The organism is Sagittula sp. P11, from assembly GCF_002814095.1.
In the GTDB taxonomy this organism is placed as follows: Bacteria; Pseudomonadota; Alphaproteobacteria; order Rhodobacterales; family Rhodobacteraceae; genus Sagittula.
In genome coordinates, this window is the sequence record NZ_CP021913.1 from 3,051,133 (window position 1) to 3,106,290 (window position 55,158).

Genomic DNA, 55,158 nt, shown 5'->3' on the forward strand with positions numbered 1-55,158 from the left:
CCCTCAGTCAAGGGTGGACCAGCCTTCATCCGGGGCGAAGCGCGGGCCATGCGCCTCTTCCAGCTCTTTCAGCCGGGCTGCGATCTCGTCGCGCCCCCGGGTTTTCGCATAGTGCATCGGCCCGCCGCGGAAGGGCGCGAAACCGGTGGCGAAGATCATGGCGCCGTCCACTTGGTCGGCACTTTCGGCCACGCCCTTGCGCAGAACCTCGACGCAGGCGTCGAGCATGGGCAGGATCAGGCGGTCGGTCAGGTCGTCGGGGGCGTCGTCGAGGCTGGCATCGGGGTGGGGCGTGCCCTCTGACCAGTCGTAGAAGCCCTGACCGGTCTTCTTGCCCAACTCCCCGGCCGCCACCTTGGCGCGCAGGCTGTCGGAGATCTCGGCTATCGGCTTGTCGAGGCTGTCGCGCAGCGACTCGGCCACGTGCAATCCGATGTCGAGGCCGACCTGATCGGCCAGCGTCACCGGCCCCATCGGCATGCCGAAGCGCAGCGCGGCACTGTCGATCACCTCTTTCGGAACGCCCTCGTCCATCAGCACCATCGCCTCCATCAGGTAGGGCGTGAGCGCGCGGTTGACGACGAAGCCGGGATAGTCGGCCACGCGGGCGGGCAGCTTGCCGATGGACACGCAGAAGGCCGCAAGGCGGCGGGCCGTGTCGTCCTCGGTGGCGCTGCTGCGGACCACTTCGACCAGATCGACCTTCGAGACCGGGTTGAAGAAATGCAGCCCGGCAAAGCGCGCCTTGTCGGCCACCTGCGCCGCAAGCGTATCGACCGACAGGCTTGAGGTGTTGCTGGCGAGGATCGCGCCGGGTTTGAGCGTCAGGCTGTCGTAGACCTTCTTTTTCACGTCGAGGTCTTCCGGCGCGGCTTCGATCACGAGGTCGGCGCTGGCGAGGCCGTAGCCCTTCGGGTCGGGCATCAGCCGGTCGAGCGCGTCGCGGGTCTCGATGCGGCTCAGATGCTTGTCGTCGCAGATCTTGGCTGCCAGCTTCAGGGCCTTGCCCAACGGCGCGGTCTCGACATCGCCCAGCGTCACCCGCTTGCCCTTGATTGCTGCCATCGCGGCGATCTCGGCGCCCATGGCACCGGCCCCGATCACATGGACATGCGCGATGCCATCGTCGCCGCGGCCCGCGTCCTTCAAGCCCTGGCGCAAGAAGAACACGCGGCGCAGGTTCTTCGAGGTCTCGTTGTCGAGAAGCCGCGCGAAGGAGGCGATCTCGGCCTTCTGCATCTCGACCGGGTCGTCGCCATGCTCTTCCCACAGGTCGATGAGCGCGTGCGGGGCGGGGTAATGCGCCTTGGGCGCTTTCTTCTCGGTCTGGCTGCGCATCTGCCGCGCGGCGAGGCTGCGCGCCTGATCGAAGCCGAAGGCGCGCGCCTTCAGCCCCGGCGCGGGCGGGGTGATCTCACCCTGCGCGGCGGCCAGCACAGCGGCGGCGACATGGCGTTCCTCCACCACCGCGTCGGCGATGCCGAGCGACTTCGCCTTCTTCGTATACGCCGTCTTGCCGGTCAGCATCAGCGTCATCGCCTCGGTCGGGTCGATCAGGGCGGGCAGGCGGACGGTGCCCCCGAGACCCGGATGCAGGCCAAGCAGCACCTCGGGAAAGCCGAAGGAGGCGCCCGGCGTAGCGATGCGGGTGTCGCAGGCCAGCGCCAGTTCGAAGCCCGCGCCCAGGGCCGCGCCGTGGACGACGCAGATCGTCGGACAATTCAGCGCCTCGATCCGGTCGAGCACGGCGTGGCCCTGCTTCAGCAACTCCTCCGCGCCGCCGTCGGACAGGGCGTCGAAGCTGGCGATATCGGCCCCGGCGGCAAAGCCCCCGGGTTTCGCCGAACGGATCACCAGTGCCTTGGGCAGGTCCGCCTCGGCGGCGGCGACATGGCCCTCCAACTCGCGGATAACATCCTCGGAGATGGTGTTCGTGCCGCTGTCGGCCTTGTCGAGCGCCAGCCAGAGGATGCCGTCGCCGTCGCGACCCGCGCGCCAGTTGCCCTCGCGGCACGTGGCGCCGCCAAGCTCCAGCTTCGTTTCGCCCAGGAATTCAAGCACATGTCCGGTCATTGCACGGCCTCCAGCAGCATGGCGCCGCCCAGCCCGCCGCCGATGCATTCGGTGGCGATGCCGCGCCGGGCGCCGCGCGCCTTCATGGCGTTGGCCAGATGCAGCACGATGCGGTTGCCGCTGGTGCCCACCGGGTGGCCAAGCGAGATCGCCCCGCCGTCGACGTTCAGGCTGTCGCGGTCGATCCGTCCGAAGGCGGCGTCGTAGCCCAGCACCTCGCGGCAAAAGTCGTCGTCCGCCCAAGCGGCAAGGCAGGACAGCACCTGCGCGGCAAAGGCCTCGTTCAATTCCCAAAGGTCGATATCCTCGGCCCCCAGCCCGTGGCGTTGCGCGATGGGGGCGGTGGACAGCACCGGACCAAGACCCATGATCGAAGGGTCGAGCCCGGCCCATTCGCTGTCCTTGATCTCGGCCAGCGGGGTCAGGCCGTGGGCCTCCACCGCCCGCTCGGAGGCGAGGATACACCAGCTCGCGCCATCGGTGATCTGGCTCGAATTGCCCGCCGTCACCTTGCCGTAGGGCTTCTCAAAGACCGGGTTCAGCTTGGCCAGCCCCGCCATGTCGCTGTCGGGCCGCACGCCGTCATCGTGGTCGTAGACGGTACCGTCGCGGTCGATGGCGGGCATCACCTCGTCTGCGAGCCGCCCTTCGGTCTGGGCGGCGGCCAGTCGATGGTGGCTTTGCATGGCGTAGGTATCGGCGGTTTCGCGGGTGATGCCGAAGCGGTGCGCCAGCACCTCGGCGGTCTGCCCCATGTTCAGTTCGGTGATCGGGTCGGTCAGGCCGCGTTCCAGCCCGATGACGGGCTTGAAGAACTCGGGCCGGATGCCCGCCATCGCCTTGGCCTGATCGAGCGGACCCTTGGCGGTGCTCATTCTGCCGAACCACTCGACGGCGGACTGGCGCAGCACCAGCGGCGAATGGCTGAGGGCCTCGGCCCCGCCCGCGAGGATCATCTGGTGAGAGCCGTCGCGGATGTAGCGGTAGGCGGTGTCGATGCTCTGCATCCCCGAGCCGCAGTTGATCTGCACGCTGAAGGCCACAGTTTGCTCGCCCAGACCCAGCCGCAGGGCGGCGACGCGCGAGGGGTTCATCTCGTCGGCGATGACGTTCACGCAGCCGAGGATCACCAGATCGAAGGCGGTGCGGTCGAAGGGCTGACGCGCCAGCAGCGGGCGGCCACATTGCACCGCCAGATCGACGGGCGTGAAGGGGCCGGGGCCGCCGCGGGCCTTGAGGAAGGGCGTGCGTGCGCCGTCGACGAGAAACACGCGTTGGCTGGCATGGGGGCTCATTCCGCGGCCTCGCGCGGGGTGTCGCCCCGGTTGGTGTCGCGGTTTGTGGTGCGGTTCGGGAAGAGGTCGGTCAGTGCCTCGGGGGTGAAGTCGTCGACGGCCACCACCTCGTCCACCAGCGCCTGCATGGCGGCGATCTCGGCCAGTTCGGCCTCGCTGAGGATGCCCGCCTCGAGCGCTTCCTGCGGCGTCTTGCGTGCATCGCGCAACCGCTTCATCACCGGGGCCATCTCGACCACCTTGGCGTAGCACTGGTTCAGCACCTGCACGCCGTCACGGTCGCAGCCTTCGAAGACGCGGCCGGTGATCCGGTCGCGCGCCTCTGAGGGTTCGTAGATCAGCGCGCTCACCGCTTCGGTCAGTTGGTCGTCGGCCCCCCGGCGCGGCGATCCCGGCCGAGTAATGACCCGCAGCACCCAGGCCGCCCAGCGGGCGGGCAGGTTGGCGATCACCTCGTCCAGCGCGATCTGGATGCGCTTGAAGCCTTCGGCGGCGGCATAGCGCAGCGCGGGCAGGTCTGCCTCCTGACGGCCTTCGTCCTCCCAGCGTTTCAGCGCGGCGGAGAGGATGTACATCTCCGACAGGATGTCGCCCATGCGACCCGAGATCATCTCCTTGCGCTTGAGCGCACCGCCCAAGGTCAGGAAGGCGAAATCCGCCGTCAGCGCATAGGCCGCCGACCAGCGCGACAGTTCGCGATAGATCGGGGCGGCGGCGCCCGCGTCGGGGGCGGGGGCAAAGCGTCCGCCGGTCAGCGCCCGGCCCCACGCCCGGAACAGCGTCCGGGTGGTGTGGCCCACATGGGCCCAGAAGCTCTTGTCGAAGGCCTCAAGCGATTTCTCGGGGTCGGGCTGCTGCAATGCCATCATGTTGTCGAGCATATGCGGATGCGCCCGGATCGAGCCCTGCCCGAAGATTATCAGAGAGCGGGTGACGATGTTCGCCCCCTCTACGGTGATGCCGATGGGGACGGCACGGTAAAGCGGCAGCAGGTAGTTCGACGGCCCGTCGATTACCGCCTTCCCGGAATGCACGTCCATCGCGTGGTTCAGCGCGTCCCGCATCCGGTAGGTGGCATGGGCTTTCATGATCGCCGAGATCACAGAGAGCGCGCGGCCCTCGTCGAGCCCGGCGCAGGTGAGGCGGCGGGCCCCGTCCATGGCGTAGCAACCCGCGGCAAGCTCTGCCATCGGCTTCTGGATGCCGCCGAACTTGCCGATCGGCAGGTTGAACTGCTGACGGATGCGGGCATAGGCGCCGGTCGTATGCGCCGAAAGCGCGATGGCTGCACAGCCCATCGAGGGCAGCGAGATGCCACGCCCGGCGGCGAGCGCGGACATCAGCATCATCCAGCCGCGCCCGGCATAGTCTGGCCCGCCGATGATGTTTTCCAGCGGGATGAACACGTCCTTGCCGGTGGTCGGCCCGTTCATGAACATGGTGGAGGAGGGCAGGTGCCGCCGTCCGGTCTCCACCCCCTCCAGATCGGTGGGGACGAGGGCGCAGGTGATGCCGATGTCCTTGGTCTCTCCCAGCAGCCCGTCCGGGTCGCGCAGCTTGAAGGCAAGGCCCAGCACGGTGCAGACCGGCGCCAGCGTGATGTAGCGCTTGGCCCAGTTGAGCCGGATGCCGAGCACCTCTTCGCCGTGCCACTCACCCTTGCAGATGACCCCTTCGTCCACCATCGCCGAGGCGTCGGAGCCCGCTTCGGCACTGGTCAGTCCGAAGGCCGGAAGTTCGCGCCCGTCGGCGAGGCGCGGCAGCCAGTGCTCCTTTTGCGCGTCGGTGCCGAACTGGTGGATCAATTCGCCGGGCCCGAGCGAATTGGGCACCATGACCGTGACCGCCGTGGCGACCGAGCGGGTGGAGATGAAGCGGATGATCTCGGAATGGGCGAAGGCCGAGAACCCGAGCCCGCCGTGGGCCTTGGGGATGATCATGCCGAAGAAGCCCTGCTGTCGCAGGAAGGTCCAGACCTCTTCCGGAAGGTCGGCGTCGGCGTGGTTGATTTTCCAGTCGCTGATCATGCGGCAGAGGTCGCGGCAGGGTCCGTCGAGGAAGGCTTGTTCCTCTGCGCTGAGCGTCGGCGCCTTGACGGCGAGGAGCTTCGACCAGTCCGGATTGCCCGAGAAGAGTTCGGCCTCCCACCAGACTTCCCCGGCGTTGAGCGCCTCGCTTTCGGTCTGGGACAAGGCCGGCAGAACCCCCTTCGCCCAAGCGTGAATGGGCTTGGTCAGAAACCTCGAACGCAATCCTGTCATGTAGCCACCTCCTCCAACAAAACGTCAGCCGTGCGGATGGGGTTCCGAACCGAGGGGGCGGCAGTCGGAGCGGTCAGGCCCAATCAGGCAAACGCGAGGGGGTCGCACAGACGGCCCCTCAGCCGCTCCCGCTGCCAAAGTACCACGCGCCGACCGGCCTAGTCGTTCCGTCCCGGCGTCTGGTAGATCGGATCGACGATGGATCTGTTCGGTTCTGAAGTCCAGATTTTGCAGATGTATTCGTAGGGCGTGAGCCCGCTGAGTGTCTTGAGCCGATGAGCGAAGTTGTACGCATTCAAGAAGTCGGCGAGGTGGCTGCGAAGCTGATCGTGGGTGCCGTAGTGGAAGCGTTTGACGGTGGCGTCTTTGATCGTCTGGTTCATCCGCTCGACCTGGCCGTTGGTCCTTGGACGATTGGCTTTTGTCAGCCGGTGTTCGATCCCATTGGCTTCGCAGATCATGTCGAAGCGCATTTGCCGAGAAAAGGCGGTGTTCCGGTTGCGCGGCTGATCGGCGAACTGGATGCCGCTCACCATCGGGCTCGGATCGATGGCTCGCTCGGTCGGGATCGTGTGGATGCGGCAAGGAACGGCTTCCAGAAGGTGCTCCGGGAACTCCCATGCGGTCCGCCTGTCGGCCTTCTCGACCAGCTGGGCAATCGCGAACTTGCTGGTCCGGTCGTGGCTGGGGCGCAGGCCTGTTTCGATTTCGGTGGGATACGAGGCTGCGACTGGTCCGCGCTATGCCTTGCTGCAAGCCAACGGTCCCGCGCAATCCTTGGGAAGCTGCGATAATCTGGGCCGAAAATTTCCTCATAAAAAGTATATTTATAACAGTATGTAAGTGAAAAGATTATCGTATATCGACAAGAAAAGATTGCATTTCGACATAAAAAGTTTGCATCGCGACATGCCGGCAAGCATGACTCCCCGTGACACGTGCCCAAAGCCACCGGGCACGCAGGGGAGGAAACGTGCAGGACGAGAACGAAACCAGTCGGGGATCCGAGACGTCGCTTGCGAAGGCCATCCGGCTTTTGCCGATCGTCGCGGAGCGCAATGCGACCGGGGTCAACCTGTCGACGATCGCGCGCAAGGCCGACCTGACGACGGCCACCGCGCGGCGGCTGCTTCAGGGGCTGGTGGATGGCGGGCTCCTGAGTTTCGACCCGTATTCGAAGATCTACACACTGGGCATCGGGCTGTTCGATCTGGCCGGGGCGCCCGGTTCGCCGCGCCAGTTCGACAGCCTGCGGATGAACCTGCGCCCCGTGGTGGAGGAAGTCGCGGCGGTGTCCGGCGACACGGTCTATCTGACCGTGCCCTTCGGGGACGAGGCGATCTGCATCGACACCGCGACCGGCTCCTACCCGATCTCGGCCAACACTTTGCATGTTGGGTCACGGCGTCCCTTGGGCGTGGGGGCGGGCAGCGCGGCGATCCTGGCCGCCATGCCGCAGGACCGGCGGGACAGGCTGATCGCGTCGCACCGGGAGGTCTATGGCCGCTACGGCGAGCTGACCACGGCAGAGGTGCGCCGCATGGTCGCCCACTGGCAGAGCCACCGGTACCTCGTGAACAACTCGATGATCATTGCGGGCGTCAGCGCGATTGCCGTCGCGGTCTTCGACGCGTCCGACACCTTGCTGGCCGGGGTGTCCGTCTCTGCGCTGAAGACGCGGCTGGGCGGACAACGGCGCAAGGACGTCGTTTCCATAATGACGGACGCGCTGGAGCGCGCCGGCTTCAAGACCTGAGGGAAGATCCATGTATCCCATCCATTTCTTCGACCGCGCGGCGCGCCTCTGGCCGGATCATGTCGCAGTCGAATGCGGCGGTGAGGTCGTCACCTACAGCGACCTGCACGGCCGGGTGCAGGCCCTGGCGGCGGGGTTGCAGGCCATCGATCCGGAGTTCGGCTCGCGGGTCGGCATCTGCTGCTACAACACGGTCGAACACCTCGTGGCGTGGCTTGCGGTTCTGGCGGCGGGCAAGGTCTGGGTTCCGCTCCAGCCGATGAACGCGCAGGAGGAATTGCTGAGGTCGGTGGAGTTCACCCGGGCAAGCATCGTCATCGTGCAGCCGGAGACGGCGCAGAAGCTGTCCGGCGCGCAGGCGCGGTTCGTGATGGCCGACGCCCGTTCGGACAAGACCGACACGACGGCGGCGCTGTGCCGGACCCATGCCGGGCAGGCGCCGAAGGCGGGCAACCTGCCGCTGTCGGCGACGCAGGCCATCAAGTTCACCGGCGGGACCACCGGGCGCCCCAAGGGCGTCATGCAGCCCTACCGGGCTTGGAACACCAACATCGCCATCCAGATCGCCGCATGGTCGCTGGGCGAGGGGCAGCGCTACCTTGCCGCGGCGCCGATCACGCATGGCACCTCGACCTACATCCTGCCGACGCTGGCGACCGGCGGCACACTGGTGCTGCTGGACCGCCCGCGCCCGGAACAGACACTGCATTTCCTGCAGGCAGAACGGATCACCACGACCTTCGTGCCGCCTACCGTGCTCTACATGCTGATGGAGCAGCCGAACGTGCGCGATGCTGACTATTCGCATCTGAAGAACCTGATCTATGGCGCGGGTCCGATGCGGCCCGAGGCCATCGGCCGTGCGCAGGAGATCTTTGGCCCGTGCCTCGCGTCGACCTACGGCCAGACCGAAGCGCCGCAGATCGCCACGATGATCTCGGCCCGGGAACTGGCCGATCCGGAGAAACGCACATCCGTCGGGCGCGAGACGCTGCTGTCGCGGGTCGAGATGATGGGCCCTGACGGGCAGATCCTGCCCACCGGCGAGACCGGGGAGATCGTCATTCGCGGCGACCTTCTGATGACCGGCTACTGGGACCAGCCCGAGGCGACCGAGAAGGCGCTGAAGGACGGCTGGCTGCACACCGGCGACCTCGGGATGAAGGACGCGGACGGCTACGTCTACATCCGCGGCCGCGCCAAGGAGATGATCATCACCGGCGGGTTCAACGTCTATCCCGCCGACGTCGAGACGGTGATGGGCGAACACCCCGACATCGTCGATTGCGCCGTCTTCGGCGTGCCCGACGACAAGTGGGGCGAGGCCGTGCATGCCGCGGTTCAGGTGCGCGACGGGGCACGGGTGTCCGGGAAGGAGATCATCGCCTTCGTCCGGGAGCGGCTGGGGCCGGTGAAGACGCCGAAGTCGGTACGCTTCATGACGGATCTGCCGCGCAACGCCATCGGAAAACTACAGAAATCGCAACTCGCCGAACAACATCTCGCCGAGATGGCGGTTGCAGTGAAGGAGGGATGACCATGCCCACGCAGGCGCCGACCACGTCCTTGTGCCGTTACACGGACACAGAGATCTTCTACCGCGACCGCAATCTCGTCGACGACCTGTTGTCGGGTCAGGCGGACTTCGTCTCGGTGATGATGAGCCACATCCTCGGGCGCGAGGTGACGCCCGCGCAGCAGCGGGTGATGCACGCCATCCTGATCGTGATGATGGAGCATGGCCTGACGCCGAGCGCCATCGCCACGCGGTCGATCTACATGTCGGCGCCGGAGAACCTGCAGGGGGCTGTGGCCGCGGGTCTTCTGGCCGTGGGCAGCCAGTTCGTCGGCACGATCGAGAACAATGCCCGCCTTCTGGCAGAGCTCGTGGACCTCGACACCGAGGCGCAGGCGGCCCGCGCGGCAGAGATCGTGCGCGAGCATCGTACCCGCAAGGCGCATCTGCCGGGCTTCGGCCACCACCTGCACCGGCCCGACGATCCGCGCGCGCTGAAGCTGATCGAGATCGGCAAGGCCGAGAGTGCCTCGACCCGGTACATCGACGCGCTGCTGGCCCTGTCGGCGGCCGTCGATGCGGAGTTCGGGCGGCATATCACGATCAACGCGACGGGCGCCACGGCGGCCCTGCTGGGCGACATGGACATCCCCGTGGAGCTGATGCGCGGCTTTGCCGTCATCTCCCGCGCGGCGGGTCTGGTGGCGCATATCGCCGAAGAACAACAGAAACCGTCCGGCCGCTTCATCTGGGAGACGGTCGACAAGGCAATGCCGTTCGGAGACTGACACCATGACGGATCATGCTATCGTGACAGGCGGGGCGCGCGGTATCGGCGCGGCGATTGCCGAAAGGCTCAAGGCGGACGGCCTGTCGGTCGCGGTGGTCGACCGGATCGCGCCGCAGCATGGCCACGCCGACGCGTTCATCGAGCTGGACCTTTCGGACGTGGAGGCGACGCTCGACGCGCTGACCCGTTTCTGCGAAGGGCGGCGCGTGACCCGGCTGGTGAACAACGCGGGCATCGTGATGCCGGCCACTGTCGAGGAGACCGATCCGGCCTCCATCGACCAGGTGTCCGCCGTCAACCTGCGCGCGCCGCTGGTCTGCCTGCAGGCGGTCCTGCCGTCGATGAAGGCGGCGGGGCTGGGCCGCGTGGTCAACATCTCGAGCCGGGTGGCCTTGGGCAAGGAATTGCGCACCGCCTATGCGGCGACCAAGGCCGGGCTGCACGGCATGACGAAGACATGGGCGCTGGAACTGGGCCGCCACGGCATCACCGTGAACGCGGTCGGGCCGGGTCCCATCGCCACCGAGCTGTTCAACAAGGTCAACCCGCCGGGCGATCCGCGCACCGAGAAGATCATCGAAACCGTACCCGTCAAGCGCACCGGCACCCCGGAGGACGTGGCAGAGGCCGTCGGCTTCTTCTGCTCGGAGGGGGCGGGCTTCGTGACGGGGCAGGTCCTGTACGTCTGCGGCGGCATGACCATCGGTTCGGCATGACTGCCATCGGCAGCAGGCCGGAAGACAAGACTGATTCAATCTGGAGGAGGAGAATGAAAATGAACATCAACAGAAGGCACACGCTTGCCGCGCTCGGCGCGGTTTCGATGCTGGCCCTGGGCACGGTTGCCCAGGCGCAGGAATATCCGACCAAGCGCATCACGATCATCGTGCCCTACAGCGCGGGCGGGTCCACCGACATTCTGGCGCGCCAGGTGGCGGACGGTCTGACCAAGGTGCTGGACGAGACCGTGACGGTCGAAAACCGTCCCGGTGCCGGCGCGACGCTGGGCACGACCATGGCGGCCAAGGCGCGAGCCGACGGCTACACGCTGTTCATGGGGCAGGTGTCGTCGCACGGCATCGCTCCGGCGGTCTACAAGAACCTGCAGTACGATGCGGTCGCGGACTTCGCGCCGATCAAGCTGCTCATCACCATCCCGAACGTCATGGTGGTGAACAAGGAAAGCCCCTACCAGACAGCGGCAGAGTTCCTCGACGCGGCCAAGGCCGAAGGCAAGACCTTCGGGTCTTCGGGCGTCGGCAGCTCGATCCACCTGTCGGGCGAGATGTTCAAGTCGCGCACCGGGGCGAACATGACGCACGTGCCGTTCCGCGGCAGCGGCGAGGCGGTGCCCGCGCTTCTGGCGGGCGACGTCGACGTGATGTTCGACAACCTGCCGTCGGCCATGCCGCAGATCCAGTCCGGCGCCCTGCGCGCGCTGGCGGTGACGACGCCCTCGCGGTCCGACAAGCTGCAGGACGTGCCGACGCTGGACGAACTCGACATCCCGGAACTGGACGGTTTCGCGGCGCGCTCGTGGTTCGGTCTGCTGGCGCCTGCCGGCACCGACCCGGAGATCGTGGCAACGCTGTCCACGGCGCTGGACGAGGTCATTGCCAGCGAGTCCTTCGTCACATTCGCCGACACGCGCGGCGCGCAGATCGAAGGCGGAAGCCCGGAGGAGTTCGCCAAGTTCATCGAGGACGAGCTGTCGAGCTGGAAGACGGTCGTCGATGAGGCGGGCGTGACCGTCGAGTGACATGCCATGCTGCAAAGGCGGCCCGGTCGGGTCGCCTTTGCGGACCTGATACGTCGGCCATAGGGAGGGGCGGACAATGAGCGACACGTCGCAGGGACCGGACGCCCGGAAAGGGCGCCGCCGGGAGATCATCTTTGCATCGCTGACACTGATCGCGGCCATCCTGTTCGCGGCGATCGTCATACCGGCAGGTGTGACGACGCCCGCGTCGGTCAAGCATCTGCCGCTGTCACCGGCATTCCTGCCGTATGTGCTGACCGCGGGGGTCGCGCTGTTCGCGCTGGTCCACCTGCTCGAGGCGGTGTTCGCCGCGCATATTCCCGACGAGGACGCGGCCGCCCCGAACGTGCACGCGCAGTGGAAGCCGCGCCTGCTGGCCCTGTGTGTGCTGCTGCTGATCTACCTGCTTGTGCCGGAGACGCTGGGGATGCTGCTGACCTCCATCGTCGTGACCATCGTGCTGATCGCGATGGGCGGGGAGCGCAGGCCCCTGATCCTGCTGGGTGTGGGCATAACCGTGCCCCTGCTGATCTACCTTTTCTTCGTGCATGTGGCGCAGGTGCCCATGCCCGCCGGCATCTTCGAAGACTGGATGTGACCCATGCTTGAGAACATCGCAACCGGGTTCCAGCTTTTCCTGACCTTCCAGAACCTTCTGGCCATCACCATCGGCGTCTGCCTCGGCGTGACGGTTGGGGCCATTCCCGGCCTGACCGCGACGATGGCCGTGGCGCTGGCGCTGCCCTTCACCTTCAACCTCGACCCGGTGACGGGCATCCTGTTGCTTGTGGGGGTCTACAAGGGCGGGGTCTTCGGCGGGTCGATCACCGCGATCCTGATCCGCGCGCCCGGCACACCCGCCGCCGCCTGCACGCTGCTCGACGGCTACCCGCTGGCGCAGAAGGGGCAGGCGGGCAAGGCGATGAACATGGCGCTCTACGCGTCCTGCATCGCGGATTTCCTGTCGAACCTGTCGCTGATCTTCTTCGCGAGCCTGATTGCCGGGCTGGCGCTGGCCTTCGGCCCGCCGGAGTACTTCTGGCTGATCTGCTTCTCGCTGACGGTGGTGATCTCGATCTCCGGATCGTCGCTGACCAAGGGCCTGATCTCCGGCCTTCTGGGGCTGCTGACCTCGACCATCGGGCTCGACCTCGTCTACGGCACGCAGCGGTTCACCTTCGACAATTTCAACCTGATGGCAGGGGTCAGCTATATCCCGCTGCTGATCGGCCTCTTCGCGCTGCCCGAAGTCATCGACTTCTACATGCGCAAGATCGCCCCGCATACCATCAAGGCCGCCGACCGCAGCCGCGTCACGATGGAGGAGTTCAAGGGCAGCCTGCTGACGATCATCCGCGGCAGCTTCATCGGTGTCATCATCGGCACCATCCCCGGTGCCGGGGCGACGGCGGCGGCCTTCCTGTCCTACGGCGAGGCGCGGCGCACGTCGAAATCGCCCGAGACCTTCGGCAAGGGCAACATCGAGGGCGTGGCCGCCTCAGAATCCGGGAACAACGGCGTGGCCGGGGCGACGCTGATCCCGCTGCTGGCGCTCGGCATCCCGGGCGACGTGGTGACGGCGGTGATCCTCGGCGCCTTCATGCTGCAGGGGCTGACGCCTGGGCCGCTGATGTTCCAGGACAACATCACCATCATCTACGCCATCTTCATCGGCATCATGCTGAGCTCCATCGTGCTGTTCGGTTCCGGCAAGCTGGCGATCCGCTACTTTGCCAAGATCGCCGACATCCCGCGCCACATCCTCCTGCCGGTGGTCCTGCTGTTCTGCGTCTTCGGCAGCTACGCCGTGCAAAGCCAGATGTTCGACGTGGGCGTGATGCTGGCCTTTGGCGTGCTGGGCTACATCATGATGAAGATCAACATGGCAGCGGCGCCGTTCCTGATGGGCTTCATCCTCGGGCCGCTGTTCGAGGACAACTTGCGGCGGTCGTTCCTGATTTCCGAGGACATCGGCATCTTCTTCCGCAGCCCGATCTGCTGGATTTTCATCGCGATAACCGCATTCTCGCTGTTCGTGGGCGTGCGCCGGGAACTGCGCATGACACGCGCCAAACGCAGCGCCCTCCGCTCGGCGGAGGCGAAATGACAGGGAGCTCCTCCATGCAACTGAAGGATCGCGTGGCCATCGTCATCGGCGCCGGTGCAATTGCCGAAGGGATCGGGATCGGCCGGGCCATCAGCATGGGGCTCGCGCGCGAGGGGGCCTTTGTCGTCTGCGCCGACGCCAACGAGGACGCGGCGGCGCAGACGGTCGACCTGATCCGCGAAGAGGGGTTCAACGCCGAGGCGGCGGTCGTCGACGTTCTGGACGACGCCAGCATCGACCGTCTGGTGCAGGGCGTGGCCGACCGGCATGGCCGCATCGACATCCTCCACTGCAACGTGGGTCTGGGCAAAAGCGGGCCGTCCGGCCAGACCACGCCCGACGACTGGCGACGGATCAGCGATGCCAACCTGACCTCTCTGCACGTCTCGGCGCAGGCGGTTCTGCCGCACATGCGCGCGCAGGGCAGGGGGGTCATCACCGTGACCTCCTCCATCGCCTCAATCCGCAACGTGGGATATCCGCATCTGGCCTACTCCGCGACGAAGGCGGGCGCGAACCAGTTCGCGCGGGCGCTGGCGGTGGAACTGGCCCCCGAGAACATCCGCGTCAACGCGATCATCGCGGGGTTGATCGACACGCCGCGCATCGGCGTCACGCTGGCCAACAGCTATGGCGACAAGTCCGGGCAGGAGATGCGCGCGGCCCGCGCCCGGCAATGCCCGATGGGGCGGATGGGTTCGGCCTGGGACATCGCGGAGGCGGCGGTCTTCCTCGCCTCCGACAAGGCGGGTTACATCACCGGCACCGAGCTGATCGTCGACGGCGGGCTCTCCGCCAGCGTCCGGCAGGTGGTGGACGGCTGATGCGCACGCGGCAGAGATGACGGCGAGGGACGGGCTGAACCTCGTCGTGGCGCTGGGACTGCTGGTGGCGGCGACGGCGCAGATCGCTCTGCCCCTGCCGCTGCCCGGAGTGCCGGTCGCCCTGCTGCTGGGCGTCTTCGTCTTCGTGAACCGGCGGGAGGTGACACGCTCTGCCGCCGTGATCGGCGCAATCGTCGGCGTGCTGTTCGTCTGGTCGCTGGTGACGGGGATCCTGGGGCCGTCCGGGGCGATGGCGCGGGTCACCTTCCTGTCGGTGCTGCTCATGTCGCTGAACATGCTCAGCCGCGCGGCGTCACGCTCCCCCGATGTGCGCGACGCGGCCGAGGTCGTGGCCAGCCGCCCGCGCGGGGCGCGCTACCTCTTCGTCACCGTAGGCACCCACGTCTTTTCCATCTTCCTCAATTTCGGGGCGGTCAGCGTCATTGCCGCGCTTCTGGCGCAAAGCCGAGAGACCCTCGTGCGGCAGAACGCGCTGAGGGACCTGACCCTGTCGATGATCCGCGGGTTCGGGGCGATGCCAATGTGGTCGCCCCTGGCGCTATCGACCATCATCACCCTCTCGATCCTGCCGGAGGTGGGCTATTTCGAGGTGCTGCCCTTCGGCCTCGCCGCCGCCGGGTTCTACATGACCGCAGGCTACCTCATGTCGCGCAGGGGCGCCGCGCCGCAGCCGCCGTCCGCGACGCGCGCCATGCCCGGACGCGCGGATCGCCGCGTGCTGGGCCAGGTGGTCCTGCGGGTCGGCCTGCTGGTCTGCGGCGCCATCGCGCTGCAGCAGGTCACCGCCCTGACCCTGCCCGAAGCGGTGCTGTTCGCCGTGCTGGCCTTTGCGCTGGGGTGGTGGGCAATGCAGTCCGGCGATCCCCGCCGTCCCGGTATCGCGCAGGAGGCCGCGGCCTCTGCCGCCACAACGGTCAACGAGATCGTCATCGTGGGCGGCGCGGGCTTCATCGGGGCGGTGATATCCGAGGCGATCTCCCGCCAGACAGGGGGCCTGCCGGTGCCGCCCGATGCGGTTTTCCCGCTGGCCGTGGGGCTGATTCCCTTCGTGATGGTCGGGGCGGGCCTTATTGCGGTCAATCCCATCGTGTCGACCAGCATCCTTCTGGGTGTGCTGCATCCGCTCGTGCCCGAAAGCATCCTGATCTGGATGGCCGTCGCGGCCAAGACGGGCTGGGGGATCACCGCCGCCGCCTCGCCCTTCACCGCGAACGTGCTGATCGCGGGCCGGGTGATGGGCCTGCCGGGCGGCGAACTGGTGCGGTCCGACAACCTCCGGCTGACGCTGCTGATGCTGGGGGTCACCAGCCTGTTCTGCGCCGCTGCAACTTATCTGTCCCTATGAAGGTGAACACCATGCCAACCACAATGAACGCCGTTTTCGCCCGTGAACCGGGTGGCCCCGAAGTGCTGGAACTGCGCGAAACGCCGATGCCCGAGCCGCGCGGCGGCGAAGTGCTGATCCGGGTCGAGGCCGCCGGTGTGAACCGCCCCGACCTGCGCCAGCGCCTGGGCGGCTATCCCCCGCCACCGGGCGTGAGCGAGGCGCTGGGGTTGGAGGTCGCAGGCGAGGTCGTGGAGGTTGGCGCTGGCGTGGAAGGCTACCGGCCCGGTGACAAGGTCTGCGCGCTGGTCGCTGGCGGCGGATACGCGGAATATTGTGTCGCCCCGGTGGAGCAGGTCCTGCCTTGGCCGAAGGGCCTTTCGGCGGTCGAGGCCGCCGCGCTGCCGGAGACGTATTTTACCGTGTGGACCAACCTGTTCCGGATCGGCGGTCTCCGGGAGGGGCAGACGGTCCTGATCCACGGCGGCGCCAGCGGGATCGGGACGACCGCCATCCAGCTTGCGCGCGCCTTTGGGGCGCGTGTCTTTGTCACCGCCGGGACGGAGGAGAAATGCGCCGCCTGCCGCGAGCTGGGCGCAGAGGCCGCGATCAACTACCGCACCTCGAAGTTCGACGAGGAGATCGCGCGCCTGACGGAGGGGCGTGGCGTCGACGTGATCCTCGACATGATCTGCGCCGATTACCTCGCGCGCAACCTTGCCTCCCTCGCCATCGGCGGGCGGCTGGTCGTCATCGCGTTCCTCGGCGGCGGCAAGGCGGAGGTCGACGTCGAGGGCATGGTCCGCAAGCGGCAGACCCTGTGTGGCAGCACGCTGCGCCCGCAAACCCCTGCCGAGAAGGGCCTGATCGCCGCCGACCTCGCGCAGCACGTCTGGCCGCTGCTGGAAAGCGGCGCGGTGAAGCCGGTCATCCACCGGGTGTTCCCGCTTTCGGACGCCCCGGGCGCGCATCGCGAACTGGAGGCCGGGCAGCACTTCGGCAAGGTCGTCATGACGGTCTGATCGGCTGGACGCGGCGGCCGTCTGGTTGCCGCGTTCCGGGTGCCAAGATGGGTCTGTAGTGGAGCCCGGAGGCGGGACCGTTGCGCCCGTGTCTTCGGCACCTCGCGGCCGTCCGGGCGGATTTCGTGAAAAGCCGGTCCTGCCCGCTTGATTTCCCGAAACGCGACAGTGAAAATGGAATGCCATTTTTTGTCAGTGTATCGGATCGTCTGATGGTCGAGGAAATCGAGGGCACACGCGCGACGGACGCGCCCACGGCGACGGCGCAATGGGTGGCCGACATCCTGCGCGACAGGATCGTCAAGGGCGTCTATCCGCCGGGATCGCGCATCGTGGAGCGCAAGATCTCTGCCGAACTCGACGTGTCGCGCACGCCGGTGCGCGAGGCGTTGAAGCTGATCGACGCCGACGGCCTTATCGCAATTTCCCGCAACAAGGGCGCGCAGGTTCTGCAGTACGGCGCCGCCGAGGCGCTGGAACTGTTCGACGTGATCGCCTCGCTGGAAAGCCTCGCGGCGGAGAGGCTGGCCGAGACCATCGACGAGGAGGCGCTGGACACGCTCGAAGAGATGCACGACCGGATGCTGACCTACCACAAGATCGGCAACCACGCGGATTACTTCGACACGAACTCCGAGATCCACGATTTCATCGTGGAGCGTTGCGGTAATGGTATCGTGTTCGAGACGCACCGCAGGCTGATGGCGCGGGCGCGGCGCGGGCGGTTCCTGGCGATCATGAAGCCCGAGCGCCTGACAGAGGCCGTGTCGGAGCACGAGGTGCTGATGCAGGCCATGCGGCAGCGGGACCCGGAGCACGCGGCGCGGATCTGGCGACAGCACCTGCTGCACACCGGCCAGACCGTCGCCGCGCTTCTCTGACCATTCAGGCGGCTGCGGCCCGGGCCCAGAGCCCGTCCGACACGCCCTGCGCCTCTGCCACCACCTCGGCTGCGTCGACACGGGTGGGTCTGCGGTCGCGCACCAGCCAGTCGCCCTGCACCATGACGTCCGTCACGTTGCCGGCAGAGCCGGAGTGCACGAGGACGCCGACGCCATCGATGACCGGGCGCAGGTTGGGCGCAAGCGGATCGAGCAGGACCAGATCGGCGGGGTCGCCCACCCGCAGGCGCCCGGTGGCCGCATGGCCCTTCAGCGCGTCCGCCCCGCCGGAGGTCGCCCAGCCGAAGACCTCTGCGGCATCGAGGTCGAAGGACATGCCTGCGCGCCAGCGTGCCGTTGCGATGGCCATGCGCATCGCCTCGAACATGTCGGCGGATTTCGTGTCGGTGCAGAGCGTGATGGTGGCCCCTGCGTCGCGCAGCGCCTTGATCGGCGCGGCGGCCCCGAAGCTGGCGTTGCCGATGGGGGCATGGGTCACGACACCGCCCGCCGCGCCGAAGCGGGCGATGTCGCTGTCGGACATGAAGATGCAATGCGCGGCGATCAGGTCGGGCGAGAGCAGCCCCAGGTCGTCCAGGAATTCGGTCGGGGTCATGCCCTCGCGGGCGAGGAGCTGATCCACCTCCATCCGCGACTGGCTGAGGTGGGTGTGCACCTGTTTGCCCGTGCGGTCGGCAAGGGCGCGGAACTCCGTGAACATGTCGCGGGAGCAGCTGTCCGGGGCGTGCGGCGCGAGGATGGTGCCGATCCGCTCGTGCCCGTCCCACTTCGCCACGAGGTCGAGTGCGGCGCGCAGGGTTTCATCGCCCAGGGCAGGGGCGCGTTCGAACCGGCCCTCGGCCAGGGCGGCGGTGTCCATGTCCATGACGCGGCCGCCGATCATGGCGCGCAGGCCCATCTCGTCTGCGGCGCGGGCCAGAGCCTCCGGGCAGCGGTAGTAGTCGACGATGGTCGTGGCCCCGGCCATCAGCATTTCCAGAACGCCCAGCCGGGCAAGTGCCAGCGCCTCTTCCTCTGACAGCCAGTGCCCCTGCGGGACGCCGGGGATGTAGGCGGGGGCAAATCCCCTGTCCTCGACCATGCCGCGCACGATCATCAGGGGCGAATGGTTGTGGCTGTTGACGAAGCCGGGCAGGCACAGTGCGCCCTTGGCGTCGGTGACCTCTGCGCCCTCGGGCGTGGCAAGACCTCGGCCGATCTCTGCCACGAATCCGTCGTCGCCAATGACGATCTCCGCGTCCTTCAGGACAGGTGCGCCGGGTGAGACGATCGTGACGTTTCTCAAATGGGATGCCATTTTGATTTTCCTTTAGCCTACGAGTTGGGCGTCACCGCCGGAGAGGGCGTAAAATTTGACGTCTTTGTGTTTTCGAGCCGCCGATTGCGGGTGGAGCCTCGCATCTGGCCCTCAGAATCGAGCTAAGACAAATGGCATTCCATTTTCAAGTCGGCAGAAGAACCGGCGTTTCAGACACCGAAATGGTCTCATGACCCGAACAGAGAGGAACGTCATGACACAGATTCAGAAAGCCGGACTCACGCGCCGCACCCTGCTGCGCACTTCCGCCATGGCCGCCGTCGGCACGCTGGCGGCCCCCTCCATCCTGCGCGCCCAATCGGGCGAGATCGTCATCGGCTGCGCCGGCTCGCACACCGCCTGGATGGAAGAGATCGTCGCACCGCACATGAAGGAAACGATCGGCGCCGACATCCTGTTCGAGGGCACGAAGTCGTCCGTGAACCTCGAGAAGATGGCGTCCAACAAGGATGCGCCGTACCTCTCGGTCGTGCAGATGGACGACCCCGTGATGATCCAGGCGGTCGAGGCCGACCTGCTGACCCCGATCACACCCGACGCCGTGCCGAACATGACCGACCTGCGCGCCGACGCGGTGCATATGGACGGCATGTGGTGCAACTACGTCCAGCCTTGGGCGGGCGTCGCCTACAACACCGATTTCGCCGAGGGCGTGCCGTCGTGGGAGGCGCTCTGGGCGCCGGAGAATGCGGGGCAGGTCATCATCCCGTCGCTGCAGAACACCGAAGGCATGTGGACCATGTTCGTCGCCGCGATGCTGGGATCGGGCAAGCCGTTCTCGGAGGCGCAATACGAGGTCGACGCGGCCTTTGCCAAGCTGGAAGAGCTGAAGCCGAACCTGCTGTCGGTCTACACGACCATGTCTCAGGCCTTCAACCTGCTGGAGCAGGGCGAGATTTCCATGCTGGCGGGCAACTTCTCGTCCTACACGCTGCCGCGCAAGGCAGAGGGCGTGCCGGTCGATCTGGCCGCGCCGAAGGAAGGCATCTTTGCCATGCCGTCGGGCATCTGCCTCGTGAAGGGCGGGCCGAACCCGGAACTGGCGCAGGCCTACGTCAACGAGATGCTGGGCGAGACCATGCAGGCGGCGATTGCCGATTTCGCTTCGTCGGTCCCTGCGAACACCACCGTCACCGCGGGCGCCGTCATCCCCGAGGGCGTTGAGATCTACTCCCCCGACTGGGCATTCGTCGCCGAGAACCGCCGCGCGTGGATCGAACGCTTCGACAAGCTCATGGCGCTCTGAGGCGGACTGCGGACATGGCTCTGGATCAAGGCAAACCGGTTTCCCGTTACCTCGACGTCGTGGGCGTGGAGAAATCGTTCAAAGGCACACGGGTCATGTCCGACATGAATTTCCGGGTGAACCGGGGGGAGCTTGTGTCTCTCCTCGGTCCCTCGGGCTGCGGCAAGTCCACGCTGCTGCGCATCGTCGCCGGCCTTCTGGAGGCGGACGAGGGATCGGTGGTGCTGGACGGCCGCGACATCACGCGGTTCCCCGCGCACAAGCGCAACGTGTCGGTCGTCTTCCAGAACTACGCGCTGTTCCCGCACCTGACCGTGGCCGAGAACGTGGCCTTCGGGCTGCGCGCGCGCGGCATGGCAAAGGGCGCCACGGGCGCGCCGGTGGCGGAGGCACTGTCGCTGGTGCGCATGACGGAATTTGCCGACCGGCCCATCGCGGCGCTGTCAGGCGGCCAGCAGCAACGGGTCGCTGTGGCGCGCGCGCTGGTGGTCGGGCCGGATCTGCTCCTGCTGGACGAGCCGTTCTCGGCCCTCGACCGCAAGCTGCGCGAGACGATGCAGGTCGAACTGAAATCCTTGCTTCTGGATCGCGGCATCACCGCCATCTTCGTGACCCACGACCAGGAAGAGGCGATGGGCGTCTCCGACCGGATCGCGGTGATGAACGCCGGCCGGATCGAGCAGTTTGCCGATCCCTCGACGCTTTACGCGCGGCCCACGTCGCCCTTCGTGATGGACTTCGTCGGCCTCTCCACGCGGATCACCGGCACGGTGGCCGAGCAAGCCGGAGGAACGATCACCGTCGATACGCCCTATGGCAAGCTGCGCGCCAAGAGCGGCGCCGCCGTCGGCACCCGGGTCCTGCTGGGCGTCCGGCCCGAGCTGATCTCTGTCGGCGCGGGAGAGAACACCATCACCGCTAGACTGGTCGACGTCATGGTGCTGGGCTCGAAGACCGTGTTGCACGGGGCGGCGCAGGAGGACGACCGGGTGCTGTGCGAATTGCCCGGTATCCGCAGCGGCCTGACCCGCGGACAGGAGGTCACGCTGGGTTGGGGCGTGGAGGACACGCTGGCCTACGAGGTCGCGGCATGACCTCTCGCGTCGACCGCATCGCGCTTCTCGCCGTGCCGGGGCTGGCTTACCTCGCGGTGATCTACGCGCTGCCGCTGCTGATGCTGCTCGCCAAGTCGGTGCAGACGGCCGAGGGGTTTTCGCTGTCGGAATACCGCGCCTTCTTTGCCGACGAGTACAACCTTCGTGTCCTCTGGCGGACGTTGCGGGTCGCGGCGCTGACGACCTTGCTGGCGCTTTTCATCGCCTATCCCACCGCCTTCGTCATGAGCCGCGCCAAGGGGCCTTGGCTGACCGTTTTCCTCGTGGCGATGGTGCTGCCCATGTCGCTGGGCGTGGTGGTAAAGGCCTTCGCCTGGTCGATCCTGTTCCGCGCCAACGGCTTCATCAACACGACGCTGCAATGGATCGGCCTGACGGAAAAGCCGGTGCGGATGCTGTTCACCGAAACCGCGCTGGTGATCGGTGCCGCGAACGTCTTCCTGCCCTTCATGGTGCTGCCGATCTACGCCGTGGTGCGCCAGCTTGACCGCGGACTGCCGGAGGCGGCGGCCTCGCTTGGCGCCGGGCCGTTCTTCCGGTTCTTCAACGTCACCCTGCCGCTGACCCTGCCGGGCGTGGTGGCGGGGTCGGCCTTCACCTTCTCCATGGCCATCTCGATGTATGTGATCCCCTCGCTGATCGTGGGCGAGCGCCAGCAGACCCTGTCGATGCTGATCGCCCGCAGCTTCCTCTACCTGCGCAACGAGCCGTTGGGGTCGACCATATCCGCCGTGCTGCTGGGCATCGCGATCTTCGTGGTCGTGTTCTCGAGCTGGCTGGCCCGTCGCCTCGGAGCGCGCCAATGACCCAGACCGACCGCATCTTCCGTGTGCTGAGCTGGATCGTCGCCCTCGCTTGCGTCGTCTTCCTGATGCTGCCGATCTTCATCACGGTGGCCGCGTCCTTTTCGGCCTCGCCGGTCTACACGCTGCCGCCGCCGGAATGGTCGCTGCGCTGGTACGCCTTGCTGGAACGGCGCTCGGGCCTTTGGGACGCGGTGGTGCTGTCGCTGAACCTGGCCTTCGTGTCGACGCTGATCTCGCTGGTGCTGGGCACGCTTGCCTCCATCGCTGTGACGCGCGGCAACTTCCGGGGGCGGGAGGCGATTGCCACCTTCGCCGTCTCTCCGCTGATGATGCCGGGGCTGGTGGTGGGTGTCGCGCTCCTGCAGTTCTTCCGCGAGATCGGGCTGCGCGACGCCTATGTCTCGCTGCTGCTGGGGCATATCGTCATCACCTTGCCCTTCGTGATGCGCACGCTGCTGGCGTCGATGGCGCAATTCGATTTCTCGATGATCGACGCGGCGCGGACGCTGGGGCTGAGCTATCCGAAGGCGATCCTGAAGGTGCTGGTGCCGAACCTTGCGCCGGCCTACCTGACCTCGGGCCTCTTCGCCTTCCTCGCGTCGATGGACAACTACCCGATCTCCATCTTCCTGACCGATGCGCGCAACAAGACGTTGCCGATCAAGATGCTGCAATACCTCGAGGAACAGCCCGATCCGTCGCTGGCGGCCATGTCGTCGGGGTTGATCCTGCTGGCGATCCTCGTGCTGGTCTTCGGCGCGCGCACGGTCGGCCTGAACCGCATGATCCAGGGGTGAGGACATGAACGACCGACGCGATTTCAAGGGCTACTTCGGCGCAGAGCCCGCGCCCTGCTGGCCAGATGCCGCGCGGCTTGCGGTGTCCTTCGTGGTGAACGTGGAGGAGGGGGCGGAGCTTTCCATCGGCGACGGCGACCCGCGCAACGAAAGTGTCTACGAGATCCGCGAGGAGGTGGAGGGCGCACCCGATCCGTGCATGGAGACGCACTTCGCCTACGGCACGCGGCAGGGATATGCGCGCATCGCAGGCGCCTTCGACCGCTACGGGGTGAAGGCGACCTTTTCGACCTGCGGCCGGGTGGCAGAGCGCAGCCCCTGGCTGATGCAGGACATCGTGGCGCGCGGGCACGAGGTGTCCTGTCACGGCTGGCTCTGGCAGCGGCACGCGCACATGACAAGGGCAGAGGAAGAGGCGGATATCGAGCGCACCCATGCCGCGATCAGGGCGGCCTGCGGCGTGGCGCCGGTGGGCTGGCACACGCGCTCTGCGCCTTCGGTCAACACGCGCGATATTCTGATCGCGCGTGGCGATTTCCTTTATGACAGCGACGTTTACGACGACGACATCCCGCGGATGGCCGGTGGTCACGTGATACTCCCTTACGCGTTCGACACAAACGACATGCGGTTTTCGCCCGGTGGCGGCTTCGTCCAGGCCCGGGATTTCAGCGAGTACGTGATCGGTGCCTTCGACCGGCTGTATGCCGAGGGTGGGAGGGCAGCGCGCATGATGTCCATCGGCCTGCACCTGCGCCTGATCGGGCGGCCGGGCCGGATCGGCGGGCTGGAGGACGTGCTGGCCCATATCGCGGCGCATGACGACGTCTGGATCGCCCCGCGGCGCGAGATCGCGGCCTGCTGGGCCGGGGCGCAGAAGGGCGCGGCATGAACCCCATGGACCTCTCCGCCGCGGAACTTGCCGCGCGTGTCCGTTCAGGCGAGATGACCCCGGCGCAGGTGGGCGGGGCTGCGCGGGCGCGCGTGGCGGAGCGCAATCCGGCGCTGAACGCGATGACGGTTCTGAACCCCGCGCTGGAGGATGAGGCGGCGGATGTGGCCGCGCGTCTCGCCGCCGGAGAGGATCTTCCGCTCGCGGGCGTGCCGGTGGTCATCAAGGACAACATCTGGGTCAGGGGACTGCCGGTCACGCAAGGGTCCCGCCTGTTCGCGGATTTCGTCGCCCCGGAGGACGCGCAGGCCGTACTGAGGCTGCGCGCGGCGGGGGCCATGATCCTCGGCATCGCGACCTGTTCGGAGTTTGCCTGCAAGGGCGTGACCAACACGCCGCTTCAAGGCAAGACCCGCAACCCGGTGGACCCCGGCCTCACCACGGGCGGATCGTCCGGTGGGCCGGTGGCTGCGGTGGCGGCGGGCATGGCGCCGCTTGCGCTCGGCACGGATGCGGGCGGGTCGTCCCGGCGTCCCCCGGCGCACACCGGCCTTTACGGCTTCAAGCCGACGCAGGACCTCGTTCCTTACGGGCCCGGCTTCGAGGAGCCGGTGGACGGCATCTCGGTCATCTGCCCGATTTCCCGGACGCTGGAGGACATCGCGCTTGCCATGTCGGTCTTGTGCGATCTGCCCCCCGGCACGCCCATCCCCGGCCCCTATGCGTGGAGCGCGGATTTCGGCCTTGGCCAGCGCCTCGACGCGGACGTCGCCGCCGCCTTCGACACGTTTGTCAGGTGCCTTGAGACGCAGCGGTTCGGGATGACGGAGGCGGCGCCGGAGTGGCAGGGGCTGAACGGCGGCTCCGTCATGGCCTTGCAGCATGCCGGTCTGGCGCGGTTGTTCGGTGCGGCCTGGCAGGAGGACCCGTCTGTTTTCGACCCGGACCTGGCTGTGCAGATCGAGACCGGGCTGGGACTGGAAGACGCGTCAGTTGCCGATGCGAAAAGCGCATCGGCCCGCATGGGCGCCATCCTGAACGGCTTTCTCGACCGCTTCGGCTTGGTTGTGGTGCCGACGACGCCATGTCCCGCCTGGCCCGTCGATCAACTGGCCCCGCAGGAGATCGGCGGACAGCCCTGTGCGCCGCGGGACCACGCGGCCTTTACTCCGCAGGCCAACCACGCGGGTTGTCCCGCGCTGACGATCCCCTTTGCCCGCACACACGCGGGTCTGCCCATCGGGCTTCAGATCATTGCCGCGCGGGGGCGCGACGCCGACCTCCTCGCGACCGCACGGACCATCACGGCCGCCATGGCCCCGAAAGAGCACGAAAGGGCCACCTGATGCGCATTCTGCTGGTCAATCCCAACATGACACAGGCCATGACGGACACCATGTCCGACATCGCCCGAGGCCTTGCTGGGGACCGGGCAGAGATCGTGCCGCTGACGGCGACGAGCGGGTTCCCCTATATCGCTTCGCGGGCAGAGGCGCAGGTCGCTGGCGGCATCGCGTTGGGTATGATCGCGGAGCACATCGAGGACGTCGATGCGGTGGTGATCGCAGCCTTTGGTGACCCGGGGCTGGCTGGTGCGCGTGAGATTTTCGACGTGCCCGTCGTGGGCATGGCCGAGGCCGCCGTGCTGACCGCCGCCATGCTGGGAGAGCGGCTGTCCATCGTCACCTTTTCCCCGGTGATGCGGCGCTGGTACACCGACTGCGTTCACGCGACCGGGCTGGGCGCGCGCTTCGCCGGGGTGCGCACGCCGGATGCCCATGGCGACGACGTGGCCAATGCCGCGCGGGACATGCGCGCCGAACTGGTGGCTTTGGCGCGGCGCGCCGTGGCCGAGGACGGTGCCGACGTGGTCATCCTTGGCGGCGCGCCGCTGGCGGGGCTTGCGCCGGAGGTGGCCTCGGAGATCCCGGCCATCGTCATCGACCCCATCGCCGCCGCCGTGGCGCAGGCCATGACGCTGGCCTCCCTGCGCCTGAGGCTGGAGGGGAGGGCGTGCAAGCCGGTCGCCAAGGGGTCTGTCGGGCTGCCGCCTGCGCTGTCGCGTGTGATCGCGCATGAGGCGGCGGGGTAGAGCGGGCAGGGCGCGGAGGTCGCGATGAAGAGTGCCGCCATCCGTAGGGCCCGCCGGGCCGTGTCCCGTCGAAAGGCCTGCACAGTCGGTCAGCGGTTGAAGATCTCTTCGAGGCTGGGCCGCTCCGCGTGGACGGGTTCGAGGTCGAGCGTCGCCGCGATGCCGTCGATATGCGCCTTGATCACCGCGTCGAGCCTGTCGGTGTCGCCGCCGGTCAGCGCCTGCACGATCTCGGCGTGTTCGTCATGAGAGCAACTGCCCTGGTCGGGGATCTCGTAAAGCTGGATGATCAGCGATTCCCGCGCGATCAGGTCGGCGAGATAGCGGCCCAGGATGGTGTTGCCGGAGATCTGGGCGAGCAGCAGGTGGAACTCTCCGGACAGGGCGATCATGCGTTGCCGGTCGCCGCTGGCGTGGGCCGCCTTCTCCTTCTCGATGTGCGCGCGCAGCCGTGCGGTCGCCGTGGTGTCGATGCGGGCCGCGGCCTCGTGGGCGATGGCGCGTTCGATGCAGTGGCGGGCGACGAAGAGGTCGGCGGCGTCCTTCACCGTCGGCTGCGCGACAGAGGCGCCTCTGTTGGGCTGATGATCCACCAGACCGTCGAAGGCCAAGCGCGCCAGCACCTTGCGGATCGTGCCGCGGGTCGTGTCGAAGATCCGGCACAGCTCCACCTCGCGCAGCCGTTGGCCGGGCAAGAGCTGCCGGTCGCCGATGGCAGTGCGGATTCGTTCGTAGACTTCTGTCTCTGCGACGTTGAGGCGGGCCAATTGCGATCTCGTATGGCTGTGACGCGTGAATCTTAGGCACTGGCCGGGAGGCACGCAATCCTACCCTGTTCGGGCCCGGAAACGGGGTGTGTCGGTCAGGCGATTGGAAATGCTTGAGAATATCCGGTTCCGCATCGGCCTTCACCGGCTTGGCGCAAAAATTGCGCACAAAATAAATTTGAATTGTTAACAATACTGCCCCTTGATTGAGCGGTCGGCGCTGTGACCGTTCAGATGTCTGAGCGGGCGCCACGGAATTCACCTCTGCAACAGGAGCTCCCTGCCATGCCTCGTCTTTCCCGTGTCTCGATTCTCTCGCTGGCGGCTGCTGCCGGTCTGGCCCTGACGGCCACCGCCGAAGCCCAGTCCCTGCGCTGGCTGACCCAAAGCCAGGAAAGCGCCGCGCAATACCCCGCCGAGATCGCCGCCATCGAAGCCGCAGGTGAGGCGGGCTTCGAGGTCACCCGGAACGAATTCCAGGTGCTGGGCGTGAACCTTGCCGATGCACTGCGGCTGGTGGGCTCTGGCGCCTTCGACCTTGCCACGGTGCAGGTGGGCAGCGCCGCGAAGGACGATCCGTTCCTCGAAGGCATCGACCTGATCGGCGTCTCGACCGACATGGAGGACCTCAAAGGCGCGGTCGATGCCTACCGCGAGGCCTTCAACGCCCGGCTGGGCGAGAAGTTCGGCGCCAAGGCCATGGCGATCTGGCCGTTCGGCCCGCAGGTCTTCCTGTGCAACGCCGACATGTCCACGCTGGGCGATCTGGACGGGCTGAAGGTGCGGTCCTTCACCGCTTCGATGTCGATGCTGCTGGAAGAGCTGGGCGCGACCCCCGTGACCCTGTCCTTTCCCGAGGTCTATCCGGCCCTGCAGCGCGGCGTCGCCTCCTGCGGCGTGACCTCGCCGACCTCGTCCAACACCGGCAAGTGGCCGGAGGTGACGACGCATCTTTACCCGCTGTCGGTGTCCGGGTCGGTGCAGGCGCATGTGGTCAACCTCGACTGGCTGAACGGCCTCGACGACGACAAGCGCGCGGCCTTCGAGACGGTCATGGCCGATCTGGAGGCGGCGCTGTGGGAGCTGGCGATCACCACCAACGGCACGGCGCAGGCGTGTTCCACGGGCGGTGAATGCCCGGAAGGGATCTACACATCCTACGACATGACGCTGGTGCCGGTGTCGGACGAGGACAAGGCGAAGGTGGCCGAGATCTCCGCCACGAAGATCCTGCCGGAGTGGGGCGCGCGGTGCGAAGCCTCCTACGAGGGGTGCGTGGACCTGTGGAACGAGACCGTGGGCGCGGCGCGCGGCCTGACCATCTCGCTCGATACGCAGTAAGCGGATCATGATCCGGACGCTGGGCCTTGCCCGGGGACTGGCCTTCGCACTCGCGCTTGTCGCGGGTGCGTCGGTCCTGGTCCTCGCGGTGCTGATCTTCATCGACATCATCGGGCGGGACGTCTTCGGCGTCTCGATCCAGGGCACGGATGAACTGGGCGGCTACGTGCTGGCCTTCGTCGGCTCGCTCGGCCTGTCCCTGACGCTGCTGAACCGGGGGCATCCGAAGATCGACATCTTCCTGCGGATGTTCCCGCCTGGCCTGCGCGCCGCGCTGCATGTGCTGGCGCAGGCCACCATCGCGGCGCTTGGCCTGTTCATGACGTGGCACGCCTGGGGCGAGCTGTCTGAGACGATGCGCTTCGGCGCGGTCACGAACACGCCGCTGCAGACGCCGCTCTGGGTGCCGCAGGCGATCTGGGTGGCGGGGACGGCGATCTTCGCGCTGGTCGCCTGCCTGACCACTGCGCATGGGCTCTGGCTGCTGCGGACCGATCCCCGCGCCGTCGAGGCACGCTATGGCCCGCCCACCGTCGACGAGGAAGTCGGCCACTATATCGACCACACCGGGGAGAGCGACGATGCTCGGAATTGAAGGCGCGGCCATCGGCTTCGGCCTGCTGCTGTTCCTGCTGTTCATCGGACAGCACATTGCGACGGCGCTGTTCATCGTGGCGCTGACCGGCGCGTGGCTGTTCTTCGGGGACGCGATGCTGCGGCCTTTCGGGACGATGATGTGGGGCACGCTGAACAACTTCCTGCTGGTCGCCATTCCGCTGTTCGTGCTGATGGGAGAGATCCTTGTCCGGGGCGGCGTGACCGAACGGATGTACCGCGCGCTGGCCGACTGGACACGGCCGCTGCCCGGGGGGCTCTTGCACACCAACATCGCCGCCTCGACGGTCTTTGCCGCGATCTCGGGCTCGTCCGTGGCCACGGCGGCGACCATCGGAACGGTGGCCTTCCCGACCTTCCGCCGGCAGAACTATTCCGAAGCCTGGGTGGCCGGCAGCGTGGCATCGGGCGCGACGCTGGGCATCCTGATCCCTCCTTCGATCAACCTGATCATCTACGGCGCGATCACCAACACCTCCATCGGGGCGCTATTCCTTGCCGGGATCCTGCCGGGCATCGTGCTGGCGCTGGCGTTCATGGGCGTGATCATCGTGGCGAGCCTGCTGAACCCCGCCGTCGCCGGACGGCCGGAGCGCATGGCCCCCTGGCCCGAGCGCCGCAAGCGGCTGGGCGACCTCCTGCCGCCGCTGGCGATCTTCGTGCTGGTGATGGGGTCGATCTACCTCGGCTTCGCCACCCCGACCGAGGCCGCGGGCGTGGGTGTCGTGGGCGCGCTGATTCTCACGGGCGCCTACCGCTCCCTCACCTGGCCGATGCTGCGCGAGGCGATGTTGTCGACCGTGACGACCACGGCGATGACGCTGCTGATCCTCGTGGCGGCCTTCTACCTGAACTTCATCCTCGGGGTGCTGGGCGTCCCTGCGCAGGTCTCGGCCTTCGTCTCGGGGCTGGAGGTCGGCCCGGTCACGATGCTGATGCTGCTGGTGGTGCTCTACCTGATCCTCGGCTGCTTCCTCGACGCGCTGGCAATGATGATCGCGACAATCCCCATCGTCCTGCCTGTGGTCACGCACCTTGGCTATGACAGCGTGTGGTTCGGCATCTTCCTCGTGATGATGTGCGAACTGGCCCTGATCACGCCACCCGTGGGCATGAACCTCTACGTCACGCAAAGCGTGCGCGGACGGGGGCAGGTCGGCACGGTCATCCTCGGCGTGCTGCCGTTCCTTGCCTGTATCCTCGCGGTCGTGGCGCTGATCGCGATCTTCCCGGGGCTGTTGTGATGCGGCTGCTGGCGCTGAACCCGAACACCTCGGCCGAGGTGACCGAGGCCTTCGTGGCCGAAGCCCTGCGCATCGCGCCGTCCGGCGTCTCCGTCGAGGGCGTCACAGGCGGCTTTGGCGCGCGCATCGTGACGACGGAGGCAGAGAACGTGATCGCCGCCTATGCGGCGCTGGAACTGGCAGCCCGACATGCGGAGGGGGTCGACGGGGTGATCCTCGCCATCTCCTTTGACACGGCCCTGCGGGCCCTGTCTGAGCTGTTGCCGGTGCCGGTCACAGGACTGACGGAGGCGGCGCTGGCCGCAGCAGGGGAAGCGCCGGTCGGCGTGGTGATCTTCGGCGCATCGAGCCTGCCGCTCTACCAGCGTATTCTCGACGGCTACGGATACGCGCCTGTCGCATGGGAGGTGATCGAGTTCGCCACCCGGGCGGAGTACCTGAACGCCGAAGCACGGGACGACGCGGTGTTGGCGGCCGTGGAAAGGCTGGCAGAGGCCGGGGCCGGTGCAGCGGTCATCCTTGGCGCGGCCATCGTCGGCATGGCTGCGCGCCTCGCCCCGCGCGCCACCATTCCGGTCAGCGACGGGGCGGCGGCGGTCGCGCTCTGCGCCGAGCGTGTCGCAAAGGGTGCAGCGTTGCCCGCGCGCCCGACACCCATTGCCGAAACCATCGGCCTTTCCCCGGCCCTGACCCGGCTGATCGCCGGAGACGTCCCGTCATGACCAGCACGCTGTTCCGGAACGTGCATCTGCTCGACCCCGAGAGCGACGACGGGATGACAGCGGCGAAGGCCCTTCTGGTGACCGATGGCCGGATCGTCGGTTCCGGCGACGCCTTGACCGTGCCACCCGGCGCGACGGTCATTGACGGCAAGGGCGACCTGCTGATGCCCGGTCTGGTCAACGCGCATTTCCATTCGTCCGTGAACCACATGAAGGGGCGTCTGCCCTGCCTGCCGCTCGAACTCTTCATGCTCTACGAGAGCCCGGCGCTGGAGACGCTGCGCCCGACGCCCCGGCAGGCCTATTTGCGCACCATGCTCGGCTGTATCGAGATGCTGCGCGGCGGGACGACGGCGGTGATGGACGACTGCTTCTTCGTCCCCGAACCCACGCCCGAAATCATCGATGCCGTGGCGCAGGCCTATGCCGACAGTGGCATCCGCGCGACGCTGGCCCTGGACGAGCCCGAACTGTCGGAGCTGGAAAAGCTGCCCTTCCTCGACGAACTGGCACCCGCGCACCTGCGTCCGCAACTGGCGCGCCGTCCGAAGCTGGGCGCGCAGGACCTGCTGGCGCTTTACGACCACCTGATCGGGCGCTGGCACAGTGCGGAAGAGGGGCGGATCGGTGCGGCGGTCTCCTGCTCGGCGCCGCAGCGTGTCAGCCCGGAATACTTTGCCGCGCTGGACGCTTTGAGCCGCCAGCACGATCTGCCGGTCTTTGCCCACATGTTGGAGACGAAGCTGCAGCGCGTCCTCGGCCACGAAAAGTTCGGCGGACGGTCCCTTGTGCGTTACACGCATGATCTGGGCCTCCTGTCCGACCGGATGCAGGTGATCCATGCGATCTGGGTCGACGGCGCGGACCTCGACCTGATCTCGGCGGCGGGGGCGAAGGTGGCGCACAACCCGATCAGCAACCTGCGGCTCGGCTCCGGCGTGATGCCCCTGCGCGAGGTGCTGGACCGCGGGATTTCCGTTTCGCTCGGCGTGGACGAAGCCATCGCCGATGACGCGGTGAACATGTGGTCGGTGATGAAGACCGCCGGGATGATCCATACCCTGTCCGGCGACGATCCGGACCGCTGGCCCACGGCGCGCGAGGTGTTGCACGCGGCGACGGTTGGCGGCGGTGAGGTGATGCGCCGTCCCGGCCTTGGGACGCTGGACGCGGGCGCACCGGCGGACCTGATCCTCGTCGACCTGTCGTCGCTGACCTTCCTGCCGATGAACGACCTCGTGCGCCAGCTTGTCCATGTGGAAAACGGCAGCTCGGTACGGCTGACCATGGTGGCGGGCCGCGTTGTGGCGGAAGGCGGGCGCGTCACGTCGGTGGACGAGGCTGCGCTGCTGGCCGAGGCGCGCGAGGTCTTCGGCGGGATGGCTCCGATCCTGCGCCGGGCTGCGGATGAAGTGTCTGAGCTTCTGCCGGTCTATCGCGCGATGCACGACCGCGCGGCTCTGCGCGACGTCGGCATGACCCGCAAGCTGACAAGGGGGCTGGCATGACCCTGCCGTGGTCCTATTCCGCGCTTCCTGCGCGCCCCGAAGGCACATGGCCCAACGGCGCGCGGGTGGCGCTCTGGGTGGCGGTAGGGGTCGAGAGCTACCGGCCCGACGATGGCATGACGGAGGATATCCTGCCGCGTGGTGCCGCGCCCGACCTCGTGAACGCCGCCTGGCGCGATTACGGCAACCGGGCAGGGGCGTTCCGCCTGTTCGACCGGCTGGCCGCCGCGGGCATCCGCCCGGTGGTGCTTCTGAACACCGATGTCTATGACGAGGCGCCCGAGGTCCTGACCGCCGCCCGCGCCGCGGGGGCCGAGATCGTGGGCCACGGGCGCTCCAACTCCGACAGCCTGGCGGCGCTGCCCGAAGGGGCTGAGGCGGGCTATGTCGCCGGGGTCCTTTCGCGCATCGCGGAGGAAGAGGGGGACGCGCCCGGCGGCTGGTCCTCACCTTGGCTGGCGCATACGCCGACCTCGCTGGCCAGCCTTCAGGGCGCGGGGTATCGCTACCTGCTGGACCTGAGGCTGGACGACCAGCCGGTATGGCTGAGGGCCGGGGCGGGGCGCCTCCTGAGCATCCCCTATGCCGCCGAGCTGAACGACAGCACCACCATGATCGGCCGCCAGGCGGACGCGCGCAGCTTTGCCGCCATGCTCCGGGACGAGGCGGCGGAACTTCTGACGTCGAAGCACCCGGTTGTGATGAGCGTCGTGCTGCACAGCTTCATATCCGGCCAGCCGTGGCGGCTGCGGCCCGTGGCCCAGGCGCTGGCCGAGGTGGCCGGGAGGGACGGCGTCTGGTGCGCTACCCCGTCCGAGATCTACGACGCGGTCCTCGCGGACCCTGCGCTGGCGGTCGGGTGATCCATGCGAATCCTCTTTGCCAACCCCAACACGTCGGAGGCCATGGCAGGGGTCATGGCGGCTGAGGCCCGGCGCATCGCCGCGCCGGACACGGTGATCGACGTGTGCTCGGCCCCCTTCGGGTCGGCCTATATCGCCACCCGGGGGGAGGCGGCGGTGGCCGGTCACGCGCTCCTGTCGGCGCTGGCCCTGCACTACGACGTCCATGACGTGGTGATCGTCGGGGCCTTCATCGTGCCCGCGGTCACGGCGGCTGCGAAGGAGATGTGCCCGGTGCCACTGATCGCCACGGGCGAGGCGGGGCTGGCGGCGGCGTCGCTGCTCGGGCAGGCGCTCTCGATCCTGTCCATCGGCGCGCCCGCGCGGCGGATGACGGAAGAGACGGTGGCCGCCACCGGGCTGGCGGATCGCGTCGTCTCGATCCGAGACGTCGGCATGACCGGGACGGAACTGACCGAGGATCAGCCGCGCGGCGATGCGGCGGCCATCGCTCTGTCGCTGGCCGCGGTGGAGGAGGACCGCGCCGATGTCATCGTGCTTGGCGCAGGCTCGATGGAGGGGATGGCCGCCCGTATCCAGCCGGAGGTGCCGGTGCCCGTCGTCTCGCCCGTGGGCGCGGCGGTCTGCATGGCCGAGATGGTCCACCGGCTGGGCCTGCCGAAAGCCTCCGCCGGAGGTCTTGCCCGGCCTTCCGGGATCGAGATGACCGGACTGGACCCGGCGTTGACGCGCTTCTTCCGCGGGGACTGACCGGGGCCTTAGTAGCCCATGGCGCGCGGCAGGGCCGTCACCACCCCCGGGAAGATCATGCAGAGGAACAGCACCGCGTACATCGCCGCGATGAAGGGCCAGCTTTCGCGCACCAGTTCCGTCATCTTCACGCCGGTGATGCCGCAGACCACGAAGAGGATCACGCCCACCGGCGGCGTCAGCATCCCGATCACGAGGTTCAGCACGAAGAGAAAGCCGAAGTGCAGCGGGTCGATGCCGAACTGCAGGGCGATGGGGTGGAACAGCGGCACGAGCATGATGTTGGCGGCGTTCGATTCAAGGAACATGCCCACCACCAGCATCATCAGCGCGACAAGCAGCAGGAAGACCATCGGGCTGTCGGTCAGCCCCTTGATCGCGCCGGCCAGCTTGATGGGCAGCAGGTCGATGGTGAAAAGGAAGGTCACGGTGGAGGCGAAGGCGATCATCGCGCCGACCATGGCCGTGGTCTTGGCGGCGGTCAGCAGCACGCCCGGCAGGTCCGAGACCTTAAGCTTGCCTGTGACGAAGAAGCCGATGACCAGCGCGTAGCACACGCCGATGGCCGCGCCCTCGGTCGGTGTGAAGGCGCCCGCGACGATACCGCCGATGACGACCACGGGCATCATGAAGACGATGAGCGACCGCCGCGTCTGGCGCAGGGCGTTGCGGAAGGTGAAACCGTCGCCCACAAGCGGGTAGTCCCGCTTCCACGAGATGAACCAGCAGAGCGCCATCAGCGTCAGGAACAGGATGAGGCCGGGCACGACGCCTGCCATGAACAGCCCGCCGACCGAGACTGTGGACCCCGCCATGAAGGCATAGACGATCATCGCGCCCGACGGCGGGATGATCGGGCCGAGGTTGGCGGCAGCCGCCACCACGCCCGAAGAAAAGCCAAGGCCGTATTGCTTCTTGAGCGAGGGCACCAGGGTCGACGACAGAGCGGAGGCATCCGCCACCGCCGCGCCCGAGACAGACGCCAGCCCCGCGCCCGCGATGATCGACACCTGCGCCAGCCCGCCGCGCATCCGCCCGATGAAGGCGTTGGCGAAGTCCACCAGCCGGTCCATGATCCCGCCTTTCAGCATGAGCTCTCCGGCGATCATGAAAAGCGGGATGGACATCAGCGGGAAGGAGTTGACCGCGTTCATCATGCGGCTTGGCATGATCGACGGATCGAACCCCGCCAGCCACAGGCCGAACAGCGCGGCACAGCCCAGCGAAAAGGCGAGCGGCATCCCGAGGAACCCCAGGACAAAGAAACAGGCGATGACGGCGAGGCTCATGGCAGGGGTGTGTCCGGGTCGACCGCCATGTGCAGCAGGTGCAGCGCCGAATGCAGCGCGCCCGCGATGACGGGAAAGAAGAAGACGGAGGAGGTGATGTCGATGGCGCCCATCCGCTCGGTCCAGGTGGCGGCGGCAACGTCGAAGGTGGCCCAGGTGACGATCAACAGCATCGCCCCGCCAAGCGCGCTGGTGAAACGGCGGACAAGACGCCGGGGCAGCAGGGGCAGGCGGTCGACCATCAGGTCCACGCCCACATGCGTGCCGTCGCGGATGCCCAGCGGGATGGCGACGAAAATGGTGGTGACGAAAGCGAGGCGCGACACCTCGTCCGCCCAGTCGAAAGAGGCGTTGAAGCCGTAGCGCATGACCACCTGTGCGGTGACCACGCAGACCATGATGGCTGCCGCGAGGATCGCGACAAGGCGCGCGCCACTGTCGGCGCGCGCAAGGATCGAGGGAACGATCGTCTTCATCGGTGTCAGTTCGAGACGCCGGAGGTCTGGGCGTCCAGCAGTTCCACCAGTTCCGGGTCGAGGCGGGCCTTCGTCTCGGCCGCGACGCCTGCCACGGTCTCGCGGAGGGCGGCCGCCAGTTCCGGGGAAACCTCGGTGTAGGTCATGCCCATCTCGACGATCTTGTCGAGCGCGGCCCCGTCCTGCTCGGCGGCCAGCACGCGCTGCTCGGCCACGGCGGCGTCCATCGCCTCCGTCACCCAGCCCTGCTTTTCCTCGGAGAGGCCGTCGAACCATTTCTTGTTGGCCACGACCGAGATGAAGTCGAAGAAGTGCCCGGTGTTGGAAACGTATTCCTGCACTTCCGGGTAGCCCGCGACCTGGATGATGGAGAACGGGTTTTCCTGCCCGTCGATCACCTTCTGCTCGAGCGCGGAGTAAAGCTCGTTCACGTCCATCGCCAGCGGGTTCGCCCCCAGCGCGCGGAAGGTGGCAAGGTGCGTCTCGTTCGGCTGAAGGCGGATCTTCAGCCCGGCGATGTCCTCCAGCGTCTCGATCGGGCGGACGGAGTTCGTGAGCTGCCGGAAGCCCAGCTCCATGTAGCCGAGCGACATGATGTCCTGCGCGGCCAGCTTCTCGTCCAGCGCGTCACCCACCGGGCCGTCGACCACGGCAAAGGCGTCTTCGCGGGTCTCGAACTGGAAGGGCAGGCCGACGATCTCGAGCTCGGGCACTGTGCGGGTCAGGTAGGCGGTGCCGACCCAGATGATCTCGACCGCGCCCAGCTTCACCGCCTGCACGTTCTCGGCCGCGCCGCCCAGCTGACGGGCGGGGAAGAGGTTCACGTCGAACTCACCGCCCGACAGCTCGGCCAGCTTCTCGGCGAAGGTCTCCATCGCGACGGAGGAGGAGTGATCGGTGGCAAAGTTGCCCGCGACGCGGATGGTGTCGGCCTGCGCCGCGGCGGCAAGGGCGAGGACGGAGGTGGCAAGGGCGAGGACGGAGGTGGCAAGGGCGAAGATCTGGCGTTTCATTGGGAGTTCTCCTGCGTTTCTGTTTCCGGGAGGGAGGTTGAGGGATCGTTCCGGGTCGTCTGGTCCGCCGCGCCGAAGGCATTGCGGCAGCGCGACCGGATCACCGAAGCGATCTCGGCCAGCGTGGTGGTGTGTTCCTCGAGGTGGGTCGCCTTCAGGCGCCGTTCGAAGATCGTGAAAAGCGTCGCGCGGTCCGGCACCCGGTGCAGCGCGATGATGAACGGATGGCCGAAGCGCGCGCGGTAGGCGGCGTTCAGCGCCTCGAGGCGCCGGGCCTCGTCACCGGGCAATCCGATCAGGCCCAGCCGCCCCTGCTCAGAGGTGCTTTCGGCGGTCATGCGGCCCTCGGTGGCCTCGGTGCCCGACAGTTCGGGATGCACGTTGAACAGCGCCAGCCGCTGCTCCGGAGAGGCGGTCAGGATGACCTCCACCAGCGCCTCGGCAAGCGCCTCGTCAGAGGCGAAGGGGCGCAGGTCGACGGCGGCCTCGGCCACCCAGGGCGAGCGTTCGACAAGGGGCGCAATGGCCGCAAGTGCCTGTTCGCGCCGAACCGTGTTCAGCGTGTTGAGAGCGGGTGTCATGAAGATGTCCGTTGTTTCCTGACACCGACGTTAGAAGATTCGCGGCGTTGCTTTCCATAATATAAAAAGCCACACTCCATTCGAAAAATTAGGATAGGCGTGACAATGTCCCTGCACCTCGTGCCCCGCGTCCTGCGCTACGTCGAAGCGGTGGCAGAGAACGGCTCGATCCAGGCGGCGTCGCGGGCGCTCGGCATTTCCGCGTCGGCCATCGACCGGCAGATCAAGCTGTTGGAGGACCGGCTGGACCTGCAGCTTTTCGACCGCCAGAGCACCGGGATGGAGACGACGGCGGCGGGCGAGATGTTCATCGTCCTGTCGCGGCGCTGGCGGGCGGACGAGAACGCCATCCTGTCGGACGTGAAGCAGATGCAGGGGATCGACCTTGGCCTCGTCCGGCTGGCGACGATGGACAGCCTCGCCAACGGGCCTTTGCCGCGCATCCTTGCCGCCATAGCCGAGGAGTTCTCAAGGGTGCAGGTCGAGGTGGAGATCATGACCCCCGACGATGCGGTGGCGGCCGTGGTCGACGGTCTGGCGGACCTTGTGCTTGGGTTCAACCTGCGTCCGACGCGGGACCTGCACATCCTGTGGTCCGCCGACCTGCCTCTGGTCTGTGTCTGTGCGCCGGACCACCCGGCGGCGTCACGCACGTCGATCCAGATCAAGGAGGTGCGGGCCTATCCGCTGGTGGTGCAGAGCCGCGCGCTCGCCATCCGCCGGATGCTGGAGGCGCGCCATACCTGGCTCTTCGCCGACGCGCAGCCGCCGGTGGTCACCAATTCGCTGCAACTGCTGAAACAGCTCGTGGGAGCAGGCACGCACCTCGCGCTGACGTCGCAACTGGACGCGGCGGCGGAACTGACGAGCGGAAGGATGGTGGCCATACCGATCTCCGACGCGCAGGTCCGCAGCCAGTCGATCAGCCTCGCGCTCAGCGTGAAACGCACCCTGCCACGGATCTGCACCACCGTGTCCAAGGTCATGATGCGCGAGATCAGCGCTTGCGTCGAAGAGGTCACGGCGCGGACGTCGTGACCCGCAGCGGTCAGGCAAACAGCGCGTAGAGGAAGCGCAACGCGACCAGCGCAAGGAAAGTGCCGAAGGCCAGTTCGAGCGAGCGCCGCTCCATCCGGTGGGCCATGGCAACGCCGAAACGGGTGGTCAGCAGCGATGTCGGAATGGTGAGCGCGAAGGCGGCGAGCGAGACGAAGCCCAGCGATGCGGGCGGCAGGCCCTCCTTGCCCATCCCCGCAAGGATGTAGCCGATGGTCCCCGGAATGGCGATCAGCACGCCCACGCCCGCAGAGGTCGAGACCGCGCGATGGATCGGCACGCCGTGCAGCGTGAGGAACAGGTTCGACACCGCACCGCCGCCGATCCCCATGATCGCCGAGACGAGGCCGATGCCGCCACCGCCCAGCCGCATGACCAATGGCCCGGGCAGCGTGTCGCGCAGTTGCCAGCTCTTGCCCTTGCGCAAAAGCTTCACCGCGTTGACGGTGGCGATGATCACGAAGACGGCCTGGAAGACCTCCGGTGCGGCATAGCGCGCGATGAAGGAGCCGAGCATCACGCCGATCAGGACCGGCACCGCCCATGTCTTCAGGATCGCCATGTCGAGGGTGCCCTTCGCGTTGTGAGCTCGGGCCGAGACGATGGAGGTGGGGATGATGACGGCCAGCGAGGTGCCAACGGCGACGGGCATAGCGACCTCGGGCGGATACCCGAGCACGCCGAAGATCTCGTAGAAGACGGGGACGGAGATCGCCCCGCCGCCGACGCCAAAGAGACCGGCCAGGAAACCTATGGCGGCGCCCGCCAGAACGAGCGCCGCCGCAATCTCTATCAATACTGTTTGGTTGGCTAGTATGTCCAAGTCACCGGTCCAGAAGGAATTTCGTCAGGCTCGCGCCGTCGCAGCCGCCGAGGCCCGCCGCAATCGCCTTTTCGTAGCCCGCGCGCGTGGCCTCCGACAAGGGCATTGGCCTGTCCTTGAGCGCGGCGTGTTGAAGCGCCAGCCCGAGGTCCTTCATCAATCCGTTCAGGTCGAAGGTGCCCGGCTGGTCCGTGCCGTTCAGCGTGTCGACCACCACCTGCGCTCGGTTCTTCAGGACAGCCGGCCCCGCGGAACTGTCCGCGATCATCGAGATGGCGACATCGTTCGGGATGCCGCTGTCCTCCAGCAGGGTCAGCGCCTCGGCAAGGGTCTTCCAGTACATCGCGAGGGGCAGGTTGACCGCCAGCTTCATGTGCGCGCCGGAGCCTGCGGGGCCGAGATGCTCCACCCGCTTGCAGAGCTGCTCCATGATCGGTTTCGCCTTGGCAAAGCCCGCCTCCGTACCGCCCGCCATGCCCAGAAGCTGGCCCTTCAACGCCGGTCCCACGGTGCCGCCGACCGGGCAGTCCACGTAGTCCGCACCGGCGGCGGTGAAGGTTTCGGCGATGCGCCGGGTGTCGTCCGGCAGCAGGGTGGAGGTGTCGATGACCAGGTGGCCCGACAGGCCGCCCGCGCAAAGCTGCTCGGCAACCGCGCCGACTGCATCCGCGTCGGTCAGTGACAGCAGGATCGCGTCGCTGCCCTTGAGCGCGTCCAGCGTTTCGGCCACTTCCGCCCCGGCATCGGAAGCGGCCGCCGTGTTCTCCGCGGTCCGGTTCCAGACCACGACGTCGTTGCCGGTTTCGAGAAGCCGTCTGGCGAAGGCCGTGCCCATGCGCCCGGTTCCGATGATCGCGATTTTCGCCATGACAGTCTCCTTTCCGGTTTCGGTTCAGGCGGCGGGGGCGCCGATCGTCACCTTCATCGGCTCCAGCCCGTCGACCGAGCATTCCAGCACGTCGCCGGACACCACGGCGCCGACACCTGCGGGCGTGCCCGTCATGATGATGTCGCCCGCTTTCAGCTCATGCTGCTCGGAGAGCTTCGAGATGATCTCGTCGATCTTCCAGATCAGCAGGGAGATGTCGGCATCCTGACGCGTCTCGCCGTTCACCTTCAGTTTCACGTGGCCGGAGGTCATGACGCCGGTGTCTTCCACGCGGGTGACCGGACCCACTGGCGCGGACTTGTCGAAGGCCTTGGTGACTTCCCACGGCAGGCCCTTGGCCAGCGCCTCGGCCTGGTGGTCGCGGCGGGTCATGTCGAGGCCCACGGCATAGCCGAAGATGTGGCCCGAGGCGTCCTTCTCCGCGATGTTGTAGCCGCCGGATTTCAGCGCCACGACCAGCTCGGTCTCGTAGTGGAAGTTGGTGGTGAACACCGGGTAGGGGATTTCCCCGCCGTTCCGGACGATCGCATCCCGCGGCTTCATGAAGATCACCGGCGGGTCCCGCTCGTCGGCGTTCATCTCGATGATATGCGCTACGTAGTTCTTGCCGATGCAGTAGATGCGGCGCACCGGGAATTTCTCTTCCGACCCGGTGATGTCGAGATACGCCTCCTCTGGGGGCGAAACGGCGAAAGTGGTCATGGACGTCCTCCTCGTACCCTGCGCTGCCGACGCCGCGAAAGGCGGCCGGCGACTCGCGCTTGTCTCAGGATTCAGCGGATGCCGCTCCAGTTCAAGATAATAAACCGGCATTCGAGACGTTTTTTATAATATTTTGATATGGGGATAGAATCGTATAACCTCAAATCTGGCTGGTCCGCGCGAATCCATCGATGCGGAGAACAGCCGACTGGGAGGAGAAAACTGATGACCAAAAGACGTCACATCACCCGCCGCGGATTCGGCCAGCTTGCGCTTGGCAGTGCGACCGTCGCGGCCCTTGGCACCCCCGCCATCGTCCGGGCGCAGACCGCGATCACCTTTGCCGTGCCGAACCCGTCGGCGCTGACCTGGCTGCCCTACTGGGTCGCCGTGGGGGAGGGCTACTTCGAGGAGGAAGGCTTTACCCCGACGCTCGAGGCCATCGACGGATCGTCCGCCGTGCTGCAGGCGATGACCGCCGGTCAGGCGCATGTCGGCGCCCCCGGACCGGGGCCGACGCTCGGTGCGCGGTCCCGCGGCGTCGACGTGAAGTTCCTGTACAACCTCTATCCGAAGTCGGTCTTCGGCCTTCTGGTCAAGGAAGACAGCACCTTCCAGACGCCCGAGGACCTGAAGGGCACGGTGATCGGTGTCGGCACGGCGGACGGGGCGGAGGTCTCCTTCACCAGCGCCATCATGGCCGATCTGGGCATGACGCCGGGCGAGGACTTCACCTACCTGCCGGTCGGTGACGGCGGCACGGCGGCGGTGGCGTTCCTGCGGGACGAGGTCAACTCCTACGCGGGCGCGGTGTCGGATGCGGCCATCCTCGCGGCGCGCGGCCTGAACCTGCGCGAGATCACGCCCGAGGAATACCTGGGCTTCTTCGGCAACGGCATCGCCATGCTCGAAAGCCAGATGGCGGAAATGCCGGAACTGGCGCCGGCCTTCGGTCGGGCACTGGTGCGCGGCACGGTCTTCGCCTCGGACCCGGCCAACAAGGAAACCTGCCTTGCGCACTGTGCCGCCGGCAACCCGCAGGAGGCCGAGCAGGAATACGCCTCCTCGCTGTTCGACGGCGTGGTGGACCGCATGACACCCACGGACGCCTTCATCGACAAGGGCTACGGCTACCAGCCGCCGGAGCACTGGCAGGCGATCCACGATTCCGCCGTCGCCTCGGGCGCCCTGTCAGAGCCGCTGGAGGACCTGTCGGCGGTCTACACCAACGAGTTCGTGCCGGTCTGGAACTCCTGATGCCAATGGCCGAGCCTCGCCCGATCCGACCGGACCTGACCGTTCACCAGACCCAGCCGGTCTATCAGATCGAACGGTTGTCGAAGACGTATGCCAGCAATAGCGTGACGGCACTCTCCGATGTGTTTCTTCAGATTCACAAGGGGGAGTTCGTTTCCGTGATCGGCTCGTCCGGCTGCGGGAAATCGACACTCCTCAAGATCATGGCGGGGCTCGTGCCCCCTACCACGGGCCGCGTCGTTCTCGACGGGCGGCCCGTGCTCGGGCCCCGGCCCGACATCGGCATGATGTTCCAGCAGGCGACCCTGCTGCCGTGGAAGACCACGATCGAGAACATCGTTCTGCCGATCGAGATCCGCGAGGGCAGGGGCGCCGCCAAGGCCGCCCGTGCCCGCGCCATGGACCTGCTCGAACTGGTGGGCCTCGGCGACTTCGCGGATGTCTATCCCGGTGAATTGTCCGGCGGCATGGCGCAGCGCGCCTCGATCTGCCGGATGCTGGTGGCCGATCCGGCGATGCTCCTGCTGGACGAGCCGTTCTCTGCGCTGGACGAACTCACACGCGACTTCATGAACATGGAGCTGCAGCGCATCTGCCAGGAACGGGGCGCGACAGCTTTCCTTGTCACGCACTCGCTCGACGAGGCGGTGATCCTGTCGGATCGCATCCTCGTCATGGCGGCGCGGCCCGGACGCGTGATGGAGGACGTGCGCATCGACCTGCCGCGCCCCCGGACGCTCGAAATGATCAACACGCCGAGGTTCGGCGAGATCGTCGCCCATATCCGCGAACTCCTCGGGAAGGAGGCCCACGAATGACCGACACGACCAACGCCTACCAGCTGGAAGACACCGTCTGGGAAGAACGCGAAGCCTTCATCGACCGCATCCCGCGCTGGGTGGCGATGACCTTCCTCTTTGTTCTGGTGGTCGGCATCTGGGACATCGTTACCCGCATGGGCTGGGTCTCTGCCATTATCCTGCCGACGCCTGCCGAAACCCTCGCGGACCTGGGCTTTGTCGGCGAGAACCTCCTGAGCGGCGGCTACATGCTCGAGGCGCTCTGGACCACGACGCGCACCGTCTTCTACGGCTTTGCCATCGCGGTGAGCATCGGGTTTTCGCTGGGCGTCCTTGTCGGCGAGACGAAGTTCGGCGAGCGCGCGGTGATGCCCTACCTCGTCGCCATCGACACCATGCCGAAGGTCGCCTTCGCGCCGCTGTTCATTGCCTGGCTCGGTTTCGACATCGCCTCGAAGGTCGCGCTGGCCGCCTTCATCGCGACATTTCCGATTGTGGTCGCGACGGCCGCTGGCCTATATGCGGCAACCGACAACGAACGGATGCTCTTCAAGTCCATGGGCGCAAGCCGCATACAGACCCTCATCCGGCTGAAGCTGCCGACCGGTCTTCCCTACATCTTCACCGGCCTCAAGATCGCGGCCGTGGGTGTCATGGCGGGGGCGATCACCGGCGAATTCCTGGGCGGCGGCAAGGGCTTCGGCGCGCTGATCCGGCAATCGGCCAGCCAGCTCGATACGCCGCGGGTCTTCGCGCTGATCCTCTATCTCAGCCTTCTCGGCCTCGCGCTCTACTTCACCGTGGTCTGGATGCAGCGCTACTTCGTCTTCTGGAACAAGTCGTCCAAGCCCGGAGGTATCGGCTGAATGAGCGCACACGAGGGAAAGGCACACGACGTCAGGAACCTGTCGGAACAGGCCTATGACCTGGTCCGCCGCGACATCCTGAACGGAGAGCTTTTCCCCAACGACAAGATCCAGGTGGATGTCCTGTCGTCGCGCTACGGCATCGGCTCCGTGCCGCTGCGCGAGGCGCTCAACCGCCTGTCCTCGGAGGGGCTGGTGGAGCGCAAGAGCCACCGGGGGTTCTTCGTCACCGCGATCTCGATGGCCAACCTCGAGGAACTGGTGAAGACGCGGATCTGGCTGGAGACGCTGGCCCTGCGGGAGTCGATGGCCAACGGCGACGAGGCCTGGGAAGAGGCCCTGGTCGTCAGCTGTCACCGGCTGACCCGCACCCATCGACGTCTTCCGGCGGAGGCCGGGCGCGAAGCGGCGGAGGAATGGGAAGAGCGGCACAAGGAGTTCCACCTGCTCCTGCTGTCGCGCTGCGAGTCGTCCTGGCTGCTGAACTTCTGTTCGACGATGATGGATCAGGCGGTGCGCTACCGGAACCTGTCGATGAACACCAACCCCAGCCGCGCGCGGCGCGAAGGGGCGGCCGCCGAACATCAGGCGCTTCTGGACGCGGTGCTGGAGCACGATCCGGACCGGGCCTGCGACCTCCTGGCGGACCACTACCGGACCACGCTCAGCGGCCTGCGGCACGTCATTCCCGACGAGCGCGAGGATGTGATCGGGCTGGCCGCGAAATCCGCCAACTGAACGAGTTGAACGCCCGTCAGCGGGGCAGGGCGGCCCGTCGTCGTGTCACTTCGGCGTGACGACGCGTGTGCCCCATGTCTTGCACTGCGCGGCAAGGCTTGGCGGCAGGGGCTTGTCGGTAAAGAACGCATCCACATCCGACAGGGAGGCGATGCGCGCCGGGGCCGTTCGGGCGAACTTGGTCTGGTCCGCCACGAGGAAGGTCTTGCGCGAATGGCGCAGGATGGCCTGGTTCACGCTGACCTCCTGAATGTCGAAATCCAAGAGGTCGCCGTCGCGGTCCAGCGCCGAACAACCGATCACCGCCAGGTCGAACTTGAACTGCCGGATGGTCTCTGCCGCCAGGTTGCCCACCAGACCGCCATCGGCGCGGCGCAACTGTCCGCCGGTCAGGAAGATCTCGCACCGCGGGTTCGCGGCAAGGATGTTGGCCACGTTCATGTTGTTGGTGACGACCATCAGGTTCTCGTGATGGAGCAATTCCTCCGCCACGGCTTCTGTCGAGGTGCCGATGCTCAGGAACAGCGAGATGGCGTTGGGCACCTGTTCGGCGCAGGCCAGCGCGATGGCGCGCTTGGCCTCGCGGTTGAGCGACCGCCGTTCGCCGTATTCGATGTTGGTCGTCCCGGATGGCAGGACCGCGCCGCCGTGCACCCGTTCCAGCCGCCCGGCTTCGGCGAGGTCGGTCAGGTCGCGGCGGATGGTCTGCAGGGTTACGCCGAAATGCGCGGCCAGCCCGTCCACGGTGACCTTGCCGTCGCGGCGGACGATGTCGAGAATCTCCGGATGGCGGAATGTTTGGGACACGTTCGTTTCTTTCGAATGGCAACTTCGCCGCCTGCCTGACCATCGGCAGACGCTTCCGGAAACGTCGCCTCAAACGCGCAATTTCGCAACCTTCAACCTTCGTTTTGTAGCGGTCCGTCTGCGCGCCGGACAGGGCCGCGATGGTAAGTCCTTGGACAGTCAAAGAATTTCAAAACGAACAAAAGCGAAAGAAAACGCTTGCATGGCGTGCGCTTTGTGAACATAAATGATGAAGATACGCGCATTAGGGGAGGAATCGCGTGACGCAGACCGCAGCCGATACGGTTACCGATCTTTTCATCATCGGTGGCGGCATCAACGGATGCGGCATCGCACGCGATGCCACGGGCCGCGGCCTGTCTGTGACCCTGGCCGAGATGAACGATCTCGCCTCTGCCACGTCCTCGTCTTCCACCAAGCTGTTCCACGGCGGTCTGCGCTACCTCGAATACTTCGAATTCCGTCTGGTCCGCGAAGCCCTGATCGAGCGCGAGGTGCTGCTGAGCGCCATGCCGCACATCAGCTGGCCGATGCGCTTCGTGCTGCCCTACCACAAGGACATGCGCTTCGAGTCGGAGACGCCGACCTCGAAGCTGCTCAGCCTGTTCATGCCGTGGATGAAGGGCCGCCGCCCGGCGTGGCTGATCCGGCTGGGCCTGTTCATGTACGACAATCTGGGCGGTCGTAAGATCCTGCCAGGGACCTCGACAGTCGACCTGCGCTCCGCCCCCGAAGGCGCGCCGCTGGAGGACCGTTTCGAGAAGGCCTACGAATACTCCGACTGCTGGATCGAGGATTCCCGGCTGGTCGTGCTGAACGCCCGCGACGCGGCGGCGCGCGGGGCAGAGATCCTGACCCGGACCAAGGTCCAGTCGGCCCGCAGCGAAGACGGTCTCTGGCATATCGAGACGGTCGATGCCGAGACGGGCGAGACGCGGGCGCACAAGGCGCGGATGCTGGTGAACGCGGGCGGGCCCTGGGTCGGCGACATCATTCAGACCAAGGTGCGGGTGAATTCGCGCGAGGGCGTCCGCCTTGTGCGCGGCAGCCACATCGTCACCAGGCGCCTCTACGACCACGACAAGTGCTACTTCTTCCAGGGCACGGACGGGCGGATCATCTTCTCGATCCCCTACGAGACCGACTTTACCCTGATCGGCACCACTGATGCCGAGCACGAAGATCCGTCGGTGAAGCCGGAATGCACCCCGGAAGAACGCCGCTACCTGATCGACTTCGCCAACCACTACTTCCGCAAGGACCTGACCGACGAAGACGTGGTCTGGACCTATTCCGGCGTGCGTCCGCTGTACGACGACGGGGCCAGCAGCGCCACGGCGGCGACACGGGATTACACGCTGAAGGTCGACACCAGCACCGGCGCGCCGATGCTCAACATCTTCGGCGGCAAGATCACCACCTATCGCCGCCTCGCCGAAAGCGCGCTCGAGAAGATCGGCGCGCAACTGACGGTGACGAAGGGCGCATGGACGGCGGGCGTTCCGCTGCCGGGCGGGGATTTCCCGGTGACGGGCGTGGCGGACCAGATCGGCGCGCTGAAGGTGAAATATCCCTTCCTGACCGACTTCTGGGCGAAGCGCCTTGTCCGGGCCTACGGCACCGAAGCCGCAAAGGTCCTCGGCGACGCGAAGGCGGCCACGGACCTTGGCCGCGACTTCGGTGCCACGATGACCGAGGCGGAAGTGAACTGGCTGATGGACCGCGAATTTGCCCGCACCGCCGAAGACGTGGTCTGGCGCCGAAACAAGCTGGGGCTCCGGCTGGATCGCGCGCAAATCGAGGAACTGAACACATGGATGACGCAGAACCGGCGCGGCGCCTCTGCGGCGGCCGAATGACGAGGAGGACCGGATGACGCTGGAACTGAAGGGCGTGTCCAAGATCGTGGAGGGGCAGACGCACATCTACCCCACCGACCTGACGTTGGAAAAGGGCACGATGAACGTCCTTCTGGGGCCGACGCTTTCGGGCAAGACGTCTCTGATGCGGCTGATGGCCGGGCTCGACGTGCCGGCCACCGGCAAGGTGTTCTGGAACGGCGAGGACGTGACCGGGCAGCGCGTGCAGGACCGCAAGGTCGCCATGGTCTACCAGCAGTTCATCAACTACCCGTCGATGACCGTCTACGACAACATCGCGTCCCCGATGAAGCTGATGGGGGCCGACAAGGCCGAGATCGACCGCCGCGTGCGCGAGACCGCCGAGATGATGAAGCTCGGCCCGATGCTCGACCGCAAGCCGCTGGAACTGTCCGGCGGGCAGCAGCAGCGCTGCGCCCTGGCGCGGGCCCTGGTCAAGAACGCCGGGCTGGTGCTGCTGGACGAACCGCTGGCCAACCTCGACTACAAGCTGCGCGAGGAATTGCGCGTCGAGATCCCGAAGATCTTCGAGGCATCGGGCAGCATCTTCGTCTACGCCACGACGGAACCGGAAGAGGCGCTGCTGCTGGGCGGCCACGTCGCGACGCTCTGGGAAGGGCGGATCACGCAATTCGGCCCGACCCCCTCGGTCTATCGCCAGCCGGTCGATGCGACGACAGCGCGCGTCTTCAGCGATCCGCCGATGAACTTCCTGCAGATCACCAAGACCGGCAACGAGATCGCGTTCGGCGACGGTCAGACCGCACCGGCCACGGGCCAGATCGCGACGCTGGCCGATGGCCGATACACGGCGGGTTTCCGGCCCAACCACCTCGAAATCATGCGCCACGCTGCCGAAGCCATCGAATTCAAGGCGACGCTCGGCGTGACCGAACTGACCGGATCGGAGACCTTCGTGCATCTCGACCACCACGGCGAGCGCTGGGTCGGCCTGATCCACGGCGTCCACCACCTGTCGCTTGGCGAGGAGCTGAGTGTCTGGCTCGACCCGCGCCACATCTACATCTTCGGCGAAGACGGCAATCTCGTCGCACCCGCCGCCTACGCGCTGGCAGCCTGAGGGAGGGGACAATGGCCAAGATCACGCTCGACAACCTCGCCCACTCCTACCTGCCGAACCCGACGGGCGAGGACGACTTTGCCCTGAAGGAACTGAACCACGACTGGGACGACGGCGCCGCCTACGCGCTGCTCGGCGCCTCGGGCTGCGGGAAATCCACGCTGCTCAACATCATCTCGGGCCTGCTGCATCCCAGCCAGGGGCGCATCCTGTTCGATGGGCAGGACGTCACACACGCGCCCACGGCAGAGCGCAACATCGCGCAGGTCTTCCAGTTCCCGGTCGTCTACGACACGATGACCGTGCAGGACAACCTTGCCTTCCCGCTGCGCAACAGGGGGCGGGACGAATCCTATGTCGCTGAACGAGTTCAGGAAATCGCCCGCATGATCGGCATGGAGGACATGCTGAAGAAGAAGGCCCGCGGCCTTACGGCGGATGCCAAGCAGAAGATCAGCCTCGGGCGGGGCATGGTGCGCAAGGACGTGAACGCGCTGCTCTTCGATGAGCCGCTGACCGTCATCGACCCGCACATGAAGTGGGAACTCCGCACGCAGCTCAAGAAGCTGCACCACGATTTCGGCCACACGATGATCTACGTCACCCACGACCAGACGGAGGCGCTGACCTTCGCCGACAAGGTCGTTGTGATGTACGACGGGCGCGTGGTGCAGATCGGCACGCCCGAGGAACTCTTCGAGCGGCCCGAGCACACCTTCGTCGGATACTTCATCGGCTCGCCGGGCATGAACGTCATCCCGGCGCGGGTCGAGGGTTCCACCGCCCATCTCGACGGCGCCAGCATCCCGCTGGCCCATGGCTACGGGCCGCTCGACGGGCGGGTGGAGATCGGTGTCCGCCCCGAATACGTCCGCCTCAGCCAGACGGAGGGGCTGCCGGTCACCGTGAACCGGGTGGAGGACGTGGGCCGTCACAAGATCATCCGGGCCGAGGTCTTCGGCCACGACATCAACATCATCGCCGGAGAGGACGAGCAGGTCAGCACCGACATGAACCGCGTCGTCTTCGATCCGGACCACGTCAACGTCTACGCCAACGACTGGCGTGTCGCCCCCCTCGGGCGGAGCGCACCGGCAGGGGAGGCCGCGTGATGGATAAGACAGTCAATCAGAAGGCCTGGTTCCTTGTCCTTCCCGTCCTGCTGCTGGTCGCCTTCTCGGCGGTGATCCCGCTGATGACGGTGGTCAACTACTCCGTTCAGGACACCTTCGGGAACAACCAGTTCTTCTGGGCCGGTCTCGAATGGTTCGAGGAAATGCTTTCTTCCGAGCGCATGTGGAACGCGCTGGGGCGCCAGCTCATGTTCTCGGCCATCATCCTCGCGATCGAGATCCCGCTGGGCATCTTCGTGGCGCTCAACATGCCCAAGCGCGGCTTCTGGTCGAGCCTGTGCCTCGTACTCATGTCCCTGCCGCTGCTCATCCCGTGGAACGTGGTCGGCACCATCTGGCAGATATTCGGCCGCGTCGACATCGGCCTGCTGGGCTACACTCTCGACGCCATCGGGATCAGCTACAACTACACGCAGGACACGGTCGCGGCCTGGATCACCATCATCGTCATGGACGTCTGGCACTGGACCTCGCTGGTCGCACTCCTGGCCTATGCCGGTCTGAAGTCGATCCCCGACGCCTACTACCAGGCGGCCAAGATCGACCAGGCGTCGCGCTGGAAGGTGTTCCGCTTCATTGAGCTGCCCAAGATGATGGGCGTCCTGATGATCGCGATCCTGCTGCGCTTCATGGACAGCTTCATGATCTACACCGAGCCCTTCGTCGTCACCGGCGGCGGACCCGGCAACGCTACCACGCTCCTGTCCATCGACCTCGTGAAGATGGCGCTGGGACAGTTTGACCTCGGACCGGCGGCAGCCTTCTCGCTGATGTACTTCCTCGTGATCCTCGCGATTTCCTGGGTGTTCTACACCGTGATGACGAACCTCGACAAAAGGGAGGGCTGACCGATGGCCGATACGACCTCTGCCCCCGGTGCCGCGTCCCTGCCGGGCGACGTGACCGCAAAACGCACGAAGGCCAGGACGCGCCAGCCCTTCCGGCCCAGCGGCTCCGCGGTGGTGATGACGCTTTACCTGCTGTTCCTGCTGCTGCCGATCTACTGGCTGCTGAACATGAGCCTGAAGACCAACACGGAGATCCTGAACTCCTTCACGCTCTGGCCGCGGGACCTGACGCTCGACAACTACCGCACGATCCTCACCGATCCGGCGTGGTACATGGGCTACGTGAACTCGCTGATCTACGTGGTGATGAACACGGTCATCAGCCTCGCGGTGGCGCTGCCCGCGGCCTATGCCTTCTCGCGCTATCACTTCATGGGCGACAAGCATCTGTTCTTCTGGCTGCTCACCAACCGCATGGCGCCCCCGGCCGTCTTCGCGCTGCCGTTCTTCCAGCTCTATTCGTCGGTGGGCCTCTTCGATACGCACATCGCCGTGGCGCTGGCGCACTGCCTGTTCAACGTGCCGCTTGCGGTCTGGATCCTCGAAGGCTTCATGCGCGGCGTCCCGAAGGAGATCGACGAGACCGCCTATATCGACGGCTACTCGTTCGGCGCCTTCTTCGTGAAGATCTTCACGCCGCTCATTGCCTCCGGCATCGGCGTCGCGGCCTTCTTCTGCTTCATGTTCTCGTGGGTGGAACTGCTGCTGTCGCGCACGCTGACGACTGTGGACGCAAAGCCCATCGCCGCAATCATGACCCGCACCCAAGGCGCTTCGGGCATCGACTGGGGCGTGCTCGCCGCAGCGGGCATCCTGACCATCGTGCCCGGCGCGCTCGTGATCTACTTCGTCCGCAACTACATCGCCAAGGGCTTTGCCCTGGGGAGGGTGTGATGGCTGATCAACTGGAATTTATCGTTGAGATTTACGACGGCGTTGAGGTCTTAAAGTCGTATCGATTGCCAGGCGACATCGATATCGAAGGCCATATGCGTGAGGCACTTAAAGAGTTTTTGACGCCGCTAGACATCGAAAATGCCGAGTTAGCAGAGATGAAAGGCGAGGACAGTGTGTTAACGGTCCGGAAGCCCGGCCATGCCGACCTTACCTATTCGGTTGGCGAAAATCCGCACATTACTGCTCTACTAGAGAGAGGTTTCTAATGGACTGGATGGCATGGACCTGGCCGACGGCGATCTTCTTCATGGTCATCGCGTCGCTGCTGATCGTCTTCACCTTTCTGGCGATCAGGTTTCCCGAACGGCCCCGCATGGGCGTCCTCAAGATCGAGACGACGCGCGGCGACCGGCTCTTCATCACGCTGCTCGGCTCGGCCTTCATCAATCTCGCGTGGCTCGGCCTCGTGGGGCCGGACACGCAGCCTTACGCCCTCATCGTCTGTCTCGTCTACGCCGCCGCGGTTTTCCGCTGGGTGTAGACACAGGCCTGAGTGACCGGGGCACGAGGAGACCCGGCCACGACGGAACACAAGATCCTCGGAATAAAAACGGTTCTGATATGGGAGGAAACCGAACATGAACTACAAGTTGAAATCAACCACGGCGGCGCTGCTGATCCTTGCGGGTCCGGCCTTTGCCGACATGGACGCCGCGCGCGCGTTCCTCGACGAGGAGATCGGCGACATGTCGTCGCTCACCCGCGAGGAGCAGGAGGCGGAGATGCAGTTCTTCGTCGACGCGGCCCAGCCCTTCCAGGGCATGGACATCAAGGTGGTGTCCGAAACCATCACCACGCACGAGTATGAAAGCCAGGTGCTTGCCCCGGCCTTCACCGCGATCACCGGCATCAACGTCACCCACGACCTGATCGGCGAAGGCGACGTGGTCGAAAAGCTGCAGACCCAGATGCAGTCGGGCGAGAACATCTACGACGCCTACATCAACGACTCCGACCTGATCGGCACCCACTGGCGCTACCAGCAGGTGCGCAACCTGACCGACTGGATCGCCAACGAAGGCGCGGACGTGACCAACCCCGGTCTCGACCTCGAGGACTTCATCGGCCTCAGCTTCACCACCGGCCCGGACGGCAAGGTCTACCAGCTTCCGACCCAGCAGTTCGCGAACCTTTACTGGTTCCGCTACGACTGGTTCAACGACGAGAAGAACAAGGCCGACTTCATGGAGAAGTACGGCTACGAGCTGGGCGTTCCGGTCAACTGGTCGGCCTACGAGGACATCGCGGAGTTCTTCACCGGCCGCGACCTCAGCCACATGGGCGTCGAGGGCGAGATCTTCGGCAACATGGACTACGGCAAGAAGGACCCCTCGCTCGGCTGGCGTTACACCGATGCGTGGATGTCCATGGCCGGCATGGGCGACGTGGGTGAACCCAACGGCCTTCCGGTCGACGAATGGGGCATCCGCGTGAACGAGCAGTCCCAGCCGGTGGGGTCCTGCGTGGCGCGCGGCGGTGCGACCAACTCGCCCGCGGCGGTCTACGCCGTCACCAAGGCGATCGAGTGGCTTGAGAACTACACGCCCCCGGCGGCCGCAGGCATGACCTTCTCGGAGGCAGGCCCGATCCCGGCGCAGGGCAACATCGCCCAGCAGATGTTCTGGTACACCGCCTTCACCGCGGACACCGTGAAGCCGGGTCTGCCGGTGATGAACGAGGACGGCACGCCCAAGTGGCGCATGGCACCGTCCCCGCACGGCGTCTACTGGAAGGAAGGCCAGAAGGTCGGCTATCAGGACGCCGGTTCCTGGACGCTGATGAAGTCCACCCCGGAAGACCGCGCCAAGGCCGCATGGCTCTACGCGCAGTTCGTCACCTCCAAGACCGTGGACGTGAAGAAGTCCCACGTGGGCCTGACCTTCATCCGCGAGTCCACCGTGCAGCACGAGAGCTTCACCGAGCGCGCCGACAAGCTGGGCGGCCTGGTGGAATTCTACCGCTCTCCCGCACGGACGGCATGGTCGCCGACCGGCACCAACGTGCCCGACTACCCGAAGCTGGCACAGCTCTGGTGGCAGAACATCGGTGACGCCATGTCCGGCGCCAAGACCCCGCAGGAAGCCCTCGACGCGCTGTGCGCCGACCAGGAGCGTGTGCTCGAGCGTCTGGAGCGTGCCGGCATCCAGGGCGATATCGGTCCGAAGCTGAACGAAGAGCGTGAAGCCGAGTACTGGTTCGAACAGCCGGGCGCGCCCTATCCGAAGCTCGAAAACGAAGACGAAGAGCCCAAGACCGTCAGCTACGACGAGCTGATCCAGTCCTGGCAGTAAGCCGTCTCATCGACCGGGGCCCCTGATCGGGCCCCGGTCTTCCCGTATTCCCCCGCATGACGTGCCGCAACGGCGCCCCGACATCGCTTTGAGGAGAGGCGGTCATGACTCATATTCTGGCCATCGACCAGGGCACCACCTCGACCCGCGCCATCGTCTTCGACGCATCCATGACGGCGGTCGCCTCCGCGCAGGAAGAGTTTCCCCAGCATTTCCCCGCCAGCGGCTGGGTGGAGCACGATGCGACGGACCTCTGGGCCACCACCGCCGCCACCTGCCGCGCCGCCATCGAGAAGGCCGGCACCACCGACATCGCCGCCATCGGCATCACCAACCAGCGCGAAACCACGCTGGTCTGGGACCGCAAGACCGGCAAACCCGTTCACAACGCCATCGTCTGGCAGGACCGCCGCACCTCCGGCATGTGCCGGACGCTGAAGGCGGAAGGCTTCGAAGAGGTCGTCACCGACCGCACCGGGTTGCTGCTCGATCCCTATTTCTCCGGCACGAAACTGGCCTGGCTGCTGGACAACGTCGACGGCGTCCGGGCACGGGCCGAGGCGGGGGAGCTTGTCTTCGGCACCGTCGACACATGGCTCTTGTGGAACCTGACAGGGGGCAAGGTGCATCTCACCGACGCCACCAACGCCGCGCGCACAATGCTTTACGACATCCGCAAGGGCCGGTGGTCGCGGACCATCTGCGACCGGCTGGGCATCCCCATGGACATGCTGCCCGAAGTGCGCGACTGCGCCTCCGACTTCGGCGAGACACGGCCGGACCTGTTCGGCCGTCCGATCCCGATCCTCGGCATCGCCGGGGACCAGCAGGCGGCGACGGTCGGGCAGGCGTGTTTCGGGCCCGGCATGCTGAAATCGACCTACGGCACCGGCTGCTTTGCGCTGCTGAACACCGGCGACACGCCCGTCCGGTCGCAGAATCGCCTCCTGACGACCATCGCCTACCAGCTTGACGGCAAGCCGACCTATGCGCTCGAAGGGTCGATCTTCGTTGCGGGCGCGGTGGTGCAATGGCTGCGCGACGGGCTGAAGATCATCCGCGGCGCCGCCGAGACGCAGGCCCTGGCCGAACAGGCCGATCCGGCGCAGGACCTCGTGCTTGTCCCGGCCTTCACCGGCCTCGGCGCGCCCTACTGGAATGCCGATTGCCGCGGTGCGGTCTTCGGGCTGACCCGCAATTCCGGCCCCGCCGAGTTCGCCCGCGCCGCGCTCGAAAGCGTGGGCTACCAGACGCGCGACCTGCTGACCGCGATGCAGGCCGACATGGGCACGGACGGGACCGGTTCGGCCACGCTGCGGGTGGACGGCGGAATGAGCGCGTCGGACTTCGCCATGCAGTTCCTCTCCGACATCATCGGCGCGCGGGTGGACCGGCCCAAGGTGCTCGAGACGACCGCGCTTGGCGCGGCCTGGCTGGCCGGGCAGAAGGCCGGGGTCTACCCGGACAGGGAGGCTTTCGCGAAAGGCTGGGCGCTGGAGCGCAGCTTCACCCCGGCGATCACCGAGGAAACGCGCACCGCCAGATACGCCGCCTGGCGCCGCGCGGTCGAGGCGACGATCAGCGTCTGACAACCCGGCCCTTTGCTTCTTCCGCAGGCGTTCGCACGGTCCGAAGGGCGGTGCAGGGGCACGGTGACTGGACCCGGCCCGCGCCGGATGCCAGACCGTAAGGCGCCTGCCGGAAGGACACTCGATGAACAGCCACGCTTTCGACTTCGCGGAACTGACCCCAAAGGAGCGCTACAAGCTCCTGATCGGGACGGTCATCCCGCGGCCCATCGCCCTGATCACCACCCTGTCCGAAGACGGCATTCCCAACGCCGGGTCGTTCAGTTTCTTCAACATCCTGACCCACGATCCGGCGATCAGGGCGATCGGGATCGAATACAAGCCGGATGGCACGCCGAAGGACACCGCGGCCAACA

The 55,158-nt window shown here is 66.6% G+C and carries 54 protein-coding genes and 1 pseudogene (2 of these 55 cut by a window edge); 40 read left to right on the forward strand and 15 right to left on the reverse strand.

The window, feature by feature from the left end; all coding sequences use genetic code 11:
* The 5 genes and pseudogenes from CDO87_RS14785 to CDO87_RS14805 all read right to left on the reverse strand — a co-directional run.
* On the reverse strand, window positions 1-50 hold the start of the coding sequence (locus CDO87_RS14785) for an acetyl-CoA hydrolase/transferase C-terminal domain-containing protein (protein WP_254698147.1). The gene continues 1,834 nt to the left of window position 1, outside the view; only the first 50 of its 1,884 coding nucleotides appear in the window; the start codon lies at window positions 48-50; the stop codon falls past the left edge of the window.
* Window positions 4-2,073, reverse strand: a complete 2,070-nt coding sequence (locus CDO87_RS14790) for a 3-hydroxyacyl-CoA dehydrogenase NAD-binding domain-containing protein (protein ID WP_100929482.1) — start codon at window positions 2,071-2,073, stop codon at window positions 4-6. The genes CDO87_RS14785 and CDO87_RS14790 overlap by 47 nt, the downstream gene beginning before the upstream one ends.
* Window positions 2,070-3,368 (reverse strand): acetyl-CoA C-acetyltransferase, encoded by a 1,299-nt coding sequence (locus tag CDO87_RS14795; RefSeq protein WP_100929483.1) that lies wholly within the window; start codon window positions 3,366-3,368, stop codon window positions 2,070-2,072. Before CDO87_RS14795 ends, CDO87_RS14790 begins: the two co-directional genes overlap by 4 nt.
* Entirely contained in the window at window positions 3,365-5,629 is a 2,265-nt protein-coding gene (locus CDO87_RS14800) for an acyl-CoA dehydrogenase (RefSeq protein ID WP_100929484.1), read from the reverse strand. Before CDO87_RS14800 ends, CDO87_RS14795 begins: the two co-directional genes overlap by 4 nt.
* Before the next feature lie 158 nt (window positions 5,630-5,787).
* Window positions 5,788-6,309, reverse strand: a pseudogene (locus CDO87_RS14805) (integrase core domain-containing protein); the annotation flags it as partial.
* Between the two features lie 293 nt (window positions 6,310-6,602).
* Between CDO87_RS14805 and CDO87_RS14810 the strand changes: the two are divergent.
* The 11 genes from CDO87_RS14810 to CDO87_RS14860 all read left to right on the forward strand — a co-directional run bounded on the left by CDO87_RS14810 (window position 6,603) and on the right by CDO87_RS14860 (window position 17,629).
* Window positions 6,603-7,385 (forward strand): IclR family transcriptional regulator, encoded by a 783-nt coding sequence (locus tag CDO87_RS14810; protein WP_100929485.1) that lies wholly within the window; start codon window positions 6,603-6,605, stop codon window positions 7,383-7,385.
* Between the two features lie 10 nt (window positions 7,386-7,395).
* The gene (locus CDO87_RS14815) at window positions 7,396-8,922 is read left to right on the forward strand and encodes a class I adenylate-forming enzyme family protein (protein ID WP_100929486.1); all 1,527 of its coding nucleotides are present in this window, start codon (window positions 7,396-7,398) and stop codon (window positions 8,920-8,922) included.
* A gap of 2 nt (window positions 8,923-8,924) precedes the next feature.
* Window positions 8,925-9,689 carry a citryl-CoA lyase gene (locus tag CDO87_RS14820; protein ID WP_100929487.1) on the forward strand — a complete coding sequence of 255 codons (765 nt, stop codon included), beginning with the start codon at window positions 8,925-8,927 and terminating at the stop codon, window positions 9,687-9,689.
* 4 nt (window positions 9,690-9,693) lie between these two features.
* Window positions 9,694-10,407 carry an SDR family NAD(P)-dependent oxidoreductase gene (locus tag CDO87_RS14825; protein ID WP_100929488.1) on the forward strand — a complete coding sequence of 238 codons (714 nt, stop codon included), beginning with the start codon at window positions 9,694-9,696 and terminating at the stop codon, window positions 10,405-10,407.
* Window positions 10,408-10,466: 59 nt separating this feature from the next.
* Window positions 10,467-11,450 (forward strand): tripartite tricarboxylate transporter substrate binding protein, encoded by a 984-nt coding sequence (locus tag CDO87_RS14830; RefSeq protein WP_100929489.1) that lies wholly within the window; start codon window positions 10,467-10,469, stop codon window positions 11,448-11,450.
* Between the two features lie 76 nt (window positions 11,451-11,526).
* The gene (locus tag CDO87_RS14835; RefSeq protein ID WP_100929490.1) at window positions 11,527-12,048 is read left to right on the forward strand and encodes a tripartite tricarboxylate transporter TctB family protein; all 522 of its coding nucleotides are present in this window, start codon (window positions 11,527-11,529) and stop codon (window positions 12,046-12,048) included.
* Between the two features lie 3 nt (window positions 12,049-12,051).
* Complete coding sequence (locus CDO87_RS14840) at window positions 12,052-13,557, forward strand: tripartite tricarboxylate transporter permease (RefSeq protein ID WP_100929491.1); 1,506 nt, start codon at window positions 12,052-12,054, stop codon at window positions 13,555-13,557.
* A gap of 14 nt (window positions 13,558-13,571) precedes the next feature.
* Entirely contained in the window at window positions 13,572-14,381 is an 810-nt protein-coding gene (locus CDO87_RS14845; RefSeq protein WP_254698148.1) for an SDR family NAD(P)-dependent oxidoreductase, read from the forward strand.
* A 16-nt stretch (window positions 14,382-14,397) separates the two neighbouring features.
* Window positions 14,398-15,747, forward strand: coding sequence for a hypothetical protein (locus CDO87_RS14850; protein WP_100929493.1), 1,350 nt, complete (start codon window positions 14,398-14,400; stop codon window positions 15,745-15,747).
* Window positions 15,748-15,758: 11 nt separating this feature from the next.
* The gene (locus CDO87_RS14855; protein WP_198521732.1) at window positions 15,759-16,748 is read left to right on the forward strand and encodes an NAD(P)H-quinone oxidoreductase; all 990 of its coding nucleotides are present in this window, start codon (window positions 15,759-15,761) and stop codon (window positions 16,746-16,748) included.
* A 212-nt stretch (window positions 16,749-16,960) separates the two neighbouring features.
* Window positions 16,961-17,629 carry a GntR family transcriptional regulator gene (locus CDO87_RS14860; RefSeq protein ID WP_100929494.1) on the forward strand — a complete coding sequence of 223 codons (669 nt, stop codon included), beginning with the start codon at window positions 16,961-16,963 and terminating at the stop codon, window positions 17,627-17,629.
* A gap of 4 nt (window positions 17,630-17,633) precedes the next feature.
* Here CDO87_RS14860 and CDO87_RS14865 read toward each other — a convergent pair whose 3' ends face one another.
* On the reverse strand, window positions 17,634-18,947 hold the full coding sequence (locus tag CDO87_RS14865; protein ID WP_100929495.1) for an amidohydrolase family protein: 1,314 nt from the start codon (window positions 18,945-18,947) through the stop codon (window positions 17,634-17,636).
* A gap of 214 nt (window positions 18,948-19,161) precedes the next feature.
* On the opposite strand from CDO87_RS14865, the gene CDO87_RS14870 reads away from it, so the two are divergent.
* Genes CDO87_RS14870 through CDO87_RS14900 form a run of 7 tightly spaced genes read left to right on the forward strand, consistent with a single transcriptional unit; the run spans window position 19,162 to window position 25,916 of the window.
* Window positions 19,162-20,214 (forward strand): extracellular solute-binding protein, encoded by a 1,053-nt coding sequence (locus CDO87_RS14870; RefSeq protein WP_100929496.1) that lies wholly within the window; start codon window positions 19,162-19,164, stop codon window positions 20,212-20,214.
* 14 nt (window positions 20,215-20,228) lie between these two features.
* Complete coding sequence (locus tag CDO87_RS14875) at window positions 20,229-21,308, forward strand: ABC transporter ATP-binding protein (RefSeq protein ID WP_100929497.1); 1,080 nt, start codon at window positions 20,229-20,231, stop codon at window positions 21,306-21,308.
* Window positions 21,305-22,135, forward strand: coding sequence for an ABC transporter permease (locus CDO87_RS14880; RefSeq protein ID WP_100929498.1), 831 nt, complete (start codon window positions 21,305-21,307; stop codon window positions 22,133-22,135). The genes CDO87_RS14875 and CDO87_RS14880 overlap by 4 nt, the downstream gene beginning before the upstream one ends.
* Window positions 22,132-22,932: an ABC transporter permease gene (locus CDO87_RS14885; RefSeq protein WP_100929499.1), complete on the forward strand. Its 801-nt coding sequence runs from the start codon at window positions 22,132-22,134 to the stop codon at window positions 22,930-22,932. The genes CDO87_RS14880 and CDO87_RS14885 overlap by 4 nt, the downstream gene beginning before the upstream one ends.
* A gap of 4 nt (window positions 22,933-22,936) precedes the next feature.
* Window positions 22,937-23,824, forward strand: coding sequence for an allantoinase PuuE (locus CDO87_RS14890; RefSeq protein WP_100929500.1), 888 nt, complete (start codon window positions 22,937-22,939; stop codon window positions 23,822-23,824).
* Entirely contained in the window at window positions 23,821-25,170 is a 1,350-nt protein-coding gene (locus CDO87_RS14895) for an amidase (protein ID WP_100929501.1), read from the forward strand. Before CDO87_RS14890 ends, CDO87_RS14895 begins: the two co-directional genes overlap by 4 nt.
* The gene (locus CDO87_RS14900) at window positions 25,170-25,916 is read left to right on the forward strand and encodes an aspartate/glutamate racemase family protein (protein ID WP_100929502.1); all 747 of its coding nucleotides are present in this window, start codon (window positions 25,170-25,172) and stop codon (window positions 25,914-25,916) included. The genes CDO87_RS14895 and CDO87_RS14900 overlap by 1 nt, the downstream gene beginning before the upstream one ends.
* 89 nt (window positions 25,917-26,005) lie before the next feature.
* On the opposite strand, the gene CDO87_RS14905 is transcribed toward CDO87_RS14900, so the two are convergent.
* A complete protein-coding gene (locus CDO87_RS14905; RefSeq protein ID WP_198521733.1) occupies window positions 26,006-26,683 on the reverse strand; it encodes a GntR family transcriptional regulator in 678 nt (225 codons plus the stop codon).
* A 285-nt stretch (window positions 26,684-26,968) separates the two neighbouring features.
* Between CDO87_RS14905 and CDO87_RS14910 the strand changes: the two genes are divergently transcribed.
* Genes CDO87_RS14910 through CDO87_RS14940 form a run of 7 tightly spaced genes read left to right on the forward strand, consistent with a single transcriptional unit; the run spans window position 26,969 to window position 33,726 of the window.
* The gene (locus CDO87_RS14910) at window positions 26,969-28,024 is read left to right on the forward strand and encodes a TRAP transporter substrate-binding protein (RefSeq protein ID WP_100929504.1); all 1,056 of its coding nucleotides are present in this window, start codon (window positions 26,969-26,971) and stop codon (window positions 28,022-28,024) included.
* Between the two features lie 7 nt (window positions 28,025-28,031).
* Window positions 28,032-28,619 carry a TRAP transporter small permease gene (locus tag CDO87_RS14915; RefSeq protein WP_100929505.1) on the forward strand — a complete coding sequence of 196 codons (588 nt, stop codon included), beginning with the start codon at window positions 28,032-28,034 and terminating at the stop codon, window positions 28,617-28,619.
* On the forward strand, window positions 28,606-29,883 hold the full coding sequence (locus CDO87_RS14920; RefSeq protein WP_100929506.1) for a TRAP transporter large permease: 1,278 nt from the start codon (window positions 28,606-28,608) through the stop codon (window positions 29,881-29,883). The genes CDO87_RS14915 and CDO87_RS14920 overlap by 14 nt, the downstream gene beginning before the upstream one ends.
* On the forward strand, window positions 29,883-30,605 hold the full coding sequence (locus CDO87_RS14925; protein WP_100929507.1) for an aspartate/glutamate racemase family protein: 723 nt from the start codon (window positions 29,883-29,885) through the stop codon (window positions 30,603-30,605). Before CDO87_RS14920 ends, CDO87_RS14925 begins: the two co-directional genes overlap by 1 nt.
* On the forward strand, window positions 30,602-32,113 hold the full coding sequence (locus CDO87_RS14930) for an amidohydrolase family protein (RefSeq protein WP_100929508.1): 1,512 nt from the start codon (window positions 30,602-30,604) through the stop codon (window positions 32,111-32,113). Before CDO87_RS14925 ends, CDO87_RS14930 begins: the two co-directional genes overlap by 4 nt.
* Window positions 32,110-32,976, forward strand: a complete 867-nt coding sequence (locus tag CDO87_RS14935; RefSeq protein WP_100929509.1) for a polysaccharide deacetylase family protein — start codon at window positions 32,110-32,112, stop codon at window positions 32,974-32,976. Before CDO87_RS14930 ends, CDO87_RS14935 begins: the two co-directional genes overlap by 4 nt.
* 3 nt (window positions 32,977-32,979) lie before the next feature.
* The gene (locus tag CDO87_RS14940; RefSeq protein WP_100929510.1) at window positions 32,980-33,726 is read left to right on the forward strand and encodes an aspartate/glutamate racemase family protein; all 747 of its coding nucleotides are present in this window, start codon (window positions 32,980-32,982) and stop codon (window positions 33,724-33,726) included.
* Window positions 33,727-33,734: 8 nt separating this feature from the next.
* Here CDO87_RS14940 and CDO87_RS14945 read toward each other — a convergent pair whose 3' ends face one another.
* The 4 genes from CDO87_RS14945 to uraD are packed head-to-tail and all read right to left on the reverse strand — an operon-like array spanning window position 33,735 to window position 37,085.
* On the reverse strand, window positions 33,735-35,015 hold the full coding sequence (locus CDO87_RS14945) for a TRAP transporter large permease (RefSeq protein ID WP_100929511.1): 1,281 nt from the start codon (window positions 35,013-35,015) through the stop codon (window positions 33,735-33,737).
* Entirely contained in the window at window positions 35,012-35,491 is a 480-nt protein-coding gene (locus CDO87_RS14950; protein WP_100929512.1) for a TRAP transporter small permease, read from the reverse strand. The genes CDO87_RS14945 and CDO87_RS14950 overlap by 4 nt, the downstream gene beginning before the upstream one ends.
* 5 nt (window positions 35,492-35,496) lie before the next feature.
* Window positions 35,497-36,504: a TRAP transporter substrate-binding protein gene (locus CDO87_RS14955; protein ID WP_100929513.1), complete on the reverse strand. Its 1,008-nt coding sequence runs from the start codon at window positions 36,502-36,504 to the stop codon at window positions 35,497-35,499.
* Window positions 36,501-37,085: a 2-oxo-4-hydroxy-4-carboxy-5-ureidoimidazoline decarboxylase gene (gene uraD, locus CDO87_RS14960; RefSeq protein ID WP_100929514.1), complete on the reverse strand. Its 585-nt coding sequence runs from the start codon at window positions 37,083-37,085 to the stop codon at window positions 36,501-36,503. Before uraD ends, CDO87_RS14955 begins: the two co-directional genes overlap by 4 nt.
* A gap of 105 nt (window positions 37,086-37,190) precedes the next feature.
* Here uraD and CDO87_RS14965 point away from each other — a divergent pair, with 105 nt between their 5' ends.
* Window positions 37,191-38,123, forward strand: a complete 933-nt coding sequence (locus tag CDO87_RS14965; RefSeq protein WP_100929515.1) for a LysR family transcriptional regulator — start codon at window positions 37,191-37,193, stop codon at window positions 38,121-38,123.
* Window positions 38,124-38,133: 10 nt separating this feature from the next.
* Here the strand turns inward: CDO87_RS14965 and CDO87_RS14970 are convergent, their stop codons facing one another.
* From CDO87_RS14970 to CDO87_RS14980, 3 genes are read right to left on the reverse strand one after another with little or no spacing between them, the layout of a single operon-like run.
* Window positions 38,134-38,964, reverse strand: a complete 831-nt coding sequence (locus CDO87_RS14970) for a sulfite exporter TauE/SafE family protein (protein WP_100929516.1) — start codon at window positions 38,962-38,964, stop codon at window positions 38,134-38,136.
* Window position 38,965: 1 nt separating this feature from the next.
* The gene (locus CDO87_RS14975) at window positions 38,966-39,832 is read right to left on the reverse strand and encodes an NAD(P)-dependent oxidoreductase (protein WP_100929517.1); all 867 of its coding nucleotides are present in this window, start codon (window positions 39,830-39,832) and stop codon (window positions 38,966-38,968) included.
* Between the two features lie 24 nt (window positions 39,833-39,856).
* The gene (locus tag CDO87_RS14980; RefSeq protein ID WP_100929518.1) at window positions 39,857-40,555 is read right to left on the reverse strand and encodes a fumarylacetoacetate hydrolase family protein; all 699 of its coding nucleotides are present in this window, start codon (window positions 40,553-40,555) and stop codon (window positions 39,857-39,859) included.
* A gap of 225 nt (window positions 40,556-40,780) precedes the next feature.
* Here CDO87_RS14980 and CDO87_RS14985 point away from each other — a divergent pair, with 225 nt between their 5' ends.
* The 4 genes from CDO87_RS14985 to CDO87_RS15000 are packed head-to-tail and all read left to right on the forward strand — an operon-like array spanning window position 40,781 to window position 44,216.
* Window positions 40,781-41,812: an ABC transporter substrate-binding protein gene (locus CDO87_RS14985; protein WP_100929519.1), complete on the forward strand. Its 1,032-nt coding sequence runs from the start codon at window positions 40,781-40,783 to the stop codon at window positions 41,810-41,812.
* The gene (locus CDO87_RS14990; protein WP_100929520.1) at window positions 41,812-42,630 is read left to right on the forward strand and encodes an ABC transporter ATP-binding protein; all 819 of its coding nucleotides are present in this window, start codon (window positions 41,812-41,814) and stop codon (window positions 42,628-42,630) included. The genes CDO87_RS14985 and CDO87_RS14990 overlap by 1 nt, the downstream gene beginning before the upstream one ends.
* Window positions 42,627-43,478, forward strand: a complete 852-nt coding sequence (locus tag CDO87_RS14995; RefSeq protein WP_100929521.1) for an ABC transporter permease — start codon at window positions 42,627-42,629, stop codon at window positions 43,476-43,478. Before CDO87_RS14990 ends, CDO87_RS14995 begins: the two co-directional genes overlap by 4 nt.
* Window positions 43,479-44,216, forward strand: a complete 738-nt coding sequence (locus CDO87_RS15000) for a GntR family transcriptional regulator (protein WP_100929522.1) — start codon at window positions 43,479-43,481, stop codon at window positions 44,214-44,216.
* Window positions 44,217-44,261: 45 nt separating this feature from the next.
* On the opposite strand, the gene CDO87_RS15005 is transcribed toward CDO87_RS15000, so the two are convergent.
* Complete coding sequence (locus tag CDO87_RS15005; protein ID WP_100929523.1) at window positions 44,262-45,023, reverse strand: DeoR/GlpR family DNA-binding transcription regulator; 762 nt, start codon at window positions 45,021-45,023, stop codon at window positions 44,262-44,264.
* Between the two features lie 260 nt (window positions 45,024-45,283).
* Here CDO87_RS15005 and glpD point away from each other — a divergent pair, with 260 nt between their 5' ends.
* From glpD to CDO87_RS15055, 10 genes are all read left to right on the forward strand, one after another.
* Window positions 45,284-46,882, forward strand: a complete 1,599-nt coding sequence (gene glpD / locus CDO87_RS15010) for a glycerol-3-phosphate dehydrogenase (RefSeq protein ID WP_100929524.1) — start codon at window positions 45,284-45,286, stop codon at window positions 46,880-46,882.
* 13 nt (window positions 46,883-46,895) lie between these two features.
* Complete coding sequence (locus CDO87_RS15015; RefSeq protein ID WP_100929525.1) at window positions 46,896-47,984, forward strand: ABC transporter ATP-binding protein; 1,089 nt, start codon at window positions 46,896-46,898, stop codon at window positions 47,982-47,984.
* 11 nt (window positions 47,985-47,995) lie between these two features.
* A complete protein-coding gene (locus CDO87_RS15020; RefSeq protein WP_100929526.1) occupies window positions 47,996-49,096 on the forward strand; it encodes an ABC transporter ATP-binding protein in 1,101 nt (366 codons plus the stop codon).
* Complete coding sequence (locus CDO87_RS15025) at window positions 49,096-49,965, forward strand: carbohydrate ABC transporter permease (protein WP_100929527.1); 870 nt, start codon at window positions 49,096-49,098, stop codon at window positions 49,963-49,965. Before CDO87_RS15020 ends, CDO87_RS15025 begins: the two co-directional genes overlap by 1 nt.
* 3 nt (window positions 49,966-49,968) lie before the next feature.
* Window positions 49,969-50,859, forward strand: coding sequence for a carbohydrate ABC transporter permease (locus tag CDO87_RS15030; protein ID WP_198521734.1), 891 nt, complete (start codon window positions 49,969-49,971; stop codon window positions 50,857-50,859).
* Window positions 50,859-51,128, forward strand: coding sequence for a hypothetical protein (locus CDO87_RS15035; protein ID WP_100929528.1), 270 nt, complete (start codon window positions 50,859-50,861; stop codon window positions 51,126-51,128). The genes CDO87_RS15030 and CDO87_RS15035 overlap by 1 nt, the downstream gene beginning before the upstream one ends.
* A complete protein-coding gene (locus CDO87_RS15040) occupies window positions 51,128-51,403 on the forward strand; it encodes a DUF2160 domain-containing protein (protein WP_100929529.1) in 276 nt (91 codons plus the stop codon). Before CDO87_RS15035 ends, CDO87_RS15040 begins: the two co-directional genes overlap by 1 nt.
* A 97-nt stretch (window positions 51,404-51,500) precedes the next feature.
* Window positions 51,501-53,213 carry an ABC transporter substrate-binding protein gene (locus CDO87_RS15045; protein WP_100929530.1) on the forward strand — a complete coding sequence of 571 codons (1,713 nt, stop codon included), beginning with the start codon at window positions 51,501-51,503 and terminating at the stop codon, window positions 53,211-53,213.
* A gap of 104 nt (window positions 53,214-53,317) precedes the next feature.
* Entirely contained in the window at window positions 53,318-54,802 is a 1,485-nt protein-coding gene (glpK, locus tag CDO87_RS15050) for a glycerol kinase GlpK (RefSeq protein WP_100929531.1), read from the forward strand.
* Window positions 54,803-54,926: 124 nt separating this feature from the next.
* On the forward strand, window positions 54,927-55,158 hold the start of the coding sequence (locus tag CDO87_RS15055; RefSeq protein ID WP_100929532.1) for a flavin reductase family protein. Its footprint extends 419 nt past the window's final position; the window shows 232 of its 651 coding nt (coding positions 1-232); it begins with the start codon at window positions 54,927-54,929; its stop codon lies off the right edge, out of view.

What these genes read in the sequence shown, in the direction of transcription:
- CDO87_RS14790 (WP_100929482.1), bottom strand. Translation starts at nt 2,073, where the DNA reads ATGACCGGACATGTGCTTGAATTCCTGGGCGAAACGAAGCTGGAGCTT.
- CDO87_RS14795 (WP_100929483.1), bottom strand. Translation starts at nt 3,368, where the DNA reads ATGAGCCCCCATGCCAGCCAACGCGTGTTTCTCGTCGACGGCGCACGC.
- CDO87_RS14800 (WP_100929484.1), bottom strand. Translation starts at nt 5,629, where the DNA reads ATGACAGGATTGCGTTCGAGGTTTCTGACCAAGCCCATTCACGCTTGG.
- CDO87_RS14815 (WP_100929486.1), top strand. Translation starts at nt 7,396, where the DNA reads ATGTATCCCATCCATTTCTTCGACCGCGCGGCGCGCCTCTGGCCGGAT.
- CDO87_RS14820 (WP_100929487.1), top strand. Translation starts at nt 8,925, where the DNA reads ATGCCCACGCAGGCGCCGACCACGTCCTTGTGCCGTTACACGGACACA.
- CDO87_RS14825 (WP_100929488.1), top strand. Translation starts at nt 9,694, where the DNA reads ATGACGGATCATGCTATCGTGACAGGCGGGGCGCGCGGTATCGGCGCG.
- CDO87_RS14830 (WP_100929489.1), top strand. Translation starts at nt 10,467, where the DNA reads ATGAACATCAACAGAAGGCACACGCTTGCCGCGCTCGGCGCGGTTTCG.
- CDO87_RS14835 (WP_100929490.1), top strand. Translation starts at nt 11,527, where the DNA reads ATGAGCGACACGTCGCAGGGACCGGACGCCCGGAAAGGGCGCCGCCGG.
- CDO87_RS14840 (WP_100929491.1), top strand. Translation starts at nt 12,052, where the DNA reads ATGCTTGAGAACATCGCAACCGGGTTCCAGCTTTTCCTGACCTTCCAG.
- CDO87_RS14845 (WP_254698148.1), top strand. Translation starts at nt 13,572, where the DNA reads ATGCAACTGAAGGATCGCGTGGCCATCGTCATCGGCGCCGGTGCAATT.
- CDO87_RS14850 (WP_100929493.1), top strand. Translation starts at nt 14,398, where the DNA reads ATGACGGCGAGGGACGGGCTGAACCTCGTCGTGGCGCTGGGACTGCTG.
- CDO87_RS14855 (WP_198521732.1), top strand. Translation starts at nt 15,759, where the DNA reads ATGCCAACCACAATGAACGCCGTTTTCGCCCGTGAACCGGGTGGCCCC.
- CDO87_RS14860 (WP_100929494.1), top strand. Translation starts at nt 16,961, where the DNA reads ATGGTCGAGGAAATCGAGGGCACACGCGCGACGGACGCGCCCACGGCG.
- CDO87_RS14865 (WP_100929495.1), bottom strand. Translation starts at nt 18,947, where the DNA reads ATGGCATCCCATTTGAGAAACGTCACGATCGTCTCACCCGGCGCACCT.
- CDO87_RS14870 (WP_100929496.1), top strand. Translation starts at nt 19,162, where the DNA reads ATGACACAGATTCAGAAAGCCGGACTCACGCGCCGCACCCTGCTGCGC.
- CDO87_RS14875 (WP_100929497.1), top strand. Translation starts at nt 20,229, where the DNA reads ATGGCTCTGGATCAAGGCAAACCGGTTTCCCGTTACCTCGACGTCGTG.
- CDO87_RS14880 (WP_100929498.1), top strand. Translation starts at nt 21,305, where the DNA reads ATGACCTCTCGCGTCGACCGCATCGCGCTTCTCGCCGTGCCGGGGCTG.
- CDO87_RS14885 (WP_100929499.1), top strand. Translation starts at nt 22,132, where the DNA reads ATGACCCAGACCGACCGCATCTTCCGTGTGCTGAGCTGGATCGTCGCC.
- CDO87_RS14890 (WP_100929500.1), top strand. Translation starts at nt 22,937, where the DNA reads ATGAACGACCGACGCGATTTCAAGGGCTACTTCGGCGCAGAGCCCGCG.
- CDO87_RS14895 (WP_100929501.1), top strand. Translation starts at nt 23,821, where the DNA reads ATGAACCCCATGGACCTCTCCGCCGCGGAACTTGCCGCGCGTGTCCGT.
- CDO87_RS14900 (WP_100929502.1), top strand. Translation starts at nt 25,170, where the DNA reads ATGCGCATTCTGCTGGTCAATCCCAACATGACACAGGCCATGACGGAC.
- CDO87_RS14910 (WP_100929504.1), top strand. Translation starts at nt 26,969, where the DNA reads ATGCCTCGTCTTTCCCGTGTCTCGATTCTCTCGCTGGCGGCTGCTGCC.
- CDO87_RS14915 (WP_100929505.1), top strand. Translation starts at nt 28,032, where the DNA reads ATGATCCGGACGCTGGGCCTTGCCCGGGGACTGGCCTTCGCACTCGCG.
- CDO87_RS14920 (WP_100929506.1), top strand. Translation starts at nt 28,606, where the DNA reads ATGCTCGGAATTGAAGGCGCGGCCATCGGCTTCGGCCTGCTGCTGTTC.
- CDO87_RS14925 (WP_100929507.1), top strand. Translation starts at nt 29,883, where the DNA reads ATGCGGCTGCTGGCGCTGAACCCGAACACCTCGGCCGAGGTGACCGAG.
- CDO87_RS14930 (WP_100929508.1), top strand. Translation starts at nt 30,602, where the DNA reads ATGACCAGCACGCTGTTCCGGAACGTGCATCTGCTCGACCCCGAGAGC.
- CDO87_RS14935 (WP_100929509.1), top strand. Translation starts at nt 32,110, where the DNA reads ATGACCCTGCCGTGGTCCTATTCCGCGCTTCCTGCGCGCCCCGAAGGC.
- CDO87_RS14940 (WP_100929510.1), top strand. Translation starts at nt 32,980, where the DNA reads ATGCGAATCCTCTTTGCCAACCCCAACACGTCGGAGGCCATGGCAGGG.
- CDO87_RS14945 (WP_100929511.1), bottom strand. Translation starts at nt 35,015, where the DNA reads ATGAGCCTCGCCGTCATCGCCTGTTTCTTTGTCCTGGGGTTCCTCGGG.
- CDO87_RS14950 (WP_100929512.1), bottom strand. Translation starts at nt 35,491, where the DNA reads ATGAAGACGATCGTTCCCTCGATCCTTGCGCGCGCCGACAGTGGCGCG.
- CDO87_RS14955 (WP_100929513.1), bottom strand. Translation starts at nt 36,504, where the DNA reads ATGAAACGCCAGATCTTCGCCCTTGCCACCTCCGTCCTCGCCCTTGCC.
- uraD (WP_100929514.1), bottom strand. Translation starts at nt 37,085, where the DNA reads ATGACACCCGCTCTCAACACGCTGAACACGGTTCGGCGCGAACAGGCA.
- CDO87_RS14965 (WP_100929515.1), top strand. Translation starts at nt 37,191, where the DNA reads ATGTCCCTGCACCTCGTGCCCCGCGTCCTGCGCTACGTCGAAGCGGTG.
- CDO87_RS14975 (WP_100929517.1), bottom strand. Translation starts at nt 39,832, where the DNA reads ATGGCGAAAATCGCGATCATCGGAACCGGGCGCATGGGCACGGCCTTC.
- CDO87_RS14980 (WP_100929518.1), bottom strand. Translation starts at nt 40,555, where the DNA reads ATGACCACTTTCGCCGTTTCGCCCCCAGAGGAGGCGTATCTCGACATC.
- CDO87_RS14985 (WP_100929519.1), top strand. Translation starts at nt 40,781, where the DNA reads ATGACCAAAAGACGTCACATCACCCGCCGCGGATTCGGCCAGCTTGCG.
- CDO87_RS14990 (WP_100929520.1), top strand. Translation starts at nt 41,812, where the DNA reads ATGCCAATGGCCGAGCCTCGCCCGATCCGACCGGACCTGACCGTTCAC.
- CDO87_RS14995 (WP_100929521.1), top strand. Translation starts at nt 42,627, where the DNA reads ATGACCGACACGACCAACGCCTACCAGCTGGAAGACACCGTCTGGGAA.
- CDO87_RS15000 (WP_100929522.1), top strand. Translation starts at nt 43,479, where the DNA reads ATGAGCGCACACGAGGGAAAGGCACACGACGTCAGGAACCTGTCGGAA.
- CDO87_RS15015 (WP_100929525.1), top strand. Translation starts at nt 46,896, where the DNA reads ATGACGCTGGAACTGAAGGGCGTGTCCAAGATCGTGGAGGGGCAGACG.
- CDO87_RS15020 (WP_100929526.1), top strand. Translation starts at nt 47,996, where the DNA reads ATGGCCAAGATCACGCTCGACAACCTCGCCCACTCCTACCTGCCGAAC.
- CDO87_RS15025 (WP_100929527.1), top strand. Translation starts at nt 49,096, where the DNA reads ATGGATAAGACAGTCAATCAGAAGGCCTGGTTCCTTGTCCTTCCCGTC.
- CDO87_RS15030 (WP_198521734.1), top strand. Translation starts at nt 49,969, where the DNA reads ATGGCCGATACGACCTCTGCCCCCGGTGCCGCGTCCCTGCCGGGCGAC.
- CDO87_RS15035 (WP_100929528.1), top strand. Translation starts at nt 50,859, where the DNA reads ATGGCTGATCAACTGGAATTTATCGTTGAGATTTACGACGGCGTTGAG.
- CDO87_RS15040 (WP_100929529.1), top strand. Translation starts at nt 51,128, where the DNA reads ATGGACTGGATGGCATGGACCTGGCCGACGGCGATCTTCTTCATGGTC.
- CDO87_RS15045 (WP_100929530.1), top strand. Translation starts at nt 51,501, where the DNA reads ATGAACTACAAGTTGAAATCAACCACGGCGGCGCTGCTGATCCTTGCG.
- glpK (WP_100929531.1), top strand. Translation starts at nt 53,318, where the DNA reads ATGACTCATATTCTGGCCATCGACCAGGGCACCACCTCGACCCGCGCC.